The following is a 57,671-nucleotide window of genomic DNA, read 5'->3' as shown; positions in this document are numbered from 1 at the left end:
GAAGAACTCGAAAAGCCGGAAATCGATGAGCTTGAAAAACCAGAAATTGAAGAACCAAGCTTTACGAGTTCGTCATCGTTTGGCTTTGATGAATACTCAACTAAAGAGCCTATTGCCGACGATGAGCCAGTATTAGCTGAGATTGAAGAACTCGAAAAGCCGGAAATCGATGAACTAGAGAAACCAGAAATCGAAGAGCCAAGCTTTACAAGTTCGTCATCGTTTGGCTTTGATGAATACTCAACTAAAGAGCCTATTGCCGACGATGAGCCAGCTTTGACTGAGATCCAAGATCTCGAAAAACCTGAACTCGATAAACTAGAGAAGCCTGAAATTGAAGAGCCAAGCTTTACGAGTTCGTCATCGTTTGGCTTTGATGAATACTCTACAAAAGAGCCGATTGCCGACGATGAACCGTCTAAAGATGAAGTGCCTGAATATGACTTATCGTCATTGATGGGTGATGATTTATCGTTTGCCGATCATTTTAATGAAGATGAGCACACAGTCACTGCGCCAAACCCAGCAGAAGAACACGACGACATTAACGATGATGATTTAGCTAAAGCCTTACAAGCACTTGAACAAGAACTACAAGATGAACCAGCTTCCGTTAATGTAGAAGAGCCATCACAGCCAGCGGTAGAAACTGTTGATTTGTCTGACGAACTGAGTAACGACGATAAGCTTGAAGAAACGCCTGAAGAAAAAGGTGAAGAAGCCGACAAAGAGCCAGAGCAACAAGACGATAAGCCGTATAATCCATTTGCGAACTTATCGCTTGATCCAACCTGGGATCCAAATTCAGACGAAAAGCCTGTGATAGAAAGCAAAAACAAACAGCCAAAATCACAAGCGTTAATTGACGCAGAAGAACGCGCCAAACAGTTTAAAACGGATGAGTGATTAAGTTACGAGGTTCGAGATGCGAGGTTCGAGGTGCGAGTCTGTAGTCTGAGAGCTGAAGGCTGAAAGCTGACCGCTCCTCAACGTGCGATTTTACATCGCGTTCTAACGCCTAGCGCCCAAAACCCAGCACCCAGAACCAATGTCTTCACCGTAGGCGTGAAACTTTTTTCGCGCGTCTGAATGAAAAGGTTTACATGGATTATGTTTGATTCTATTCGGCACTAAAGTACCTCCTACAAGGTTCAAATGCAGAGAAGAACGCACGACCTAACCAACCCCACAGATCGACTAACATCTAATATCTGACCTCTAACGACTAAAGCAGCGATTTTACATCGCGTCCTAACGCCTAAAACCCAGCGCCTAGCTCCTTTACTCTTTCCCCTTTACTCTTTCCCCTTTACTCTCGCTAACTTTACTCTCGCTAACTTTCCCCTCGCTAACTAAATGCTCACTTCACCACTGGCCGTGGGCGCATTAACCAATGGAAAATAAATATCAAACCAAAGAACACCGATACGGCTAAAGCACACAACACAATAATATTGGTTGGTAAGAACGAATCTGTGCTGTAGCTGTAGCGTTTTAATTCTTGCTCAGCGCTTAACTTAGCTCGTTCGGCTTTGCTAGGTAAAACAAACTCATGAAACGAATCTGTTGGTTTTGCTTCTGTACGGGCAAGTTGCGCACTTTTTTGCTGCCATAACATATCAAATTGCTGAAACTGAATTTGCTTATTTTCAAGACACGACTCAAGGTTTTGCAACTGTAACGAGCGAGCAGCACAACGTGGCGGCATAACATAAAAGCGCTCCCATGCAGCTTGTTTGCTGATGTAGGCTTGCTCAGTTAATGGCTTTGCCAAAGTGTTTTCAAGCTCAGTAATATCAGGGTTATACAAAGACGACTTTAGCTCAGCAATTTGCTCTTCACTAAAGCAAGTTTCAGATATTCGTGCCGACAAGCTTTGAATGCGCTGCTTATAGGCTTCAATTTTGTCGAGAAGATTGGTTTTACGCAGGGCTATTTGTAGCTCTATACGTTCGGCTTGCATGCTTTGACATGCATCTGAAGGAGCGCTTTGCTGCGCCCAAGCAAAAGCGGGCAACAACAAGGCTGTTGTCATTAAAATCCGTTTAATCATTAATTTACGTCACTGTAAAGGTTAGGGGTACAGATTATCAGTTTCTAATAAAACTGCAACAAATCTGCGGCAAATTCATCTAAAAGAATGACAAATTACCTGCCTAACAATTTTACATAGCGAACGAGCAATAATTATAAAGGGCTTAAGGTTAATTTTTTCCACTATCAAACTGCTGATCATCCATAGCAAACTGCTCAAGTAACCAAGCTTTAAACAGCTGTACTTTTTGCCATTTAAAATGATCGGTAGGCGCTGCAAGGTAATACTTAAATTGGCAGTGATATTCAAAGCTTGGATAAATCTCTAGCTGACCAAGTTGAAGTTGAGTTTCGATTAAGCGCCGTCTTACCAATGCAATACCTTGCCCTGCTAACGTGGCTTGAATAACCAATGCTGCGTTATCAATTTCAAGTGCGGGGAGCGCATCTGGGCTTACAGCTATTTGCTGAGCCAGAGTTGACCAACCACGCTCTGCATCTGGGCACACATCTTTAATTAATTTTTGTGCCAGAATCTGCGGTTTAAGGGGTTTATTAACATCAATAGCGCCGGGTTTATAAGCCAAAAATAGGCTGTCATCACTGATAAGCTCACTGTGCAAACCTGGGTAGCTACCTTGCCCATATCGAATACCTAAATCAACCTGCCCCGCTGAAAAGTCGGCAAGTTGATCGCTCGGTTCAATACGCACTTTGATATTGGGGTATTTGCTTTGAAAATCACTAATACGGCCCAGTAACCAACCACTGGCGAACGAAGGCAGCACAGTTAAGTTTAACGTATTTGGGTGGCTATCCTGGCTAACAGCCTGCACGCCTGCTTGCAAATGACTAAACCCCTTAAGTACATGGGGTAATAGCTGTTCGCCTTGGCGGGTCAGCTCAACATAACGGGTGTGGCGAGTAAATAAGCTGCAATCAAGCTGCTGCTCTAACAAGCGAATTTGTTGGCTAACCGCAGCTTGGCTAACAAACAATTGCTCTGCCGCAAGCTTAAAACTGCCTAACTCTGCCGCGTGCTTAAAATACCAAAGGCTTTTTAATGGAGGTAACTGCATACGCATTTATAGTTAATAAAAACTTAAGCATAGGTAATTTTTAATCGTTTGTCAGTAGTAGTTACACGAGTAATACTCATATTGCCAACCGCGACAAGACAAGGACAACCACCATGAAATACTTAATTATTTTATTACTTTTATTTGCTACAAGCTTTAGTTACGCCAACCAGCCAGTAATAACACAGCTTGATACCGATGAAGGCTACCCTTATAAAAACTTAATTAAAAAAGTAGAGCGAGTAGAGATTCGTTATGTAGAAAACAGCCATTCGGTGACCTGCAAAGTCAATGTGCAAACACTGCATAACCAATACATGGGCAAAGAGCAAACAGTCTCAGCCAAGCTGTTTGCAAAACGCCCAATGGCCGCATGTTTAACCCGCGAAAAAGCCAAGCAAATCCTGCATATGCTGTAACCATTTCAACCTTGTTAAACTAGGCTACGAATAGCTGTACTTCCCCAGTAGCCTAGTTTTTTTCGGCACTAAAGTACCTCCTACAATACCTCCTACAAGGTTGTCGTATCTTGCACCTCGTATCTCGTATCTCGCAACTTTCCCCTCGTAACTCGCACCTCGTATCTCGCTAACTTTTTCTCAACACACCTCCACCTTCTCTACCTCAACCGGCTTCGCCAAGGCATTTTCATAAAACGCGAATACCGCTTCGGTATAAGGCTGGGCATAATGCTCATCAAGGGCGGCTTGCGATTCAAACTGCTCAACTAAAAATAAACAACGCTGCTCTTTACTCGCAAACAACTCAAAACGATTACAACCAGGCTCTGCACGAGTGGCTGCTAATATGCCCTGTAAACGCCCTTTACAGTCGTCAAATAATGCCGCCTTTGGGGTAATTTTTGCTACGATATTAATCATACTGACTCCTTACTAAATAACTTTAAAACCAATGCCCGAATTGGCGGGGCAACCGTAAAAGCCACTACAAACGCAGCAGGCCATGCATTGGCAAACGCCTTCATCCAACTTAGAAAAAATGTATCGCTCAGCCCTAAGTTGACATAAGTGACCCATGCCGAAAGTAAAAACGACATTAAAAACGAAAATGCCGCAGTAAAAGTAAAATGAATTTTCATATGTCCTCCTTGGCGTTACTATATTTGCACAGGCCAAGTGGCAACAGTCACGAAAATGCAAACTAAGATTGAAGGAGTCGTATGCTGGATGATCTGCATTTATTTATTGAAATAGCGCGCCGTAAAAGCATGAGCCAAACAGCAAAAGATTTAGGACTGAACCTATCGACCCTATCAAGACGCATTCAGGCGTTAGAAGAGAAACTCGCTGAGCCATTACTGCAACGCACCGCCCGAGGCATTGTGTTAACCGCCAAAGGCGAATCACTGTATAACGAGTTAGGCAAGCAGGTGCTTGCTCTTAACAGCCAGCTTGAGCAATTAAATGACTCGCCCGCCGCAAAAGAGTTTTACCTGTTGTGCCCACAAAACATCATTGCGGGCCCACTGATGGGGGCAGTTAATCAATTTGCGATGGCAAACCCTGCGCTAAACCTCCACATTTACCCAAGTAATGCCAACAGCCAACTAAGCCAAAAACGTTTTGACTTAGCTATTCGCATCGGCGAACAACAAGACTCAAGCTACTTTCAAAAGCGCCTAGGCATGATCGCAATAAAGCTGGTTAAAAAGAAAGATGCCCCAACATCAAGGCTGATATTGCCCTATTCAGAGTCACAATTACCCAGCGGTTTGCTAAATAAATTAAAAACCGAGTATGAACACATAAGCTTTTGCTTTGATATTACAATCGCCAGAAAAATGGTTGAGGCAGGCTATGGCATCGGCTTACTACCTATGAGCGAAATTTGCTGTATAGACAACACCAGTAACTTTAGTTATATAGAATCCCCCCACAACATTCCCGCAAGACCAATTTACGCCCTCTGGCCACATTCACGCACGCCATCAGCAAATGCCCAGTTGTTGATAGAACAACTCCAAACCAGTATTGCAGACTCACCGAGTTTACAAGGAGAAGTGTTAAGGCTGTAGTTGCGAGTTGCTAGTTGCGAGGCATTGTAGGTCGGGCTTTAGCCCGTTAAATAACTCAATAATAAGGTTTATAAATAAACTTGTAGCAGCGATTTTATATCGCGTTTGTTTAATTTTCTAAAATTCATCATTAAGTTTAATATTTAAATTTTGCATTTCGATGGTACCCTATATGAATACATGACAGAATGGACTTCTCATGATTTTAAAAGATAAAACACCTTCAACCTCACTATCAATCAAGATTAAAGCTGGGGACAAGCAAGAGCTAGATGTCGCATTTTATTTGCGCCGAGCATTCAAAGATCACCCACAAGTATTCGTATTTAATGATGTTAAATTTAAGCACAATAACGAATCAGCACAGATAGACCACTTAATTGTTTATACATATGGGTTTATTTTAGTCGAATCAAAAAGCATAACAGGCGAAGTTGCCATAAATGAGCATCAGGAATGGAGCCGAAGTTATCGAGGAAAATGGCAAGGAATGCCATCACCAATAAAGCAAGTTGAACTCCAACAAGCCTTATTAAAAAGTTTAGTGACGAGTAACGCAGAGCAGTTACTTCCCAAAATGTTTGGCAAATTACAGCAGAACTTCGGAGGACGAGAATGGCATAGCATCTGCGCAATTTCGAGCAATGCCATAATCAATCGAGATAGCATGCCACAGTCACTTGAAGATCGATTAATTAAATCTGAATTTTTAGCTGATAAGCTTTTAGAGATAATGAAATTACCAGCATCACCCCCTAACCCACTGCACTTTTTTTCAACTAATGTGCGCCCATGGTTTAGTGAGGAAAGCCTATCTAAGATTTGTCAGTTTCTTTTAGCTCAGAATATTAAATCAACCGAGCAACCAGTAAACGACGAGTCACCAGTAACCCTTAATGAACCCGAATCAATTTACAAAAGTGAAGTTAAAGAAGAAGTTTTATTAAGTGCTGAGGAACCTAACGTCATAAGTTTAAAGTGTAAAAATTGTAGTAATGAACACTCTCTTGAAGCTCGTTCAGGACGATATGGGTACTATGTCAATTGCTCAAACTGTAATACAAATACTCCGATGAAAGCACCGTGTATAAAATGTACGGATCAAAATACGAAAGTTAGTAAGCGTAAAGATACTTACTCATTGATTTGTGATGGTTGTGGTAATAAAGCTCTAATAAAATTTGATAATAATGTCGCGTTGGCGACGGCAACCAAAGAGAAGTAAACGCCGACTTCTCTTTGGAATCTCTCGGCGCCCCGAGGTTCACACTGTTCCCTCAACTTGAATTAATTAAATGAACGTAAACAGCGTAGATAGGCCATCCATGGCCAAGCTACGCTTTTCACAGCATCCATGCTGTTAATTACTCATAATTAATTCAATTTCGGGTGTGAACACGGGGAAAATCTCGGCACTCGCCTGCAAATAAACAGTGAGTTATTGCTTGTTTTCATTATTTATTTAAATATGTTGTTTGAAGTAAAAACCTAAGCTTATTAAGAATCATATTTGTACTTTGTCTGCGCGACTAAATCTAACTGGTGGACATTTTTACTCCCCGCCAACTCAAACCTATCTTTTGCAAGCCAAAGTTTTGCGCCATTGCTGCTGGCAACTTGATATGCCCAGTTGCTTACAGCGAGTGATTTGTCTACATCACAATGAAAATAGCGAGTTAGTTCATCAGTGAGTAGCCGGCTGTGGCGATCTAGGTTTTGATCTTGCCAACGTTCGCGGTGTAATTGTGCGGCTAAAAAGTCACGCTTACTGTTATTACAACTTCGATGGGCGGCAACAAAATTATGGCCTAAGTCGTTAGCATAGCGGGCAAAAGGAATAAAGTGATCAACTTCTATCGCACTTGTGAGTGGCTTTTGACAATAAAAACACTGGCCTTTTTGTATTTCGACTAAAACTGGTTTTGCTTTGTTAAGTGCTGCACGGTCGAAACCAAATAAAAAGTCATGTAGTTGGCTTTGAGGGCCAATAAGTGCTTGATTGTGCTTAATGCTTTGAATCTTTTGTAACCATGCATTTTTAGCTAAATAAACAACTAAATCGTAAAAGCGTCTAAAGCAAGCTGCTATACCTGCATTTAGAGTGATATAGCTTTTACCTTTTGTGTGCGGATATAAAAAGCATTCTTCTTGTTTGGCTAGAATTTGTAAGCGCCACAACGGGCCTGTTTTTAAAGTGTCTAAAGCTGCTTTGTAAGTGGTGTGCCAGTAAGGGCTTAATTTTAGCTGGCGCAAGCTACGAATATTGTTTTGCTGGCACTCATATAGCACCGCAATTACTTTTGATTGCGCACCCGAGTTTTGTTTTAGTAAAGCACTTTCACCACTATGAGCAGAAGAAAATGGCACAGCATGGTGCCAATAAAGCTCTATTAACTTTTCAGCTAGCTTAGCAAGATCAATGTTTAACTCGCTAGCTTCATACATCATTGGTTGCTCAACACAAACATCAGCCAACGCATGCAATAGTGCAAATTTATAGGTAGCACTAAAATCACCTTCCACCAGCATACGCTGAATGTAAGCAATAAAATCGAGTTGCTGCTGCATGGCCATCATCAATCAAGCCTTATGTGTACTTTTTAAAAGTGCTTTAAAGTTCATGAACTATTCCCTGTTTGCGCCTCATATTTACCACTTATGCCTATAACGCATTGTTGTAGCTTGAATATTGGTGATTTAGTTTAGGAACAATCTAGCATGAAAAGCTATTGCAAATATAGGATTTTAGGTAGAGCTATACTCTAAAACCCATACAATATTGGGAGAGTTGCGGTATAGCCTGCTATACCGCATATAAACTACTATATCGTTCTTCTATGCAAAATGGCGTTTAGCCATGTTTCTGTGGCGCGCTCTGGGCGTTGGTCGGCGCTTTGCCACAACTTGAGGATAAATAGGTCTGTGCCTTTGATAATGCTCTCAAGGGCTTGTTCGTTTAGGTCGGTAAATTCGCGACCGTTGTGTTCGCGCTCGCCGTCGCCGTATTTAAACGATACATACACGATGCCTTGTGGCTTTAATGCTCGGGCAAGGTTATTGAATGCTTCTGTTAAGTCGTTTTTTGCTACGTGAATAAGGCTTGCGCAGCACCAAATGCCGTCGTATTTGGCAACGTCATTTAGCTCTAGTAAGCTGCTTACAGCTACATCTTGGCTTAAATATTCTGACGCCAGCTTTGCCATAGCTGGGCTGATATCGAACGCATCTACGCTATAACCACGCTCTTTAAAGATGAAAGCGTCGCGGCCAGAGCCACAACCGGCATCAAGTAAAGCGCCTTTTTTTGGGATCAGCGGTAAGAACTCGTCATAAAGTTCATTGAGGTCTACATCGAGTGTGGCATCGACAAATGCTTGCGCATTTTGGTTATAGTATTCGACGGTTTTGGATGCCATTTTACTTCCTTTATGTTGGCAAGATTGCTTGGCGCTAAAATACCATTAAAGCTAGGTAACGCAAAGGATGAAATGTGATTTTAGATGCTAAGAATCAACGATTTTAGAATGGATATTAGAAGTTAGTTGGAGGGAGGAAGAAGGTAGTAGTTACGAGGTGCGAGTGACGAGGTGCGAAGGACGAGATGCGAGATTATATACTTTTAACTCAACAACATTGCACAATTGGCAATTTACTAGCACTATTATGTATTAAGAAGACTTTAGTCTGAGGTAAGCATGCACGACAAGCAAACTCATTGCCAGCCAACAGGTTGCAATAACTGTAAAGACAAATTAGAACTTGGTTTTGATTTTACAATGGCTTTTCAGCCAATTATTGATTGCACCGATAAACATATTTTTGGCTATGAGGCTTTAGTTAGAGGGCCTAATAATGAGTCGGCTTATTCTGTTATCTCACAAGTGAACGATGAGAACCGCTATACCTTCGACCAGCTTTGTCGTATTAAAGCTATTTCGCTTGCCGCTAAACTGAAGCTTGATTCTATTTTGAGTATTAACTTTTTACCTAACGCGATTTACAAGCCTGAGCGTTGTATTAGAACAACCCTTGAAGCTGCTAAGCAATATGACTTTCCGGTAGAACAAATTATGTTTGAGTTTACCGAGGTTGAAAAGGTTGAAGACAGTACGCACATCAAACGTGTTGTTGAGTATTACCAATCACTCGGGTTTATTACCGCAACCGACGACTTTGGCTCTGGGTATTCTGGTTTAAATTTATTGGCTGATTTTCAGAGCAATATTATTAAGCTCGATATGGAGCTGATACGCGATATTCACCTAAATAAAGCACGCCAAATCATAGTGAACCATTGTATTGCTATGTTTGAAGAGCTCAATATCACTGCCCTCGCCGAAGGCATTGAAACAGTTGAAGAATATCAATGGTTACGCCAAGCCGGCGTAAGTTTAATGCAAGGGTATTTCTTCGCCCGCCCAGGGTTTGAGAGCCTACCAGAAGTTGATTTTAGTAAGTTGGATTAAGTGGATAGAGGTTAGAGGTCAGATATTAGATATCAGGCGCGCTACGGGGTTATGTAGGTCAAGTGTTCTTCTCTCCTGCAGGAGTTATTGTAGGAGGTACTTTAGTACCGAATCAAACATAAATAAGAGCTGTCAACTTTCAGCCGTAAGCCTTCAGACGCGAGAAACAAGTTTCACACCTACGGTGAAGATATTTGGTTCTAGGTTCTGGGTACTAGGTTCTAGGCGCTTGGACGCGATGTAAAATCGCTGCTACCTCGTAACTCGCATCTCGTATCTCGTATCTCGTATCTCGTATCTCGTATCTCGTATCTCGTATCTCGTAACTTTACTCTTTCCCCTTGAAACTCGCTAACTTAAAAAATTCCCGGCTAAAGCCAGTCCTACGAGCTTCATTGTCGTACCTTGCTAACTTCTTCCAGTATTTAATCGTATTTGTATTATAAATTTTTATTTAGGATGCTAGGCTGAATATTCTTTAAGCATATTGAGAAAGGATAATGATGTTTTTACGCATACTGTTAGTCTCAGCACTTGTTTTATGGTCTTCTGCAAGCCTAGTCGCTAAAGAGCAGTCTCTTAGTTTTGATGCTGAGTTAAGCAATTATCAATACGACTTACCTGTACAGTTTTTTAATTTTTCGTCACAAAATACGCCATTAAAAATGGCTTACTCTTACCTAAAACCTAGTAATAACATGCCTACCGTTGTGCTTATGCATGGCAAAAACTTTAACGGCCATTATTGGACCAATACTGCCAAGTACCTCAATAGCAAAGGCTATGGTGTGCTGATCCCAGATCAAATTGGTTTTGGTAAATCATCAAAGCCCGCCGATTATCAATTTTCGTTTGCTGTATTAGCCAATAACACTCATCAGCTTATGTCATCTTTAAATATTGAAAACCCCATTGTACTTGGCCACTCAATGGGCGGCATGCTAGCAAGCCGTTACAGCCTGATGTTTTCTAGCCAAGTTAGTAAACTCATTTTGCTAAACCCAATTGGTTTAGAGAACTATTTAAATTATGTGCAATACAAAGACACCGATTTTTTCTTTAAAAATGAATTGGCTAAAACACCTGAGAAGGTTATTGCTTACCAGAAGAAGAACTACTACGACGGTAAATGGAATAGCTCCTATGAGCAATTAACCCATTTTATTAGTGGTCAAATTCAAGGCCCTGATCATAAGCATATGGCGTGGGTTAATGCTAAAACCTACGATATGATTTTTACGCAACCGGTCATAACGGAGTTTGATCAGTTAAACATGCCTGTGTCTTTGATTATAGGTACCCGCGATAGAACTGGCCCTGGCCGCAATTGGAAAAAAGCAAATGTTGACCATGAACTTGGCCGTTACGATAAATTAGGCAAAGCCGCGGCAGCGATGATCCCAAAATCGCAATTAATTGAATTAGAAGATATTGGCCACCTTCCTCACATCGAGGATTTTGAACGCTTTAAAGGTGCATTAGACAAAGCGTTATCATTTTAATTCTGGTCGCGCGAAACAAGTTTCGCGCCTACGGTGAAGACATTTGGTTCTGGGTGCTAGGTCCTAGGCGCTAGGGTTTAGGTCCTAGGCACTAGGACGCGATGTAAAATCGCTGGTTTCTAGTCGTTAGACGTCAGATATTAGATGTCAGGCATGCTGCGGGGTTATGTAGGTCAAGTGTTCTTCTCTGCAATGAGAACCCTGCAGGAGTTATTGTAGGAGGTACTTTAGTGCCGAATCGAACGTAAAATAGAGCTTTCAACCGTAAGCCCTCAGACGCGCGAAACAAGTTTCACGCCTACGGTGAAGATATTAGGCGCTAGGTGCTAGGTTCTGGGCGCTAGGACGCGATGTAAAATCGCTACTACCTCGTATCTCGCACCTTTCCCCACGTAACTTGAAACTCGCTAACTTAAGACAATTCCCGGCTAAAGCCAGTCCTACGGTGAAGACATTTGGTTCTGGGCGCTAGGACGCGATGTTAAATCGCTGCTACCTCGTATCTCGAATCTCGTAACTTTACTCTTTCCCCTTGAAACTCGCTAACTTAAAACATTTCCCGGCTAAAGCCAGTCCTACGGTAAAAACATTTGGTTCTGGGCGCAGGGTGCTAGGCCCTAAGACGCGATGTAAAATCGCTGCTACCTCGAATCTCGCATCTCGTTACTCGCACCTTTCCCCTCGTAACTTGAAACTCGCTAACTTTCCCCTTGAAACTTTCTCTTTTTTAATAGCGTTATTAGGGGCTGATCTGTATAATCCGCGGCCTATTATTTACCCTATTGCTTGTTTATTTTCGCAGTTGCTGCGCCCATAACCCTGTCAGTATTTTTCTAGGAACAATTCGTTGATTTCAACCGCAAATATCACCATGCAATTTGGTGCAGAGCCTCTGTTTGAGAACATTTCAGCTAAGTTTGGTAATGGTAACCGCTATGGTTTAATTGGTGCGAATGGCTGCGGCAAATCGACCTTTATGAAAATTCTAAGTGGTGCGCTTGTGCCAACGTCTGGCAATGTGTCGATTGCACCGGGTTTAAAGCTAGGTACGCTAAGCCAAGATCAGTTTGCGTTTGAGCAATACACTGTGGTTGATGCGGTGATCATGGGTGATGCAGAACTATGGAAAGTTAAACAAGAGCGCGACCGTATCTATTCTCTGCCAGAAATGAGTGAAGAAGACGGCATGAAAGTCGCTGAACTTGAAAGCGTTTTTGCTGAAATGGATGGCTACACTGCAGAAAGCCGCGCAGAAGAAATTTTGATCCAAGCGGGTATTGAGCAAGAGTTTCATTATGGCTTAATGGCAAACGTTGCACCGGGCTGGAAACTTCGTGTGCTCTTAGCACAAGCATTGTTTGCAAACCCTGATATTTTGCTGCTTGATGAGCCAACCAATAACCTTGATATTCACACCATCACTTGGCTAGCTAACGAGCTTAACCAGCGTAAGTGTACGATGATTATCATCTCGCACGACCGTCACTTCTTAAACTCGGTGTGTACGCACATGGCCGATATCGACTACGGTGAGCTACGAATTTACCCGGGTAACTACGAAAAGTGGATCGAAGCTTCAAGCTTGCAACGCGAACAGCTACTTGCTGAAAACGCAAAGAAGAGCGCCGAAATTGACGAGCTACAAGATTTCGTAAACCGCTTTGGTGCTAACGCATCAAAAGCGAAACTTGCGAGCTCTCGTGCTAAGCGCATGGATAAAATTAAGCTTGATGAAGTAAAAGCGTCAAGCCGTATTAGCCCATCACTACGTTTTGACGAAGGCAAAAAGATGTATCGCCAAGCATTAGAGCTTACTAAGTTAGGTCATGGCTTTGATGGCGAAACTCTGTTCAGCGGCGGTGAGCTATTACTTGAAGCCGGTGCTAAGCTTGCGGTTATTGGTGAAAACGGTGTTGGTAAAACCACCCTATTACGTTGCCTAGTAAATGAATTACAAAGTAACGAAGGTGTGGTTAAGTGGTCTGAAAATGCCAGCATTGGTTATTGCCCGCAAGACAGCAGTAAAGACTTTGATAACGACTTAACTTTATTTGATTGGATGTCGCAATGGCGTACCGCTAAGCACAACGATTTAATGGTTCGTGCTATGTTAGGCCGTTTATTATTTACCGCAGACGACGCTAACAAAAAAGCCCGTAACTGCTCGGGTGGTGAAAAGAACCGCCTATTGTTTGGTAAGTTAATGATGCAAGACATCAACGTGCTAATTATGGACGAGCCAACCAACCACATGGATATGGAAGCCATTGAAGCACTCAATAATGCATTAAAAGATTACCAAGGCACGCTAATTTTTGTAAGCCACGACCGTGAGTTTGTATCGTCTTTAGCGACTCGTATCATCGATATTAAAGATCAACAGCTTATCGATTTTCAGGGCACGTTTGACGAATATATGGACCATGTCGCGCAACAAGCGCAATAACCCTTTCCCCTAAAAGGTGAGCAAGATAGCTCGCCTTTTTTGTTTACGTTCAGTTACATATTCACTTTACTGAATTACCTATTTTAGGTAACTTAAATTTTTTTGACTTCAATAGAACAATAAATTTAAGGGACCTAAATGAAAAAGCTTTTCAGCATATCGGCACTGACTCTGGCTCTAACAGCCTGTGGTGGCGGTTCATCAACAGATAAAACGCCAGATGTAAAAGTAGAGCAAAATACTGCACCGACGCTTTCTGGCTCACTCACTCTCTCAGCCAAAGCGCTTGAATCAACTAATTTAGTTGTTGATTTAAAAGATGAGCAAAACGACAGTGTGACAACAACGATTATTGATAAACCAGAGTGGCTGACTGTAACCACCAGCAGTAATCAAGTAACTTTTAGTGCAGAGCCGAGCTTATTCGAAGTAGCTAACCACGCTTTTACTGTAGAAGTCTCTGATGGTAAAGCGAGTAATCAATATACCCTAACCGTTAATGTCGCCGAAAACCGGGCAGCATGGCAACCTATTGAGCTTAGCAATAGCGAAGTGATGGGTAATTGGCAATCAAGCGATGGTAGCGTAGAGCTGGTATTTGCTACTGAAGATGCCGGGGTAATTGCTCAAAATGGTGAGCTAAGCCGTTTTGATTGGTCGAACCCTGATGTGATTGCATTAAATACCCAAGCGATTGATTGCTTGCAAGAATGTAATCAACAAGCCCTTCTTGAAATGGAAGTGTTGGCTAAGCGCGATGATGCTATTCGTGTTGAGCTTTTTAATGTTTCAACCGATAAAGGCGAAGTAGTTACCCTTTATAAATCAAATACGGAGTTTAGTTCTGCGTACTACGCTGATGTAGAACAAAGCTCATTCCACTCTGTTAATTATTTAAGTGCAGCAGGTGAAGAAAGTTACTTTGAAGTACCTTTAGCAAGCTTTATTCCGACGGCCTCAGGAAATACTACGTCATTCCCTCATGCTGAATTTTCGGCGACGTTAGATGGCAAAACATTAAAAATTGAGAGTGATACATTAGTTGTAACTCAAAACACAAAGCAATTTAGTAACCTTGGTCATGAGGTAGATGTCGCATTTGATCTTGATCTCGTTGATGCAGAAGTCATTGCCCAATTTGATGACTTTTTAGTGCTAAAACTACGTCATGCTCTAACTTATCAAGATGAAAGTGCTCAGAATTATATTAATGAGTCAGCTGAACTTGCTGAAGCATTGCAAGTAAAAACAACGATTAGCACACTGCGCAAACTTACCCCAATTGCGGTTCCTGAGCTTACAGTAGGCAAATCATATACAGGCCGTTTGAATAACAAAAATTCAGATACAGATGAAGGCCTAACATTTCGTTATTTACCAACATTTTTCACCATCACTGCCGCCGATACTGCGACGGTGACATTTAATACGCCTGAAAATAGTGACTCGTTTAAGTGGCATTACGACTTAGACAATAATGGCGAAACCGTTAAAGTAACAGGCAATGGCCTAGATACGAGCTTACAATTTTTCACTCAGCCTGATGGCAAAATGATCATGGCGCGCGAACGAAATAAAGACGAACGCCAAGCTCGCTTAGGCTATGAATTTATGGAAGTGATTGATGATTCAACCATCACACTTGATGATTATAAGCAGCTATTTAGTTACTTACGTCAAGGCTATACCAGCGGCAACCAGAAGATATACTGGTATATAAATGATGATGGTAAAGGCAGCTTCTATTACGCTGACCAATATGGCCTCGAAAACAGAGCTAACTTTACACCGAGTAGTTATTGGCAATTAGAAGCTGATAACAGCATTAGCTTTGCAATGATGTCTCAGTGCCCAAATGCAGTTGATTACTCTAGCTGTAAAGATGAAGTAACTGCAAATCAAGAAGTTGCCTATTCATCATTATTCAATTTTAAAATTCTTGCTAAAGAGGGTGATAAGTACCTTTTTGATCGCCTGTTTTGGCAAAGCACGTATGCCTACAGTGAAAGAGAGTTAAAAGAGAGTATTTTTCAAAATAGTTATTGGTTTGGGGTTGAGAAGTAAAGGAGCTTTCAGCGGTAAAACGCGCGAAACAAGTTTCACGCCTACGTGTAGCAGCGGGTTTATCCCGCGTTATCAGCAAAGTTCTGGGCGCTGGGTTCTAGGCGCTAGGACGCGATGTAAAATCGCTGGTTTCTAGTCGTTAGAGGTCAGATGTTAGATGTCAGTCGATCTGTGGGATTATTTAGGTCGAGTGTTCTTCTCAGCATTCGACCTTTTCATTTACTGAGTAGGTTGGGTCGAGCGGAGCGATACCCAACATATAGAAGCCTTCAGCGCTCAGACGCGCGAAACAAGTTTCACGCCTACTTGTAGCAGCGGGTTTATCCCGCGTTATCAGCAAAATTCTGGGCGCTGGGTTCTAGGCGCTAGGACGCGATGTAAAATCGCTGCTACCTCGAATCTCGAACCTCGCAACTCGCATCTCGCATCTCGCATCTCGTTACTCTTTCCCCTTTCCCCTTGAAACTCGCTAACTTTCCCCTCGTAACAAAAAAGGCCACACAGTTAAACTGTGTGGCCTTTGTACTTAACGGAATTTTAAATTAAATATCGAAGCGATCGGCGTTCATTACTTTTACCCATGCGTCGACAAAGTCTTTTACAAAACGTTCGTTGTTGTCGTCTTGTGCGTAAAACTCTGCGTATGAGCGTAGGATTGAGTTTGAACCAAACACTAAATCAACGCGTGTTGCTGTCCATTTAGTTACACCTGTGCTGCGATCAATGATGTCGTAATAGCCTTTACCTAGTGGCTTCCACGTATTAGCCATATCGGTTAGGTTAACGAAAAAGTCAGTACTGAGTGTGCCTACGTTATCTGTAAATACACCGTGTAAAGTACCATTATGATTAGTGCCAAGTACACGCATACCACCAACAAGAGCGGTCATTTCTGGTGCTGTTAAGCCCATTAATTGCGTACGCTCTAACATTAGCTCTTCTGCTGAAACCGCGTAGTCTTTTTTGAGCCAGTTACGGAAACCATCGTGAATTGGCTCAAGTACGTCGAACGAGTCTGCATCTGTCATCTCGTCTGTGGCATCGCCACGGCCAGGCGCAAATGGCACGGTTATATCAACACCCGCCGCTTTTGCTGCTTGCTCAACCGCTGCTGAGCCACCAAGTACAATTAAATCAGCGAGGCTCACTGGTTTACTTAAACCCGCTTGTACTGATTCGAGTGCACTTAATACTTTAGCTAAACGCTTAGGTTCATTGCCTTGCCAATCTTTTTGTGGTGCAAGGCGAATACGTGCGCCATTTGCACCACCACGGTGGTCTGACCCCCGGTAAGTACGAGCGCTATCCCATGCTGTTGCGATTAAGTCTGCTTGGCTTACACCACAGTTAAGTAGCTTGGTTTTAAGTTCGCTAATTTCGCTGTCTGATAAGGTGTAATCAACCGCTGGGATCGGATCTTGCCAGATCAGATCTTCGCTTGGTACATCAGAACCTAAATAACGTGATTTAGGACCTAAGTCACGGTGCGTTAGTTTGAACCATGCGCGTGCAAACACATCACTAAAGTATTCAAAATCATCGTTAAAACGCTCGATAATCTTACGATAGGTTGGGTCCATCTTCATCGCCATATCGGCGTCGGTCATAATAGGATTTAAACGAATTGATGGATCTTCTACATCAACTGGTTTGTCTTCTTCTTTAATATCGATTGGTTCCCACTGCCACGCACCTGCCGGGCTCTTCTTAAGTTCCCACTCATAGTTAAGCAGTAAGTAGCAATAGCCGTTATCCCACTTAGTTGGGTGAGTTGTCCATGCGCCTTCGATGCCAGACGTCATGGTATCGCGACCAATACCGCGTGAGTTGTGGTTGTTCCAGCCAAGGCCTTGCTCAAATACATCAGCTGCTTCTGGCTCAGGGCCTACGTTTTCTTCACTACCATTACCATGAGTTTTACCCACAGTGTGGCCACCGACTGTAAGCGCTGCAGTTTCTTCGTCATCCATTGCCATACGGGCAAATGTTTCGCGAACTTGTTCTGCCGTTTTAAGCGGGTCTGGGTTACCATTCACCCCTTCTGGGTTTACATAAATTAAACCCATTTGTACCGCTGCCAATGGGTTTTCCATAGTGTCTGGTTTAGCTACATTTGAATAGCGCTCATCACTTGGTGCTAACCATTCTTTTTCAGCGCCCCAGTAAACGTCTTTTTCTGGGTGCCAAATATCTTCGCGGCCACCGGCAAAGCCAAAGGTTTTTAAACCCATAGATTCATATGCCATATTACCGGCTAAGATCATTAAATCTGCCCAAGAAAGCTTGTTACCGTATTTCTTTTTGATTGGCCAAAGTAAGCGACGTGCTTTATCTAGGTTAGCGTTATCTGGCCATGAATTTAATGGCGCAAAGCGTTGATTACCTGTACCACCGCCACCACGGCCATCTTCTAAACGGTATGAACCCGCTGAGTGCCATGCCATACGGATCATTAAACCACCGTAATGGCCCCAGTCAGCTGGCCACCATTCTTGGCTTTCGGTCATTAGGTTTTTTAAATCGGTTTTAACGGCTTCAAGATCAAGAGATTTGAATGCTTCTGCGTAATTAAAGTCTTTGCCGTAAGGATTCGTTTTGCTGTCGTGTTGATGAAGAATGTCGAAATTGAGCGCGTTTGGCCACCAGTCGGTATTTGATTGAGCGGTGACAGTGTTACTACCATGCATTACCGGGCATTGGCCCGTTTTTCCATTACTCATTATGTGCTCCTCATAAGCTAAAATATGACGAAACGCTAAAATTCGCTTTTATCCCTTTCGTCATAAAGAGAGATTTTCTAATAGTTATGAATAACTAATAGCGAATAAGTTCCTGTTGTTTAAAACTATAGGAGCTGTATATGAATAAAGCTAGATCCAGATCATAGTTTTAAATCGATTACACCGATAGAAAAATCTGATTTGATTCATTTAACAAAACCGTCCATTTTATAAGGGTATTTTTTAACAGCGAGTAGCCCTTATGAAAACCATTAATCCTGACGTTGCTAGACAACTAAGCATTAACTTTTTTATCGCCAATTTACCTATTTTGATGTTAACAGGGCTGGTAGTCGCATCGCTTGTGGGGTTGACGTTTAGAAGTTCGGTATTGTTTTGGCTAGCGCTGTTAATCACGCCATTGAGCATTAATTATTTATATTCTAAAAAACGTATCAAACAATTTTGCCAAGACAACGAATGCACTGATATTTCTTGTCTTGCTAAGCAAACTGATTAATTTTTAATTTTATTACCCAGTCACCAGATTATTTAGCCAACAACTTGTATAAATATTAATTAGTTATGTGAGCTTTTGCGGCAATTTGAAGGTGACAGTAACGCCGTTATCCGGTTTGCTATCGATGCTCACTTCACCTTGCAGCGCTTGCGTTGCAAGATTATAAACTATCGACATACCTAAACCACTGCCACCATTGCCTCGCTTGGTAGTGAAAAATGGCTCAAATACCTTGTACATCACATCTTCGGTCATGCCATGACCGTTGTCTTTATAGGTTATGGTGTAGCTATTGGTGTCGTTATCGATGCTTACAGCAATATCTATGCGGTTTTGCTCACGGCCAACAAATCCGTGTACACAGCTGTTATTTACAAGATTTAAGAATATTTGGCTAAGCGCCCCCGGAACGGTTATAAGCGAAAAGTCATCAACACAGTTGATGTTTACTTCAACATTATGACTACGCGTAAGTGGCATTAAGCTATGTAAGATGTTTTCAAAGTAATCTTTAATGTTGGTTTCGAGTAAATTAAGCGATGATTGATCAACCGCCGTTTGTTTAAAGTCACTGATAAGCTTTGCGGCCCGCTCAAGGTTGGTAAACGATATTTTGATACACTCGTTTAAATGATTCATGCCTTCAAGTAGGGCTGCTTTTGTTAAGGTGTTTGAATCTATATGTTTATTAAGCGTGTTTAGCTTATCTTTTGCTGAGCTATTTGCTGTGACTGCTATGCCAATAGGTGTATTAACCTCATGAGCAATACCCGCAACAAGATTACCCAGAGACGCCATTTTTTCGGCTTCTATAAGCTTTTCTTGCATTGTGGTCAGTTCAGATAAGGTTTTTTCAAGCGTACGCGTTCGCTCTGCAACACGTTGCTCTAGGTGCTGATTGGCACTTTCAAGTTCAGCATTGATACGTTCGTTTTCTTGTGCCGAAAGTGCTCTGCCATAAAGATCTGCCAAAGCACCGATGAATGAGCATTCATCTTCTGTCCATTGCCTTGTTCCACCTATGTGCTCACAGCAAAATATCCCGATCATTTCACCTTTATAACGAATTGGCGCATCGAGCATTGCACCAATATTAAGGGGTGTTAGATAGCTTTCGCTAAATTCATACGTAGCAGGGTCGGTATGAGCATCTTCGGCAGTAATCGTACGTTGGGTGTCGAGTGCCTTAAAATAAGCAGGATATGCATCACGAGGGAGTACTAACATTTGGATTTCTTTGCCGTTTTCTCTATCGAGTAATAACCGGCATTCAATCGCCGTATTTTCGTCATTTAACAGCCAGATCCCTGCTCGGCCAATTTCAAGGCCATCAAGTACAGCATTCAGAATTAAGCGTTCAGCTAATTCAACATTGCCACTATCAAGATCAGAAGAAATCGATACTCCATACAGCAGTTGGACTAGTTGTTGGCGCATACTCTCACCTTTTAGTTTTACGACTTCTTAAGTCTAGACGAACATTTTAATTCTGACAGAACGAATATAAGTATTTAAAAACTCATTAAGTATTAAGTAGTTGTTCAGATTAAAATGGGTATATTGTACCTAACTCCTGTTGATACCCCTTACGACTTTATGTTGTTTAAGCAGTTTGGCCAGCTCTCCCCCGAGCTGGCTTTTTTTTGCCTAGTCCACAATGCTCACGCATGTTACAGTTACCTCAGAAATCACTAAAAATTAATATGTCATGCGTTATACCTTAATTTTAATCACTTTTTTAATGAGCTTTAGTACATTTGCAGCAGCTCAAAATGAGCCTGAAAACCGCCCTGCTTTAACCGAAGCAGAGCAACAACAAGCTCTCGATAAGCTTCAGGAACCGATGTATAAGCCATTGTTAGAGCGTTATATTCTTGATGAATTAAAAGCTGTGCGCCAAGACCAACAAAAACTGCGCGAAGATGTGACAAAACAAGTTGCTCATACGCAACTTGATACTGCCGACCGTGCATTAACTTATACAACAGATACTATTAATAATGTGTTTTTCATTATTACGATTACTGCTTCAATTTTGGTTTTAGTCGGTTGGAATTCACTGCGTGATGTGAAAAACAAAGTAGAAGATATCGTAAACTCACGTGTTAGTGCGATTACACAAGAATACGAAGAGCGCCTAAAAGTACTTGAAGAAAAGCTACGTGAGCGATCTGAAGAGATCTTATTAAACCAACAAAAGATCTCAATCACCAATGAAGTTCATTCTTTATGGATGCGTGCCAATTTAGAAAGCGACGTTGCGAATAAGATTGAGATTTTTGACGAGATCTTAAAACGTAAACCAGAAGACGTAGAAGCCATTGCCTATAAAGCAGATGCACTGTTAGAGATAAACGAAACAGGTGAAGCTATCGAGCTTTGTAATCAAGCATTAGAAATTGATAGCGACTACGGCTACGCATACTGGCAACGTGCTTGTGCATATGCATTACTGCACAAACACGCCGATGCAATGGCTGATATTCGCATGGCCCTTGAGTATTCTCCTAACCTACGTAACGAGCTATTACACGAAAGCGCGTTTGCCAGCCTACACGACAACGACAGCTTTAATTCGTTGCTAAACGAAACAGCATAGCCGAAACCCATGTAGCAGTGGGTTTATCCCGCGTCATCAAATGCTAGGTTCTTGGCGCTAGGACGCGATGTAAAATCGCTGGTTTCTAGTCTTTAGAGGTCAGATATTAGATTTCAGCAGATCTGTGGGGTTATTTAGGTCGAGTGTTCTTCTCAGCATTCGACCTATTCACTTTCCAGGTAGGTTGGGTCGAGCGGAGCGACACCCAACATATAGAAGTCTTCAACGATCAGACGCGCGAAACAAGTTTCACGCCTACATTTAGCAGCGGGTTTATCCCGCGTCATAGGCTCTAGGTCCTAGGCGCTGGAAAACGATGTAAAATCGCTGCTATCTCGTATCTCGCATCTCGTTACTCGCATCTCGTTACTCGTACCTTTACTCTCGCTAACTTTACTCTCGCTAACTTGACCCCCGCTAACTTTACCTCCTCTATTGCAAAAACATTAAATACCGCTAAACTAATCATTAAATATCTAATGATTATAAAAGTAATCAATATGCGTTCTGAACAGGCTACTAAAATGGCACAAAAGCTGGGAGATTTGATTCGCCAGCACCGAACTCTTCATTATACGCAAAGTACATTTGCGAAAATGATTGGGGTATCACGTTCGACTGTACAAAAGTTGGAGCAAGGTGATGTTGTGAAAAGTGACATTCTTTTTGAAGCGCTGGTTGTACTTAACTTACAGGGATCGCTTCTTGATGAAATAAATGAATTAGCGGCCGAAGTAGGTGGATACAATGCTCGCCAACGCAAACGAAATTCACCACAGGAAATCAATGATGACTTCTGAGTGCTATGTATTTATAGATGGTTTAGAAGATAAACCCGTTATCTGTGGTTACTTTAAACTAGATAATCAATCCAAATATTTAGACGTCAGAGATTAGATGTTAGTCAATCGGCATAACCATCAACGATCAGACGCGCGAAACAAGTTTCACGCCTACATGTAGCAGCGGGTTTATCCCGCGTCATAGGCGTTAGGATTTAGGTTCTGGGCGCTAGGCTCTAGGACGCTATGTAAATTCGCTGGTTTCTAGTCGTTAGAGGTCAGATATTAGATATCAGCCGATCTGTGGGATTATTTAGGTCGAGTGTTCTTCTCAGCATTCGACCTATTCACTTTCCAGGTAGGTTGGGTCGAGCGGAGCGATACCCAACATATAGAAGCCTTCAACGATCAGACGCGCGAAACAAGTTTCACGCCTACATGTAGCAGCGGGTTTATCCCGCGTCATAGGCGCTAGGATTTAGGTTCTAGGACGCGATGTAAAATCGCTGCTACCTCGTTACTCGCACCTTTCCCCTTGTACTCGCTAACTTAAGGCAATTCCCGGCTAAAGCCAGTCCTACGGGGGAAACATTAGGTGCTAGGTTCTAGGCGCTAGGATTTAGGTTCTAGGACGCGATGTAAAATCGCTGCTACCTCGAATCTCGCATCTCGCTAACTTTACTCTTGCTAACTTGAAACTCGCTAACTTGTAACTTGACCCCATAAAAAAAGAGCAGCTGGGCTGCTCTTTTTTCTAACGGAAGAATAACACTTTGGTTATTTTGCCATTTTCTATTTTGTAGCTGGTAACGAACTCAGAGCGCTTGTCGACGACTTTTGGGTCTTGTGTACAGGTTTCAGAGAGTTCGTGATCAATCACGATGTTGCCAAGCACAATGCGTTTAATTGGCGATGATTTAATACACTTTAGCTTTTTAAACATGATGCCGTATCGTGCAATAAGCTTTTCTTTACCGGTGAACATCAACTCATTCGGGAATGTATAAAACTCAACGTTTTCATCATACATCTTAATAAAAGCATCAATGTTACGAGCATTATAAGCTGCAATCAGCTGTTCAATCACTGCCATTGATTCACGTGACTGACGTGCTTTTTCTTGCTGCTTCGCTGTTAGTGCTTCTTTAGCTTGGTTAACGGCTTTTTCTGCTTCTGCAACGGCTTGCTGTTTTTCGGCAACTGTTTTTGGTTGCTCTGCAGGTGCAGGGGTTTGTGTACCGAGTACTTTGCTATCATCAACTTCTGCGACCGCTTTTAAGGCTGCGGCTGTCGCTTTTTGTTCGTCGCTGCTTGTGGTTGTTTCACTCGTTGCCTTCGCAGCTTCTTCAGCTTTTTCTTCTACTTGAGCGGCTTCTACAGTCGCTTTTTCAGTTTCAGACGCTGATTTTTGCTCTGTAGCTGGCTTTTCTTCAATAAACTCTAAGCTAGGTACGTCCTTCTTTTCGGCTTTTTGTTCATTGCTCGTTTGAGGTTGGGTTTGTTCGGTGGTTTCGTCACTTGCAATTGACTGCCAAGAGAGTAATAAACTGATTGCAAAAAATAACGGTTTCATACTTTTCCTAAATGCATCATTCCTGATTTGAGGCGCTAAGGTAGCAAATTCTAGCTGTTTGGCATAGTTTTTTACCAATATTGCTCTACTGTGATCTGCCCTGGTTCACGGCGTCTGTTGCGGCTAAAACCAAACTCTAACAAAATAGCTGTGGTGTCTTTTACCATTTGTGGGTTACCGCAAATCATAAATTGTGCGGTATCAGGTACAGTTGGGCGCCCTATTACATCAAATAAACGATGGTCTTTAATTACATCTGTGATCCGGCCATTAAAACCGATAGTGGCTGACTCTCGGCTGACTACAGGCGAATAGTAAAGATTTGGGTACTGCTGCTTAAGCGCATTAATGCGTTCTTGATAACTTAAGTCCTCGTTAAAGCGAACTCCATGCACTAAATGAACATGCTCAAACTTTTGCCACACTTCGCCCTGCTCTAATATTGAAATAAAAGGTCCAAGCGCAGTACCTGTACTCAGCATATAAAGCTGCTCACTGCTTGGTACTTCATCAAGGGTAAAAAAGCCTGTCGCGCGGCGCTCTATAGTCACTGAGTCACCCGGCTTTAATTGTGCGAGTTGCTGAGAAAGTTGACCGTCTTTCACATTAATAAGATAAAACTCGAGATCGGGATTGTTCGGCGCATTCACATAAGAATATGCACGAGCTACACGTTTATCACCCACTTGCATCGCAAGCTTTGTAAACTGCCCCGCCGTGAATGGCTCAACATCGGCGTTAACGATTAAGCTAAATAATGAGTCGGTCCACCATTTAACGTCTTTTACCTTAGCTTCAACCCAATTAGACATACACATCCTCAATTGTTGTTCCTCTATTAAAAGTGGCAACAATTAGTTGAATTTTCAAGTTTTAAGGGGCGGTTGCGAGATGCGGGCAGGATTTTACGTGAGGTAAACAGGCAGCTATAAAAAAAGCCGCATAAATGCGGCTTTGAGGTTAGTCTCACTTCACTTTGGGCGTGTTTCCAAATTTCAGTGAATACGTTACCAAGGAACTTATTTAAATTGATTCTAAAGCAATTTTAACCATTTCGTTAAAAGTGCTTTGACGCTCTTCACTTGGTGTCGCTTCACCAGTGATTACGTGGTCACTTACAGTAAATAGTGCCATCGCTTTTGCGCCGTATTCAGCGGCTACGCCGTACATGCCAGCTGTTTCCATATCAACAGCAAGTACGCCTAGCTTGTCTAATTCTTGATAGAAGGTGTTATCTGCTTGGTAGAATGTATCTGTTGTAAATACATTACCTACTTTCGCTTCAATGCCTAATTCTTTTGCTGCGTTTACGCCGTTAAGTAATAAACCAAAATCAGCAATTGCAGCAAAGTCGTAACCACGTACGCGTGCACGGTTTACGTTTGAATCTGTGCTTGCACCTTGTGCAAAGATAACGTCACGGATTTTGATATCGCTACCAATACCGCCACAGGTACCAATACGAATTAGATTTTTAACGCCGTAACTAACGATCAATTCACGGGCATAAATTGACATTGATGGAATACCCATCCCAGAGCCCATAATACTCACTGGTTTACCTTTGTAGGTACCGGTAAAACCATACATATTACGAACGCCTGTTACTTGTTTTGCGTCATCTAAAAAGTTTTCAGCAATGTACTGAGCGCGAAGCGGATCACCCGGCATTAATACCGTTTCTGCAAATTCGCCTACATTGGCGCTGATATGAGGAGTACTCATTATTGGTTTCCTTTTTTGTTCGCTAATAGCTTGTCGTTAAAGCTATCACCGTATTCAAGTGCAGGAAGATTAAACCACTGGGCAAGGGTTTGACCTATGTCTGCAAAACTAGCTCGTTCTCCAAGCGGGGTGTTTGTCATTCCCGGTTGGTATGCAAGTACTGGCACGTATTCACGTGTATGGTCAGTGCCTGCTGCTGTTGGATCACATCCGTGATCGGCCGTGATAATTAATACATCATCACTATTTAGCTGATTTAAAATAGTCGGTAGGTAATCATCAAACTCTTTTAATGCTTTAGCGTAGCCAACTGCATTACGGCGATGACCGTACTTTTCATCAAAATCAACTAAGTTTGTAAAAATCAAACTATGGTCAGGTGCGCTTGCAATGACTTCTGAGGTTTTCTCAAGTAAGTTCATTAGCCCTGGTGCTTTGTGTTTTTGGGTGATGCCTTGGTGCGCATAGATATCGGCAATTTTACCAATACTGATCACTTCACCGCCGTCTTGCGATAATTTATCAAGCAAGGTTGGCGACGGTGGCAGCACCGAATAGTCACGACGATTGCCTGTACGGGCAAAATCGTCACGGCTCGAACCCAAAAATGGCCGCGCAATCACTCTTCCTATGTTCATTTCATCAAGCAGCGCCCGTGCGATTTCGCAAACCTGATAAAGTTTCTCCAGTCCAAATGATTCTTCGTGCGCGGCTATTTGAAACACGCTATCAACTGAGGTGTAGCAAATCGGCATACCGGTTTGCATATGTTCTTCACCTAGCTGTTCTAAAATGGTTGTTCCTGAAGCATAACAGTTACCTAAAATGCCAGGAATACCTGCGCGAGCAATTAGCTCGTCAACAAATTCCTGTGGAAAACACGGCTGTGTATTAGGGAAGTAACCCCAATCAAATAACACAGGTACACCGGCCATTTCCCAGTGCCCTGAAGGTGTGTCTTTACCACTTGATAACTCTTTAGCGTAACCCCATGCGCCAATAGGTGCTTGGCGGCCACTAACTAAACAAGGCTCTTTGCCTGCGGCTTCGCATGCATCAGCTAAACCTAAACGGGTAAGATTAGGTAGCGATAAGTGCTCACCTGTTTCTTCTGCATAGGCTTTAAGTAAATGAGCAAAGGTATTTGCGCCTACATCACCAAACTTCTCTGCGTCAGGTGCTGCGCCAATTCCTAGGCTATCTGCCATTAAGATGAGTGCTCTTGCCATGGGTACCTCGTTATCAATATGTGAATACTTTATATGCTCTTCGAATTTTTGGTACAGGACATAAGTCCTGTTTCATAAAACAGAAACATTATAAATTTGCATCTCTAAGCGAAGCAAAAGAGATTAATCGTGTCTTTTTTGCTATTGTGATCTACCTAACAATGTTTCCTTCTGTGTGGGCGAGAACTTTAGTGACACGAACAATTATAGCTATTGCTGGCGCATCTGCGTCGGGCAAGTCTCTTTTTAGCAAGACAATTTATAACGAATTAGTCAATGAGCTTGAACCGGGCGCGATCGCAGTGATCGAAGAAGATGCTTATTATAAAGACCAGTCGCATTTGCCGTTTGACCATCGAACGCAAACCAATTACGACCATCCTGATGCTTTCGAGCATGAGCTTTTGCATGAGCACTTACTTCAATTGCGCGCTGGAAAATCAGTAGACGTACCAACTTATGACTATGCAATGCATACCCGTAGCGATGAAACGCGTCGAGTTGCACCTGCAAAAGTACTTATCGTTGAAGGTATTTTGCTATTGAGTGATCCGGCACTTCGAAAAGAATTTGATATTAAGGTGTTCATTGATACACCGTTAGATATCTGCCTTATGCGCCGTATGCAACGAGATATGGAGCAGCGTGGCAGAACATTACAGTCCGTTGTTGATCAATATCAAGCGACAGTGCGACCTATGTTTTATCAGTTTATTGAGCCATCAAAGCACAAAGCTGATCTCGTAGTCACACGCGGCGGTATGAATCGCGTTGCCATTGATATAATTAAAAGTAAAATAAAATATTTACTGCAACAATAACAACGGGAAACAGTCAGTATGACAACATTTATGAGCTTAGTAGGCATTGTTGTGCTACTAGGCATTGCTTTTGCGGCTTCTACGAACCGTAAAGCAATTAATTTAAGAACTGTAGGCATCGCCTTTTTACTTCAAGTGTTAATTGGTGGCTTTGTCTTGTTCTTCGAAGTGGGCAAAAACGTACTGGCAAGTATGTCACGAGGCGTATCATCAGTTATTGGTTATGCCAATGACGGGATTAGCTTCTTATTTGGCTCACTGGCATCGCAAGATACCTTAGGGTTTATTTTTGCGATACAAGTATTGCCCGTTATCGTGTTCTTCTCAGCACTTGTTGCTGTGTTGTATCACATCGGGGTGATGGATTGGATAATCAAGATTCTAGGCGGTGGCTTACAAAAGCTATTGAAAACCTCGCGCCCTGAATCGCTTTCTGCAACCGCCAATATATTCGTTGGCCAAACAGAAGCACCATTGATTGTTAAACCATTTATCGCCAGCATGACAAAGTCAGAGCTATTTGCGGTAATGGTAGGTGGCCTTGCTACCGTAGCAGGTTCTGTTATGGCAGGTTACGTAACAATTGGTGTAGAGCTTAAATACTTAATTGCAGCCAGCTTTATGGCGGCACCAGGTGGTTTCTTAATGGCAAAAATGATTGTGCCAGAGACCGAAACACCGAAAGAAGATTTAGCTGATTTAGACGTACAAGAAGAAAAACCGGTTAACGTAATTGATGCAGCAGCATCAGGTGCCGCAAACGGTATGCAACTAGCACTGAACGTAGGTGCGATGTTACTTGCTTTCGTAGCACTTATTGCACTTCTAAATGGGTTATTAGGCGGTATTGGTGGTTGGTTTGATCATCCAACATTAACGCTACAAGAAATTTTAGGTTACGTATTCGCTCCAGTTGCATGGTTATTAGGTGTACCGTGGAACGAAGCTGTAATCGCAGGCAGTTTTATAGGTCAGAAGGTTGTAGTTAACGAATTCGTTGCTTACCTCGACTTTATTAATTATCGCGATACGTTAAGTGCGCACACACAAGCGATTGTCACATTCGCGTTATGTGGGTTTGCTAACTTATCATCGATAGCAATTTTACTAGGTGGATTAGGCGGTATGGCGCCTAGTCGGCGAAAGGATATCGCACGCTTAGGGCTCAGAGCAGTGTTAGCAGGATCTATGGCTAACCTTATGAGTGCAGCAATTGCAGGTTTTTTCCTCTCGCTAGCTTAGAAACTTAATGAGATGAGCCGTAGTTGCAAAACAATAGGATAGGACTTTAAGGGGTTAAAGGTCTATCTGACTTGAACGATACTTCACCAAGGGCCGCAAGGCCCTTTTATCGTTTTATGTGCTAAGATTTAATTACTAAGTCCTTTTAAGTACATAAATGAACTATTTACGACTTTATTTGCTAATTCTTTTCTTTAGTTGGCCAGCACTGAGTAAACCGACCCTAACCGTTGTGACTGAACTGTCGCCACCTAATCAAACTCTAATCAATAACCAAGTTGCCGGTGAGAGCACCGAGCTTGTGAAAGCAATTTTTGCTAAAGCTAATTTGAACGCGAATATAGAGCTTTACCCTTGGGCCCGTGCTTACAATATGGCACTGAAGAAACCGAATATCTTTATTTATAGTATGGCGAAAACTGCTGAACGTGAAAAACACTTTCATTGGATTGGTGAAGTGGCAACCTACCAAATGGGCTTTGTTAAATTGAGCTCTCGCAGCGATATAAACATCACTTCAAATGAGCAAGCCAAGCAATATAAGATAGCAGTACAACGTCATGACCTAGCAGCGCAGCGCCTAACAGAACGTGGTTATACTGTGGTATATACCTCTGATATTAATAAGTCGTATCAGCTGTTGATGTCGGGCAAGGTTGATTTAATCATTGATGATAAGAACTATATTGCGGCCATGGCTGAGCAATTAGCACTGGATGAAGCTCGTTTCAGCTTTGCTCATGCAATCGACTTTTTAACCATGAAAGGTTATCTCGCAGCAAATATTAATACCGACCAACGTTATATCGATGCCTTAAAAGCAGCGTTTAATGAGGTGATAATGACACCAAGATACAATGCGGTAATGATGTTCGCGCAGCGACCTTAATTCGCCTTATATTGCTCAATATAAGTCTCTAACAGGCCCTGCTTACTCAGCTTGTCATAACTTGCTTGCAATCGAGCAACTAACTCATCAGGTAGCGCCTTATTAAGTGCTAGAAAATTACCTGCGGTGCCATTAAGAGGCAATTCAACTAACTTAACCACTTCTCTACCTTGGTGACCATACTGCATTAATTGGTATTTAAACGACAACTCAGAACCAATGATCAGCTCAACTTTATTTTTGAAAAATAAGTTAATACACTCGTAATAGCGACTCACTTTAAGAAGGTTTTTATCACCTTCAAAGCCAATGCTTTCTACAAACTTTTCGTAAATACTATCTCTTACTACGCACAGGCTATGATCTTTCACTTGCGATAAGTCGATGGGATTAATGCGGTCATTTGATTGCAAGCGATAAAAAAAGTTACGAGAAGAAGCCATTGGACCAACCCACTTGAATAAATCTTCGCGGTCGGGAATACGTGCCGTAGAGACCAAACCTGATAGTTGCTTTTGCTGAGCTAAATGATATGCCCTAGACCAGGGTAAGAGCTCGAATTGGCATTCAATGTTTGCATCAACGCACATTGCTTTAACAAACTTTAGATTAATGCCTTCTAAATGCCCTTTATTTGAGAAGTTATAAGGCGGAAATTGCTCGGTGTAGATGGTGACACTATCTTTTGCCAATACTACAGGTGCAAAGCTTAGGCATGCTAACAACAAATATTTTAAGATAATTAATACACTCTAATGACATAGCTGCATTAAATATAGAAATATTCACTAGCTCAGTCAATTTTTAGGCATAAAAAAAGCAAGCCGTAGCTTGCTTCTTCTTAACTTTTACTAGAAGTAAAAATTATAACGGAGTGATGTTATCCGCTTGAGGACCTTTTTGACCTTGTGAAAGAGTGAACTCTACACGTTGGCCTTCAGCTAAAGTTTTGAAACCTTCGCTTTTGATAGCGCTGAAGTGAGCGAAAACGTCTGGACCATTTTCTTGCTCGATGAAACCAAAACCTTTAGATTCGTTAAACCACTTAACTGTACCTGATACGATGTTAGACATAGTATTATTCCTGATATAAAAAAATTAAACATGCCCTAGTGGGCGGGTGTAGCAAAAAATGAGATGGTACTTAAAAACTTCAGGACGGTACTACAAGTATTACTTATACAACAACGAAATAAAGATTTATTAATTACACGCTTTCTTTCTAGCTGGTGCCCACTATATAGAGTTAGTTAGATAAGTCAAACACTATCGACATTAAAATTCAAACTCTAAAGCCAAGCGAAAGCTATGATCTTTGCCTGATTGGCTAAGCTCACTAATAAAACCTGCTTCCCATTTTAGCTGACGCTTGGGGCTAAATCTGTGTAAGCCAGTAAAGCCTGGACCCACTCCAATAAAGTCCTCACCGGCGTATATTTCAATTGATGGTTGAAAGGCCGAACGATAGCGGTAACGGTACTGCAAGCGAAACTCACTTTCCCACTCGTTTTCAATATCAGCCCCCCATTCATACACTAAAAAAGCGTTCATGGTCAGGCTTGTACGACCAAATTCTTTTTCCCATAAAAAGCCGCTTGTTGCTTCGTATGCATCGAGTGTGTGTTGTTTTTCAAGCTCAAATAACGCTCCCCAATCGGCCCACAAACGGCCTTGTTCGACCAACTGCCAACGTAACTCCACTTCATAAGAAGATAAACCAAAGTCACCGTTATCATCGCGCTCGCCAACTAAGTAACCCTCTAGGCTCATGGTGTCGTTAATTGCACCACCAAAGCCTGCACGCTGTGCAAGCACATTGCCACTATCTGTTTGTCTAGACACCAAACGCCACTCAACTTCGCGCTCAAAAGGCAATACATAAGGGTGGTACACTTTATCAACCACCATGCCATCAGCATGAGCGACTTGGCTGATACTTGCTAACAGCAAATAAGTTAAGCTAACTATTAAGAACCGCATACTGGCTCCTTGGTCTTTTTAATTTTTAAAATCTGGGCTAAAGCGATAAACCCCAACGTAGCAATGATATACACCCAAAGTGCGGTTTTGCTTGGCGTAGCTTCGTAGCCAACTAAGGCTTTTAATACGCGCCCAAGCTCTGAGTTTTCAACTAAAAACCCGCGCCAATCTAAATAATTTGAGGTCACATCGAGTAAATCGATCTGACTTGCTAAATCAATAAATATCAATAGCTTTGCCGTTGCATTTAATGCAAGTAACACAATCAATGGCTGCACGCCCACGCGCTTGGTAATACTCTCAAGCAAAAAGAACAGTAACACGCCAAAGCTAATACAAATGCCAACACCTAAAAATGTACCCAGTAGCAATGGCTCTGCGGTATCCCTGCTATGCCAAAAACTCACTAAATAGATCATGTAATGACTTAAATACAACGTCATGGTCGCAATCAAAGCCACAGCAGCTGCCATGCTTCGTTGCTGACAGCTAATTAACGCAGCGATAAAAATGACAATACACAGCAACATTTGCATGAACTCTAAACCCCGATGGTCGAATAACTGGCTCAGCCAAGCAGCGCCTTGCACAAACACTAAGCTCAGTAGCGTACCAATCACTGCATATACGCCCAGTTGGCGCTGACTTAAAGGCACAATCAAGCTCAAAAGCACAGCTAAAATCACCACAGGCAAAAGCTGATTAATGCTCATTAACAAACTAGTTATCAGCATCTTTTTCCTCCGTAGCCACGACTGTCCCTCGCGCTGTATTAGGCGAAAATTCACCAAAAAAGTCATAACGCCCAGGGCTGAGCGGCCCAATATAAATGACGCTCGTGCGACCTGGGTAGAGCACTTTTTCGCGATTCAAGTCAAAGCTATCGAACTCTTCTGGGGTGTCATCTTGGTTTTCGATCAAAAGCCGCAGCTTTTTATTGGCAGGTACTTTTATTTCTGCAGGATAAAACAAATGGTCTTTTAAGATCAGCTTGTACTCTTTGGCATAGACTAGCCAAGACGGCATACATAATAGCAACATAGAAAGCGCCAAAATCCATTTATTCACTGACATCTCCTTGCATGAAGGAAACACTCACCCGCAAGCCACCAAGATGACTATCTGCTAAAGCAATATCGGCGCTATAAATCGACACTATATGCTCAACAATGGCCATACCAAGCCCGGCTCCTTGCTCACCTGATGGATGTTTATCGCCACCCACACGGTAAAAACGGTTAAAAATGCGCTGCTTTTGGGCTTCGTCAATACCAGGGCCTGAGTCATCTATTTGCCAGATAAAACGATCATTTTCGGCTTTCAAGGTAATACAAATTTCTCCCGACGCTGGAGTATATTTTATGGCGTTACTAAGTAAGTTGCCAAATAAGGTGAGTAAGGTGAATTCGTCACCGGCAATGATAAAATCATCACCTTCAATGCTGATAGTGTGTTCTTTTTCGTCAATACGATCATAAAGCTGTGAGGCTACCTGCTGGCTAATTTCTAGCACCGATACCGCGCTAAATTGCGCCTGCCATTGTTCTGGATAAGTACGACCCAAAATCAACATCTGTTCAACAATATTACTTAGCTTATCTACGCCTTGTTCCATCGCATCTAGCTCAACACTCTCAACACCTTGGGCCTGTAGGTTATGTACATTGATTTTTAAACTACTGAGCGGCGTGCGCAGTTCATGGGCTGCATCGGAGGCAAAAAAGCGCTCTCGTAAATAAGCACTTTCAACTCGTTTAAATAGGTCATTTAAGCGGCTAATTACAGGTTTAATTTCTTGTTCTGGAGTTTGCCAAGGAATAGCCGTAAAGTCATTTGCTTGACGATGTTTTAGTTGATTAGATAACCGAGTTAGTGGCGCAAGCCCTTGTTTTACAAACACACTAATAAGGAGTGCAAGGATAGGCACGCTCCAAAGCAGCGGCGTCATGGCCGATAGAATCACGGTTTCGGTGAGTGCCACACGTTTACTCAAAGGCTCTGCAATAAGCACCCGCTTATTGCCTTCGCTTAAGCGATACACTTTTACTCGTTGCCCAGCCAAGTTCTCAACACTAAACCCAGTTTGCCACTGACTTTGATTGCTAGGGTTATGCTGCAATGACTTTGAGCTTGAGGCCAAGCTGTCATCAACCCAGACCTGAAATAATAGCTGCGGTAAATCACTACTATAAGCTGGGGTACCTTTACTGAGAGGCTGCTCAATCAACACATGAGCAAGCGTTACCAACTCGTTATCGAGCAGTGCTTCAGCCTGATTCATGCTTTCACGATAACCTTTAGTAAAAGCCAAAAAACAGGTTAAGATCACCATAGACAAAATGAGTAAAGTCAGCCTTTTACGAATTGACACTAGCGTTTACCCACCACATAACCGATGCCGCGTAAGGTTTTAATAAACTCTTTTGGGAATTTTTTACGCAAGTGATGAATGTGTACTTCGATGGTATTAGACCCCACCTCTTCGCCCCATTCATACAGTTTACTTTCTAACTGTTGTTTTGATTGCACGCGGCCTTGGTTTTCTAACAAGGCTTTAAGGAGCATAAACTCTTTGCGCGGCAAGTTTACTGGCTCACCTTGAAAGCTCACGGTAAAAGCGGCGGTGTCCATTTCAACATCACCAACTTTTAAAGTGCTGGTTTGTGCTTGGGTCAAACGCCTACTGGCAACCCGTAGACGGGCAAATAATTCTGCGGGATCAAAGGGCTTTGCTAGATAATCATCAGCGCCTAAATCTAGCCCCATGACTTTATCATCAATACTGCCTCTGGCTGTTAAAATCACCACGGGTATATTTTTACGATGCTTTTTGATGTGCTTTAGAATATCGATGCCGTCACCGTCTGGTAGCCCTAAATCAAGGACTACCAGCTCAATTTCGTCACTTTGCAGCCACTGCATTGCTGATTGAACAGTAGAACTATGTTCAACACTATATCCTTGTTGACGTAAAGAACGACATAGGCCTTCTGCCACTAAGTGGTCGTCTTCAACGAGCAATAAATGCATAGTTTATCTCTTTATTTTTTTCTCTACCTTAGCCAATAATTTAGTAATTTCTTGCTGGCGGTAAAGATCTGCTTTTGGTCTTTCAGGACGCGCTGGCGCTTGCTGTGCAACCAATAAAAACTCTTTAGCTGATTTATATTTGCGCTCGTCATACAAGAATGACGCATATAAATAGTTGCTATCGATACCACGCGGGTTTAGCTCAAGCGCTTGCTTAAATAGCTTTTTCGCTTCATCGTCATCACCAAAGCCAATTGGCCAACCCGGTACTTTACCGTATAAGGTTGCAAGGCTCGTATATGCTGAGCCTTCAAGTGCTTTTGGATCTAGACTTAGCGCTTTTTCAAATTGCGCTTTAGCATCTTTTGCAAGGCCTAGCGCGCCTAAGCCTCCTTTCGCCCCCGCATAGCTCGATAGCACAATACCGTACCAAATATGGCTTGCCGCTTGCTGGTCGTTCGCTTTTGTAAACTCTGCGGTTTCGCTCGCTAATTTTTCGAATGCATCTAACTGCGCATCGTCAACTAATTCGTAATTAACCACTGCCCACTGCTTTTGCACCGAACTTAAATCGCTATTAAAGTCGGCTTTTGCAGGTGCAGCGATGATAGCACCTAACATCATTAGGGCTTTTAAATTTAGTTTAGTCATAATCATTCACCTTGATCAATTTAGTTGGCAAAAAAACTTTTAATTTTAGGAAGTTGTTTTGCTATTGCGTTATCAACGAGTGATGGAAATGCGCCGTTAATACGGGCAAATAATGTTTCTGGAAAACCAATAAAACGACGACGTTTTTTTGATTTAATTAAATCTATTAATGCATCAGCCACTTTTTCTGGCGGATCCATGGTGTTACCCAGCTCTTTGTTCATCGCGCGCACTTGTGGCGAGTTAATTGCGGTGTCAGTCGCACGAGGCGCTAAATACAATACTTTCACATCGCTGTGACTGAGCTCTCTGGCAAGAGCTTCGGTCATTCCTCTTAAGCCAAACTTGCTAGCGCAATACAAGGTTTGATACGGATAGCCAATGCTGCCAAACGATGAACCTATGTTTACAATCGTGCCTTTATTACGGGTGATTTGTGGTAAAAATAACTGACACAATTTAATGGGCACATGCAGGTTAATATTTAACAGGTGATCAATTTGCTGCTCGCTGATTTCAGTAAAACCCTGCATCACATTAACACCCGCGTTATTAACAAGTAGCCTTGCACCACCAATTTGCTGGGCAAACTTAGCAAGATCATCACGAGATTCGCTGTTACTTAGGTCGGCCTGAAAATACTCAGCATCATTGCCACATTCCAATTGCAGTGCAGCAAGTTGCTTAATATTTCTACCAACGAGTAATAAACGCCAACCTTCTTTTGCGAGACGAAGGGCAATAGCACGGCCAATGCCCCCTGTTGCACCGGTTAGCACACACACTGGGCTACTCATGCGCTTTGCTCCAAGTCAGCTTCGCTAAAGAAAGGCTCGATATCGAGGTCACGAAAAATATTGCCGTATAGTTTGTAAAAACATTTAGCGGCATGAATGATGGCTTGTTGGTCGTCTTCGTTGTCTATTTTGTTCATCAGTGATTCGAAGAACTTAACGTGTTCAATATCCAGTGCACCGTGAGAAGTAAGGTATGAAAATGCCTTTTTCGGTAGGCCTACAGCTTCACGAATTTGCCCTGCTGCATTATCGGCTAAAGCAATCGAGGTACCCTCAAGCACATGAACCATGCCAAAGAATGCCAGTGGGTTACCGCGATTAATTGCATCATAGGCATACGACACCATTAATTCGGTCGAAAACTGTGGACGAGAATGACGCACCAACTCTTTATCAAAACCACAGGCTGCAATATCGTTTAGCACCCATTCTTGATGGCCTAGTTCTTCTTCGATGTATTCTGCAACAGCTTCGCGCAACCACTCTTGTTTATCACTTAGCTTTGCCCCGACAGCCATCAGTAATGGCACTGTGTGTTTAACATGGTGATAAGCTTGCGTTAAGAACGATGCATATTCACTCAGGCTTACTTCACCTTTAAAAACGCGGCCAATAATCGGCGCTGCTAAAAGGTAGTCACGCTCTGTTTGTGTTTCGGCTTGTAATGTATTGAAAAATTGACTCATGCTCGTCGCCTCTTGATAAAGTGCAGAAATCTCTGCAGCAAAAAATTGATTGATAACATCGCGTTTTGGGCGATTATTGCTAGTTAATAAGCCTTGCGTGTGGCTCATAGGCTCTGCCATTCGATGCCATTTTCTGATCTGTGCGTATTCAGGGAGTTGTGCGTTTTGTGCCCTAATATGGGCAGCAAGTTCAGTGTCACTCATCGCTTGGTTTGCATAGATAAGTGCGGCTAAAAATGCCTGGCCTTCGCCAATCACTACTGCTTGTTGTACCTGGCTGTGGCTAAGCAATAACGACTCTGGCCATTCGGCACTGATATTGCGACCAAAGCTGGTGATAAGTTGGTTTTTCAAACGGCCTTGTATAACCAAGCGACCTGCTTGCTCAGTAACGAGATCGCCAGTTGCATACCAATCGTCAGCATTTTGTGCAGCTTGACCTAAGTACCCCAAAAACAATGAACCCTTGATATAAAGCTGACCATTTTCAATTTTGTATTGAATGTGCTTAAGTACTCGCCCTGCGGTGTCGATGTCATCATCATCGCGAGTGTTTAAGCTCACTACCGATGACGATTCAGACAAACCATAGCCTTGATAAACCGGTAAACCGAGCTCACGGGCTTGCTTAATAAGCGCTTGGCTTACAACAGCACCACCTACTGCAATAAACTTTAAGCTTTTAGGTGCTTGCCAACCTTGCTTTGCGAAAGCCACTAAGCAAGTCAGTAGTTCTGGCACTAAAATAAGGGTATTTGGCTCAGTGCGCTCAATTGCGGCTATTAATTTGTGTGGCTCAAGTAACTGTGCACCAGAAAAACCAAGTTCAGCTAAAGGCACTAAATTAACCGTGCCACCAGCTAACAGCGGCGCATAAACACCGGCTAAATTCTCAAGCAAAACCGGTAGCGGCAGTAAACACAAATGGTTTGGTTTTTCTAAACCAATACTTTGATAAAGTGATGTTGCTACTTGCAATTGACTCTCAAGCGATAAACACACGCCTTTTGGTGTGCCCGTTGAGCCCGACGTAAAGGTAATCTTTTGCGTGTTAGCAAAATAAGAAATTGGCTTTGTATTGCTCAACTGATAAACGTACAAAGGGTAATGCTTAGAAACATCGACTAACGCCACTAACCTTGCATGCTCACCTTCGTAAGCGCGGTCACATACAAATAGTCCTGCTCCGCTATTTTGCAAACCAAACGCAACTTGCTGAGCCGTAAAAAACGTTGGTAGCGGAATTGCCACTCTTTTAAGTTCGCTAAGCGCAGCTTCTAATACACACCAAGCAGGTGTGTTATCTAATTGATAAGCCACACCTTGGGCATCAAATTCAGCCAAAGTAGGCAGTAAACGAGTTACTTGTTCAGTAAATTCTTGTTTAGTTAGTGAGCGCACACCATCACTTTTGTGGCAAACCATTAAGGTATCGCTATCTTTATGTGGTAATTGTGTCAACCAACTCATAACACCTCCAAAAATACAGCTAGCTCACGCGATGACTGCAAACACTGCTGTTTGATATTGAATAAAACTGGGGTGTTTAGTACACGTTGATGTGCTTCGTTTAGGTCAACCACACAAATGGTTGGTTGATTGTCGTAATAGCTACCCCAGCTTGCTGGATCTTGTAATGCTTGTGCATTGGCAACACCGATTTCTTTGCAATTCACACCCAGCATTTTTAATAGCGCTCTCACTTTACGGGTTGCACAAAACACTAAATATTTTGCTCCTACTTGATAGAGCGCTTCGTTCATTAAAACAAAATGTGCCAAGGTGGCTTTTCGATGCGTTGAGCATAAATTACCGAGCTCAAAAATGTGCTCACGCTTGGCACCAACAAAGTGCTCAATAGACGCAGGGAGGTATTGTTCAATAAACAAAGGTTGTGATGCAGAACGAAGACCTAACGTACATACTTCATCATCAATATTAAGCTCACAAAGAAGCGGCATGAACTGCGAAATTTTCGCGTCATAGGCTGCAGCAAAACCTTGCTTAATATTACGCTCAAGGCGGTCACGGAGTTGAGCTCCTTCACGCGTGCAAACAAAGGCAGGCTCTTGAACTTGAGTTTGATGTGATTGTTGAACTGAAAGCATAATTGTTCGCTCCACTTAGGCTATGTGTAAAATTTATCGAGCGAAACTTAAATAAAACTTAAGAAAAATTAATTTTTATAAATATTTTTCAACCTTATGAAATTAAATGATTTTATTTTCATTAAAAACAAAAATGCCAGTCTGTTAGACTGGCATTTTAAAGCTTAAATTAACCTTAAACTTAGATTACTTAACGATAGTCATCTCTTTAAGTAGGTTTTGAGCATTATCAACTTTATCCATTACCCACAGCATATATCGTGAATCAACGTGAATTGAGCGATTTAAATTTTCATCGTAATCCCAATCACCAATAATGCTTTCGTAAACACCATCAAATAACAAACCAACTAGCTCAGCATTACCGTTTAACGTTGGTGAGCCAGAGTTACCACCTGTGGTATCTACATTTGATAAAAAGTTAACCGGAACCGTATTCATACCGCCGGTGTAATCGCCATAAAGCTTTTGCTTAATTAACTCGTTTTGTTTCTCTGGTGAGTTAAATGGTTCAACGCCGGTGTTTTTAGCAAGTAGTCCTTCTAAAGATGTAAAGGGGGTTGCCACTAAGCCATCTTGCGGTGAATAACCGCCTACCGTACCGTAAGTTACACGCAGGGTGCTGTTAGCATCAGCATAAACAGGCTTATTAAGTGCCTTGTTATAAGCGATGATTGCTTCCATTAATTCAGGGCGAGCAGCTTGCTGTTTACCAGCCAGTTCTTTTTTAGCATCTTCAATATCTTTTGTGACTTCAAAGATTGCATGCGCATACTGAATGAATGGATCGCTACTTTGCTTTAACTGAGCAAGGTCAAGATCTGCCATCCATAAACGTTTGCTTTCATCTGCAAGAACCGATTTAGCATACATGTCATCAAGCAAGGCTTGCTGTTTTTGTTTATCAAAACCGTTTGTAAGACCCAGTGCTTTATCAACCTCTGCAACTCGCTCGTCTTTAGGTAATGCAGCATATTGCTCAATAAAGTACAGTAAAATAGCTTTATCTACGGCTTCATCATAACGACGGCTCATGCTTTTTAAACGAGATTCGATACGTGGCATATCACGTTCTTGATAACCGCTTTCGCGCTCAGCATCTGGCTTTTGTTTTTCGTAAGCTAAACGGTATAAACGTCGAGCAGTTGAGATCATTTGTGAGCGGTGTACGTAACCTAACATGCGGTCGCGCTGGTTATGCTCTTGCGACTGAGCAACTAGCGCAGATAAATCAGCAAGTACATGTCCGTATTTAGCTTTGCGCTTACTATCTTCGTTGATCCACGCAGTGAGATCTTTTTCGAATTGTTGCTTACGGCTATTCATTGACCCTTTATTGAAACTCTCAATCATTGAGCCATAGTTTTTAATGTAGTTGTTGTAGCCCGCAATCGTGCTTTCATAAGCGATACGTGCCTCTGAGCCTTCAGGCGCATTTTCTTCAATTAACGAGACATATTTCGAGTTATATTTACGCGCTAATGGGTAAGCTGTGTTAAACACGTAATCAACTTCAGGCGAAATACGGTAACGGTTTGTGCTGCCCGGATAACCGGTAACCATCACAAAATCGCCTTCTTGAACGCCTTTAGCGCTTACTTTTAAAAACGCATCACTTTGGTACGGCACGTTATCTTCTGAATATTCAGCTGGTTTGCCATCTTTGCCTACATACGCGCGATAGAACGAGAAATCACCTGTGTGGCGCGGCCACATCCAGTTATCGATATCACCGCCGTATTTACCTACGCCCATAGCAGGTGCATACGCTAAACGTACATCTTTAATTTCTAGCGATTTAATAAGGTAATACTCAAGACCACCGTGGAAAGTATACACATTACAGCGGTAGCTCTTGTCTTGCTCACACTCACTAACAAGTGCTTTTTCATTTGCTTGAATAGCATCAAAACGTGCTTTACCGGTTAGCTTTTCAGTCCCTTTATTTACTTTATCTGTAACGTCAGTTACTTGCTCTGTTATAAAAACACGAGAACCCGGCGCAGCAGGGACTTCTTCGCCGGTAGTTTTAGCTAAAAAGCCATTTTCTAAAATATTGTTTTCGGTGGTCGAGTTATATTGAATCGAACCATAGGCACAGTGATGATTTGTGACAACTAAGCCTTTTGGTGAAACAAACGAAGCAGTACAACCACCAAGGCTAATTACCGCATTCATTGGAAACTCTGTTAATTTTGAAATTGACTCTACATCAATGCTCAAGCCTTTAGCTTTTAACACTGATTCAAGCTCTGGTAACTGGTGAGGCTGCCACATGCCTTCGTCGGCAACAGCAACATTTGCTACAGCGAACCCCACTGCAGCAGCAATAAATTTAAAACGCATAGTCGTCCTTTATATTATTATGTTTATCATTTTTAGCGCTCGTATCATTATCATTGTGAAAATGAATAGCAATATTTTGCGACCGCTAATGTCAAAATTTGTAAACCATTTGAGGTTCATAAGCCTAACACTTAGACTCATGAGCTTAATATTTAGATTCATGAACCACGGCATTGTGGCCATGTAAGCTTTCTTGGTGTTCAACCTTAAACTGGTAATCAGCAATACTCGGCATGGTTTCGAAGCACTGCTTCAACCGCCTTGCTGCATCTTCGCAAAACAGTAAGTTTTTAGCGTTAAGGGCGGCAAATGCTTGCTCATCTTCACGTTTAACAGCGGTTTGGACTGGAGTGCCAATAGCTTGCTCACATACTGTGATAAAGCCGCCAATATCTGGCAACTTCTCACTACTAAAAGTGACATCAATATAAGCGTAAGAGCGCTGGCTATGAGGGGTTGCAATAGAGCCCTGTTCACTTGCAAGCCAACTGAGTAAAGAGGCTTTATCTATATTCGCATCGCTAAATTGCTTATCGACCGCTTCGCTCAAAAGCTGCCTCGACAATGCCGCTGAACACGGGCACGTGCTACTGTAGGCAATATCGACTTTTAAGTTAATGGCAAGCGTTTGCTGCTTTGTAATAGTTAAAACGACAGGGTAAGCATTGTAACCTGCATTGTCGCTAAGTAGCGCTGGTTTTAGCTCGGGCAAATCAAAATGCAGCACCAGTTTTACGCCTTTACTTAAGCCTTTTTGTGATGCTAAAACGGCTTCCATAAACTCGTTAACACGCTGAGTCGTTAAACTTTGTTTAGCCAATAGCTGATTAAGTAGTAAATAAAGACGCGACATATGAATGCCTTTAGCATTGCTATCAAGGCTAACGAACACATCAGCTTTGGCATTTAGGTGCACATCAACATGAGTTTGTGCAAGCTTCAAAGGCAATGCTATTTTTTCCATACCAACCCATTTTAAAGGCGACTGAAAATCTACATTAGAGTGCGAGGTAATATCGGGTAATTGCATATCAACTTCTTTTAACGATTGAATGTTAAGGCCATAGCGGCCTGTTTGTGCGGGAATACGTGCTGCCCATCAAAGACACACTCACCATTAACAAAGGTATGTGTGATTTGGTTTGAAAACGTGGTGCCATTAAATGGTGTCCATTGGCATAAATAATGTGTATTTGTATGCTCAACGTGCTTTTCTGCGTTTGGGTCAACCAGAACTAAATCTGCAAAGTAGCCTTCTCTGATAAACCCTCGCTCTTCGATAGCAAATCGCTTTGCCACGTTATGCGCTGTTTTTTCAACAACTTGCTCAAGGCTTAACGCACCATGTTTTACCTGCTCAAGTAACGAGAGTAATGCATGTTCGACTAAAGGGAGGCCAGCTGGTGCAGCGCTGTATTGTTGCTGCTTTTCTTGCCAAGTATGAGGGGCATGATCGGTGGCAATAATATCAATGCGACCATCACGCACTGCTGCGAGTAGCGCTTGGCGATCTTGCTCTGATTTTATGGCGGGGTTACATTTAATTAGATTGCCATAGTTTGCGTAATCGTCTTGGTTAAACCACAAATGATGCACGCAAGCTTCGGCGGTTATGTGCTTTTGCTCTATGGGTGCGTTGCTAAATAGTTCTAGCTCTTTTGCTGTTGTAAGGTGTAAAACATGCAGCTGCGAGCCATAGCGTTTTGCCAGCGATACGGCATACGATGAAGATGCATAACACGCCAACTCATCACGAATTAACGGGTGATGCTCTATTTGTAACTCGCCATAACGTTTTTCTAAACGGCGCTGATTTTGTTGAATAACCTCCCCTTGCTCGCAATGGGTGGCAATGAGTACCGGGCTTTCCCGAAAAATGGCTTCAAGGGCATGAGGATGTTCAACCAGTAAATCGCCTGTTGATGCTCCCATAAACACTTTAACGCCGCATACATTTTTGGCATCTAGGGCTTTAATTTCATCAAGGTTGTCTGGGGTCGCGCCAAAGTAAAACGCATAATTCGCAGCGCTCGTTTGCGCTGCTATCGCGTATTTATCAGCAAGTGCTTTTGCCGTGGTAGTCGATGGTGAAACATTAGGCATTTCCATGAAGCTTGTAATGCCACCGGCCACTGCCGCGGCAGATTCACTGGCGATCGTACCTTTGTGGGTAAGGCCTGGCTCTCTAAAATGAACTTGATCGTCGATCATGCCTGGTAATAGCAACAGACCGCTTGCATCAATTACCTCATCATTGGCCTTGGCACTGATATCTTTGGCAATTTCAGTGATTCGATTACCAACAATTCGTACATCGTTTATTTCGCGCTGTCCTTCATTAACAACGCAGGCATGTTTAATTATGATAGCCATATGACTCCTTGCTTATTCAGCAACATTTGCAACTTATCGTAAAAAAATGCACTCCATGGCAAGATTGATTGCAGATTAAATTGTTACAATATAACATACCATATCATTATTCTTAGATAATAGTCGTAGATGAAAATAATTAAACATCCGCATTTGACTAGTTTGGCATTGCTACTATTCGCAGCTTTGAACAGTAATTTGGCAAATGCCAAAAGCTTACGCGTAGCCAGCTGGAACACCGAACACTTAGCAGCTCACAATGGTGCAGGCTGTAAAGCCAGAGACACTGAAAGTTATACTCAGATGCGTCAATACGCTCAATCACTTGATGCAGATATCATTGCATTACAAGAAGTTGGTTCTTTAGCTGCTGTGGAACGGGTATTTCCAGCCTCGCAATGGCAAATAATAATGTCATCTCGCACAGACTCGCCGAGCTATACATGTCGAGAAAACAAATTAGCGTCAACCCAGCAAAAAGTTGCATTTGTCGTTAAAAAATCCATCTTGATAAAGGGAGTAAATCACCTAACTGAATTTGCTGATGCGAAAGTGGGTGCTAGAGAAGCGATTCATCTACAAATTGATCATGAGGGTAAAAATATAAATTTACTCAATGTTCATTTGAAAAGTGGTTGCTTTGTTGAAAATTATAAAACTTCAACAAAATCAAGTTGTGTGGTGTTTAAGCAGCAAGCTGAATATTTACAAACTTATTTATATAAGCAAAATTTGGCAAAAGACTATTGGCTTGTACTAGGTGATTTTAATCATCATTTAGCAAAAGAAGAAAATCGCTTTAGACAGGATCTTTTGAGCTTATCAACATCACAGCAAAACCTTAATATTGCAACGGACAACCTTCAAAGTTGTCACCCTAAGTACCCTGACCCAATTGATCATATGGTGCTTTCTAAACCATTAGAACAAGCACTAACTCCCTCTTCAGTACATTTTCACCATTACGATTCACCTTTAATGCTAAGTGATCACTGCGCATTAACTGGACAATTTAACCTATAAAGACAAGAGAAAAATAATGAAACATATACTCGCGACAGCAATAAGCTCTGCGCTATTACTCACAGCCTGTTCAGAGCCAAAAACAACAACATCAACGCCTAAATCAGAGCAATCAGCACCTGTTGCTGCAAAAGAGCAAGCTAACCCACTGTTTGTGAAAAGCGTATTACAATACGAAACGCCTGATTTCAGTGTGATTAAAGATGAACATTTCATGCCTGCATTTAATAAAGGCATGACTGAGCAAATGACTGAAGTGCAAGCTATCATCAACAACCCAGCAAAGCCTGATTTTGCTAATACGATTGTTGCGCTTGAAAAAAGTGGTGAGCTATTAACACGCACACGCAGCATTTTTTATAACCTAGCAGGTACTGATTCAAATCCGGCTCGTCGTGAATTACAAAAAGAATTAGCGCCAAAGTTAGCTGCTCATAACGACAATATTTTCTTAAATAAAGCACTCTTTGAAAAAGTAGCTGCTATTCACAGCGAAGCTGACAGCCTTACCTTAACGGCTGAAGAAAAGCGTTTATTAGACGTTTATTACAAACGTTTTGTACGTGCAGGTGCAAAATTAAGTGCAGAGCAAAAACAACAAATTCGTGATATCAATACGAAGCACTCGAGCTTAACAACTCAGTTTTCACAAAACTTATTAGCGCTGACTAAAACAAATGTTGTTTTAGTGAACGACAAATCTGAGCTTGAAGGCGTACCAGCCGGTAAAATTGAGCAGCTTGCCAATGCCGCAGCAGAGGCAGGTCACCCTGGTAAATACCTAATTAAGATCACAAACACCACGCGTCAGCCTATTTTGGCAACACTGAAAAACCGTGATTTACGTGAAAAAGTATGGCGTGCATCGGCTGAGCGTGCATTATCGGGCGAAAATAGTAACCGTGATATTGTGGCAGAACTTGCTCAGTTACGTGCTCAAAAAGCGAAACTATTAGGTTACGACAGCTGGGCTGATTTTGGTTTAGAGTCGCAAATGGCGAAAAAACCACAAGCTGTATTTGATATGTTTGCAAGCATGATCCCTGCATTAATGCAGAACGTCAACGCTGAAGCGGCGGCTATTCAAGCTAAGATTGATGAGTCAGGTGAACAATTTAAATTACAGCCATGGGATTGGTTATTCTACGCAGAGCAAGTGCGTAAAGATAAATACAACCTTGACGAAAATGCAGTGAAAGAATATTTCGAGTTCAACCGCGTTTTAGAAGACGGCGTATTCTTCACCATGAACCGTTTATACGGCATCACCTTTAAACCACGTAACGATATTCCGGTTTACCACCCTGATGTAAAAGCCTATGAGTTATTTGATGAAAATGGTAAGAGCTTAGCCATTTTCTTTGCTGACTACTTTGCTCGTGAAGGTAAGCGTGGCGGTGCATGGATGAGCTCATTCGTTAAACAATCTGGCCTTAAAGAACAAAAGCCGGTTGTCGTAAACGTTATGAACATTCAAAAAGGCGCGAATGGCGAACCTACGCTTATCAGTTATGATGAAGCAACAACGATTTTCCACGAGCTGGGTCATGGCTTACACGGCATGTTCTCAAACGTGAAGTACCCTACTCTATCTGGCACCTCAGTATCACGTGACTTCGTTGAGTTTCCATCAACATTCGAAGAAGATTGGGCCATGTACCCTGAAGTTATCGCTAACTATGCAAAACACCATAAAACTGGCGAGCCAATTCCTGATGAGCTACTGAAAAAAGTAATTCAATCACGTAGCTTCAACCAAGGTTTTGATACCCTAGAGTACGTTGCTGCTGCACTACTTGATATGGAATGGCATTCACTTTCTGCTGACGCACCATTACAAGACATTGAGAAGTTTGAGCAACAAGCGCTTGCTAAACATGGTGTTGATGTAGCATTTGTACCACCTCGTTATAAGTCAGCCTTCTTCTCACACTCAATGGGCGGCGGTTACTCAGCGGGTTACTACGCTTACATGTGGAGTGAAATTTTAGCGGCAGACGCCTTTGCTTTTGTTCAAGAGCAAGGTGGTTTAACTCGCCAAATGGGTGATAAATACCGCAAAGAAATTTTAGAAGTCGGTAACTCGCGTGACCTAATGGAATCGTACAAAGCATTCCGTGGTCAAGAGCCAGACACCTCAGCGCTATTAAAACGCCGCGGCCTAAAAGCAACGGTTCAATAGCTTATCTTGAGCTTTAAGTTCTAAGCTGTAAGTAAGAAATGTGGGGTTGTCGAGTGTTTATAACCCCACAGCATTCAACCTACGTGAAGGAGCGGTCAGCCTTCAGCTATCAGCGGTCAGACGCGCGAAACAAGTTTCACGCCTACAAAAAGGTGCTAGGTTCTGGGCGCTAGGTGCTAGGTTCTGGGCGCTAGGTGCTAGGTTCTAGGCTCTAGGTGCTAGGTTCTAGGCTCTAGGCGCTAGGACGCGATGTAAAATCGCTGCTACCTCGCATCTCGTATCTCGCATCTCGAAACTTTCCCCTCGCTAACTTTACTCTCGCTAACTTTACTCTCGCTAACTTTACTCTCGCTAACTTTACTCTCGCTAACTTTACTCTCGCTAACTTTACTCTCGCTAACTTTCCCCTCGCTAACTTTCCCCTCGCTAACTTTCCCCTCGCTAACTTTCCCCTCGCTAACTTTACTCTCGCTAACTTTCCCTCACTAACTTAAAACCAAAAAAGCCCTTACAGCGAGCTGTAAGGGCTTTGTTATCACTATTTAAAAGTCTTATTTACGTTTACGGCGACGGCCGATAAGCGCTAGTGGTGCAAGTAGCAGTGTTAAGAAACCAAAGCTACCGTTGCTAGATTTAGTTACTTTCTTCTCTTCTACTGGCTCAGCTTCGTTAGTTACGGCAACAGTGAACTGCTCTGATACAGAGTCTGTACCATCGCTTACTGTTACTTCAAATACTAACTCGTCATCGCTTGAGATAGCACCTGGCGTGAAGCCTAGAGTTGCAGTATCAGCACCAGTAAGTGTTGCTGTTGTGCCGCTTAGTTGCGTCCAGGTGTAGCTTAGCGTGTCATCACTGTTACGGTCTGACGCTGTTGCCGTTAATGTGCCTGAAGCAGACTCAGAAACAGACTCATCACCCGATACAGAAAGTAATGGTAGTGCGTTATCACATGCTAATGCATCACCAGCAATCACGTTTGAGAAGATTGGTGACGTTACATTGCTAACAGTTACGTTATCAATCCACCAGCCGAACTCACGTACTGCGCTGTCTGATGACATACGGAAACGTAATTTTGCACGGTTACCGTTTAGTTCAGTACCGAAACGAATTGTTTCGTAGTTACCATAAACACCGCTACCATCAACATTGTTACCTGTGAAGGTATCGCGATCTTGTAGTGCTTGCGCATCGTTTTCGATTAGCGGGCCATCGTAACCAACATCAAATGTACCGCCCATTTCAGTAACATCTACCCAGTTACCACCGTTTACGCTGATCTCTACAACACCACCATCCCATTCGTTTTCGATTAGGTAGAAGTGCCAGAATGAAACTTCAAAATCACCAGCAAAACCGATATCAAACTCTCTTGATTCAACCGCAACATCTGACTGGAAGTCATTGTTGTTTAGGTACATGGTTTGCTCGCCAAGACCGAAGCCAAAGCTGTTGAAGAAGTTAACATTACCGCCAGTTGCCATGCTTTGTGTGCCAACAGCTAAGTCATCACCTGTCATTACGTTTTCTTTCCAGTCACGTAATGAAGCGCCTGCTACTTCCATATCGTCAGCAGTTTGTGAGCTAACTGGTGCTTTATCTTCAAAGTCCATGTTCACAAGGTAAGATACTGTATCGCTTGCTGCTTCAACAATCTCGTCATCTGCAGAAAGCTCTGGGAATGACACTTCGATTTCAAGTGTATCAGCAGTGCCTGCATCATTTAGTGTAAACGTGATAGGTGCGCTTGTTTGTGAAGCGTAAGGAGTTGTATCGTCAAAAGTGATTAAACCATCATTTTCGAACGTTACATCGTGACCACTAACAACCGTTAACTGTGCTTGAGTACCCGTTAGTACTTCACTACCTGTGTTCATGATGCTAACTGTTAACGTGCCTGTTTCACCTTTGTCTAGCACGTTATCGTTTGAACAATAACCTAGCTCTGCACCGTTGTAGTTTGGATCCATTGCCACATCTTTGAATGTGAAGCTAGCAAGTTTCATTTTGTCTGATTCAACAACACCTGTTAAATCTTCGCTGAAACGCTCTGGTGCTTTAGCACCTAAGCCCATACCACGCTTAGCAAATGCACCTAAGATTAGTTTGTAATCTTCTGGGTCAACTGCGTACGCTGCAGCTAAGATAGCATCACGTGCTTCTGTGTATAGCGGAGCAACTGGAGTTAGCTTGTAACCAGCAACTAAGTAGTTAGCCATACGGTTTTGAGCTTCTTCAAAGCCGTGCTCGTTGATAAGTGCTACATAGCTTTCCCAAAGCATAGTTGCCCAAATTTCACCTGCTGCGTGTGGTGAACCAACATTAGTTGGAGCAATACCTACATCAGCACCTTCATTTTCAGTAATGTGGCGGAAAGACAGCGGGTTTACTTCCATATTTGTTGAATATGGAACACGACGAATACCATAGTAGAAATCTTCTACGAATGTACCGCTACCGTAGGCTTTTTGGAACTTGTCGTTACCAGGAATGTTAATGTCATCAGCTTTAGCAATGAACATTAGTGAGTGGAAATCACCCCAACCTTCGCCCATCGCACGGCCTTGGAAGTTGATAAGACCTGATGAGTTACCCACTAAACGGTTACTGATATAGTGACCCCATTCGTGAGCAATAATACCGTTATCTAGCGTACCGTCTTTTAACGTTGCTTTGTTGAACATATTAACAGTAACAGTGTCGCCTGCAGCGATACCATCGTAAAGTGCGTGACCGTCAGCATAGTTCAGACCCATGTTAGGAATGATAACTGCATCGTCTTCACCGCCCATTGGCGCTGGCTCATCTGTATCTGGGTTGTTGTTTACAACGATAGCACCAATTGCACCCGCTTCTTGAGCGTGTAGTACTTTTGCTGTGAAGTTACAAGAACCACGATCGACTAGCGCAATTTTGCCAGCTAGTTCTGCTGCATTTGTTGCAGGTTCACAGCCGTCTGTTACGCTACCAGAATCTACGTCATTGCCGTCAACTAAACGAACAACTTCGCCTGCGATATCAGCAAATTGCATTTGACCAAAGCCAGATACTTTAGAAGACTCAAGTAGACCAATTGTTTCATCTGATGTTACAACCACACCGAAATCTACACCCACTTTCGCATCTTTCGAGTTGTATAAGTACATTTGCATGCGTGGGCTTGCACCATCAGCAGGTGTTGCCATATTCGCGTTATTTAAACCGCTATTATCTTGCGCTTGTGCTTCGATTGGGTCGCCTTCTACACCACCACGGCCGTAGTTTGATACTTGTGCAACATTTGATGTTTCGTCAAAACCATGGTCATAGAAGAAATCGTGTAAGAAGTTGTTCATGTAGAACAAGTTAACGATCGCCGCTTTACGGTTGTCGTAGCTGTTTGCTACTTGATCAACTTGGTAAGGGTAATCGAATGTGTAATCTGATGTAGTTTCAGCAGTGAAGTCACCTTCTGTGTAACCTTGAGGTGCAATTACATCAGCATAAGCAAATACGTTGTTACCTGATGTTGTTGTAGCGTCATCAGCAAGCCACGGATCCATCGTGCTTAATTTTTTGTAGTAAGACAGGCTTACAAGTGGTGCATCTAGGATTTCAGTTTCATCAATTTGATCTGGACCATCAGCTGGGATCACGTCACCGTGTGGGCCTTCCCACGGGTAACCATCTTCGTCAGCCCATACACGGTAGTTAAAGTCTGCCGCGTGTGCTTTTAAATCTTTCTTGAAATAAACTTTGCTGTTTTGCGCGCCAATAACGTAGCTGAAGTAATCGCTTTCTAGGCTGTTTTTATCAGCAACTTCTACTTCAACATAGTATGCAGATTGCAGCTCACCCGCCACTTCAAAGAATACTTTCTTAGCACGTGGCTGACCTAAAACAACTTTGTCACCACTTTGGTTAGACACAGTGTACTTAACATAGTCACCTTGCTCAGTTGATTTAGTTAAAGACACATTGATATCAGCAAGTTCTTTAATCGCACGTTTAATGCTTTGCTCAGCACCAACAAACTCAGCAAGTGGCGCGAACGACTGCGTTGCATTTGAACTTGTGTTAGCGAAATAACCAGAACCTGCAACTAGGTTATATTCTTTATCCATGATCAGGTTGTATTCACGGTTGAATACTTCAATATCATGAACTTTTTGCTTGTATTTAGCTGTGATTGAGCCAAGCTTTTGCTCAGATAAATCTGCTAATACTGCGCTTGATACACCTTTTTTAGCTGTGCTAACACCTGTTAAGGCATTTAAATAAAAATCTGCAGCGTAAGCATTACGTTGCTCAGGAAGCACCATTGCCATATCAGGCTTAGCTTGACCTACTGCATTCCATAGGAAAGTAGCTTTACCTAATTGCGCATCGAAAATAGATTTGTGACCCGATACTGTGCGACGCTCAGCTAATGCACGTTGCTGAGATACTTGAGGATTAAATTGTACTTGAGAGCTAACGCTTGAAGCATTATAAAAGCGAGTTTGTTCACTTGCCTGTACTTGAGATGATGCCAAGATAGCCGTTACCATGGTAGCAACTGCTGTTACTTTAAATTGAGACATTCCTTACGTTCCCTATTGTTATATTTTTATTTTCGGTTAACAATCATAACCGCGGCCAATGTACCCAATATGGCAATTAAAAAACAGAATTAATTGTAAACAAAAGTAACAAACAAGCAGGAACATAATGAACCAAACAATTAAGATACAAGCACTTACACTAGCATTAGTACTAGTATCAGGCTGTCAAAAAAATGAAATAAGCGAGCAAAACACAACACAGCAGCCAACAACCAGTTCACAAAAAGAACAAACTTCAGTTAAAGATGTTAAAAAAGCAGTCGAAATCAACAAGCAAAAATCGACGAACGCTTTTAGTAATAATGGCGAAAAAATTACCTTTGATGCGCCTACTTTAACCAAAGGCACAGAAGTCTTTAATCACGCAATGCAAGAGCGCGGCATCGCAACGGGTGCAATTTACTTAACGCTAAAAGAAAACAGCTTACCAGTAGAACTTAGCAGCCAATATACGCTGAAAAAAATGACCAACAAAAGCTATCGCTACCTTGCAGAAAAAGACACTGATTTACTGCAAGTACAAAACGTTTTTAAACAGAATGCCAATGTCGATGTTGTTGAAATTAAAGTTGATTATTCACCGATAAAAGAGGTGATGTAGGTTGGGTAGAGGGCAGCGAAACCCAACGTGAAGAAGCTGTCAGCCTGTAGCAGCGGGTTTATCCCGCGTCATCAGGTTCTGGGGGCTAGGCTCTAGGTTCTAGGACGCGATGTAAAGTCGCTGCTACCTCGCATCTCGTACCTCGAAACTCGCTAACTTTACTCTTTCCCCTCGTAACTCGCTAACTAATCTACTCCACCACAAAATCAAAATAGGTGGCTGGATATGCTTGCGGTTGGTAGGTAAAATGCCACCATTCCATTGAATAAGGCGCGAAACCGGCCTCAATCATCAGGCTTTTAAGCTTGTATCGATTGGCTTTTTGCTCCGCACTAATGCGCGGGTCGTCGGTGTTAGAAAGAGTGTCGAACATATCAAACGGTGAGCCCATATCGAGCTCTTTGCCTTTTGCATCAACTAACGTTAAATCAATCGTTGAACCACGGCTGTGACCCGATTTAGCGGCAATGTAATCACCAAGCAGCTGGTCTTTGCCTAAGTTTGGATAAAACTCAGCTTTAGTGCGGGTATCTTCTAAATCGTTAACCCAACGCACAAAGTGATCAACGGCGCGCTGCGGGCGATAACAATCAAATATTTTTAAGCTCAGACCTTGGGTTTGCGCTGCTATTTGAACATTTTTAAGAGCCTTAGCAGCAGTGCTATGCAATAAACATTTAGGTGCGTTGTAACCATCAACTGGTTTGCCAACAAAGTTATGATGACCAAAATAACGGATATCTAACACGGCATTAGGTAGCAAAGCACCTACATCTACAAATTCGCTACGTTTATCATCGCTAGGGTTTCCACAAGCAGCACTTGAACTCATAAGCGCAATACCTAACAGAGAAGTAGATTTAGTTAAACGAGCCAACAAAGTGAATGCCATTTTGATTTTCCATAAATAACTTAATAGCATCCACTATTGCACATTAAATAACTTATTCCAAGATTGAAGGCTCAGAAACTGGAGCAAGATCTTGGCTATATGTGGCATCGACAACTGAGCGGTTACGACCGGTTTTTTTAGCTTGGTATAAAGCTTGGTCAGCAAGCTTAAATACTTCATCAATGCTTAATTGCTCAATTGGCCAACCTGAAATACCAATCGATACATTAATACAGCCAACCGGGTCAATGTAGCTTTCTGACACCCGCATACGCAAACGCTCAGCCAGTTGATACGCACGTTTTGCCTCAACTCTAGGCATGATCACAATGAATTCTTCACCACCGGTACGAGCAACCACATCACTATCACGAGTAACATCTAACAAAATTTTAGCTAACGACTGAAGTACTACATCACCAATGTCATGACCGAATTCATCGTTCACCCGTTTAAAATGGTCGATGTCGATAGCCAATACAGCAAAAGGACAACGCTGGGCTATCAAATGGCTAACTTGCATATCGAGGCTACGGCGATTATGCAGGCAAGTGAGGGGATCAGTTTGCGCTTCTTGGCGCAATAGCCCTATTTTACTTTGTAATAGCCCGACCCCTTTCAACATGGCTTTTCTGAGTTCATTACTTTCAAAGTACCATGAGCGAATTTGTGCCAGCTCAAGTGACGTTGAAGGGCGATCTAATGTATTTGCAGTTTCGGCTAACTGCCTTAAAGGCTGAGCAATTAAACGTGCTAACACCCAAATAAATATAAATGTGAGTACACCTATTGGTGCGGTTTTTACAAACACTTGCCACATTAAATTATCAAGCGGTGCAAGCGTGCTTTCAAGTGGGCGTTGAGTGACGACCCCCCAAGAAGCGACCGTCATAGGTGCGTAGCCTGCAAGCATACCAATGCCTTTGCTGTTTGTAACAAGCTGTGTGCCGGCGTTTCCTTTTAGTACTTCTTCAATTACTTGGTTATCAAATACTTGCTCACCAATACGGCTTTTGTCTGGGTGATACAGTAAGCGATGATTTTCATCAACCACATACAAATAAGAGCCGTCTTGATAGTAATGAACTTGCAGCAGTTCATTCAGGATACTAGTGCGTTTTAAGTATAAGGTGCCGCCTACATAACCAATAAAATTACTTTGTTTGTCGAATAAAGGCTGCGATATAAAGATCAGTAAATTGCCCGCCATCGAAATATACGGCTCGCTGATCATTGGGGTGCGATACGATAAAGCGGCTTTAGTGCCAAAGCTATCTACTTTACGGTTTTGTAGCTTCAATGACTTTGGAGAAACGCCTAGAATATCGCCCTGCGCATTAACAATAATGGTCGAATTAAAACTATTAGTTTGTAGCCTTAGTCGGTCTGCCTCAGCATTAATTAAGCCTTGATTATTAAAATCGTCTTCAAGAATTTTTCCAACATAAGCAAGCTGTTGCTGAGCATTAAGTAAAAAGTTATCGGTCGCTGACACCAACTTAGCGGCGTATGCTTTATGATTATTAAGAGTTTTATCTATTAGTTGTTGCTTTTGAACTTGGTAGCTCGAGTAATAACTATTTAGAAAGGTTATAAGCGTTGCTGAAAACGCTAACACTAAAATTAAGCGGCGTAGATTTAAACCACGACTAAGACTATTAAGCACGATACTTCTCACACATGGGGCCCAAAGTCCATATCGGGAACATCTAATACCTTTATACTAGCAAGATGTTCTGTGTACCTCTATAAAACTTTTGTCATAATTTGATTTAGCGCAAACAAATGAGTGCAATTACTCTAATTAATTAAAGTAACTCTGTTTAATAACTTCAGCTACCAAGCGCTCGTTGAATATGAACGGCATTAAAGCCACCTACCAAAAACCTTCGCGGTTTAACATATTGAATTTAATGAACTATAAACTTTATAGAGTTAGAGGAATGGCTAATATATACGATTTATATTGTTTAAAAAGCAGCTTGCTTTGGTGTAATAATTTATTACAATGTAAAAACAAAATGACAATAAAGTTTTCCTATGCGTCAACACTGTGCTGAGATCATCAATAAACTCCCTTCACATCGCCTCATGGCGTTAGATGTCATGCGGGGCTTGACTATTACTGCCATGATATTAGTGAATAACCCGGGTAGTTGGGGAGCGATGTATTGGCCCTTGAAACATGCACAGTGGCATGGTTGGACGCCCACCGACTTAATTTTTCCGTTTTTTATTTTTATCGTCGGCATGTCTATCACGCTATCAGTAAATAGCTTGCGTGCTAAAAGGGTCAGTGATCAGCAAATACTAAAAGCGGGGGTTATTCGCACCATTAAACTCATTGCCCTCGGTTGGTTTTTAGCCTTGTTTTATTACAACTTTCGAGACCCTTCTTTTAGCTGGCTTGATGACAAGTTATTGCAGTTGCGTGTGTTGGGCGTGCTGCAACGTATCGGTTTGGTGTATTTAGTTGCTCTGTGTTGTTATCTCTATTTATCGCCTAAGAAAATAGCCATTACTTGCATCGCTCTTTTATTATTTTATGGCGCCGCCATGCTTTATATCCCTTATACCTTGCCAAACGGCGAGGTAGTCAGTAGCTTATGGTTACATGGCAATAACTTAAGTGCCTTTATAGATAATGCCGTACTTGGTAGTCATCACCTGTATTATGCCAATGCTAAGCCACTGCCATTTGACCCTGAAGGGCTATTCTCAACTCTTCCTGCCATTGCAAGTGCGCTTAGCGGCATGTTGGCTGCGGTTTATTTAACTAAGCAACCCAACCTTAAAAAACAAGCACGTACACTGATCTTACTGGGCACATTTGCCGTTATTGCCGGCTATGCGATTGCATCAATAACGCCTATCAATAAAGCCTTATGGACGCCGAGCTATGTGCTACTCAGCTCAGGGCTTGCAGCGATTTTCTATGCTCTGTGCAGTGCTATTTTAGATATTTATAAGCTGCGCAGCTGGAGCGCTCCGTTTATTGTATTTGGTGCGAATGCGATATTATTTTTTATGTTTGCAGGCGTGTTTGCACGGCTACTAATTATGATCCCGCTTGGCGATAGCAGTTTAAAAGGCAGTATTTATGGCCTAATACAATTAGTGATCAGCAATGATTACCTCGCTTCTTTTAGCTTTTCACTGCTGTTTTTAGTGGTGTCTTATGGTGTGATGTACAGCTGCTACCGCAAAGGCATTTTTTGGAAAGTGTAGGCTTTAATATAGATGAGCCAGTCAGTAACTGGCTTATCTAATTAGCAATTAAGCCCTGTTATATTGCATGGCTTTGTTTATCGAGCAGATACAAAATTGATTGATAACTAATGCCACTGTGTTCGGTTAAACCAATTTCGCAACTGCGGCTATTAGACACGCCGCGATTACAGTTTTTTGGTACTTGTTGTTTAAGGGTTTTTAACGCGTTGCTATTGAGTTCTGGTAAGTTAAAGCCCTTATCACCGGCAAAACCACAGCACTCAATATCAGCAGGAATAATCACCTCATTACTACATGCCTTGGCAAGTGATACTAGGCTTTGCTCTTTACCTAATCGCTTAGAACTACAGGTAACATGGAGCATCACCGGCTCATTCACAGGCGTTACCTGCAAATTAGGCAGTAAATGCTGGGCTGCAAAATCAGCACTTTCAAAAATTTTGAGTGCCGTATTTTGCGCGGCATTTAGAGTAGTAAGTGCACAAGGGCTGGCATCAAAAACAATGGGGTATTGGCCATTTTTTGAAAGCGCCTCGAGTTCAGTAAGTAACTGCTCACTTTTGTTTTTAGACTCAATATTAAAGCCTTTACTAGCAAATGGCATACCGCAGCAAAGTGAATCTGCTTGTGTCGGAAGTATCACTTCATAGCCTGCTTTGGCAGCGAGAGAATAGATAACATCAAGCAGTGGGCGCTTATCATCAGCAAGTTTATCGGCCGCAAAAATTCGGCTTGCGCAGCTTGGCATATACACCAATTTTTTCGCTTGTTGGGGTTGTTGAAGCTTTCTATTAATTGGCTGCTCAGCCCTTGGCCACGCCGAGTAATACAGTGGTGTACCAAGCAACTTATTAGCAGGTTTACTCAGGCTTCTTAGGTTACTGCTGCCGATTGCTTTTTCAAGCACCTGCATCACGCTTAAACCAAACCGTGCCCCCGTAGCAACAACCGCAAAATGCTTGCCTGCAAAGCGTGATAATGATCGCGCAACCTTGCTAGAAGAAGCTTGCTCAGCTCTGAGTGATTTTATAAATTCGCCTGTGTTTATTCCCACTGGGCATTTAAGACCACAAAGACCCGTTGCCGCGCACGAATCAATACCAAGGTATTTAAAGTCGGCCTCGATAACACTGAGCTTTTGATTTAACTTCTGTTTGCTTGCTACATCTTCGGTTGTAAGTAATTGATTGTGCAGCTCTGTGCGGTGTCGCCATAAAGTAATACGCTGCCTCGGTGTTAAGCTAAGCCCTTTTGACGGGCAAACAACTTCGCAAAAGCCACATTCAATACAAGTATCGATAATATCATCACTTTTTGGCATGACTTTTAAATGCTGAGTGTGAGCATTTTTGTCGTGATTAATAATAACTCCAGGGTTAAGAATATTTTGTTTATCGAATAAAGCTTTAAGCGCAACCATCACCGCAAAGCCATCGTCTCCCCATTCGGTAGCAACAAA

Annotated in this window: 49 protein-coding genes and 1 pseudogene (1 of these 50 running past the window's edge); 19 read left to right on the top strand and 31 right to left on the bottom strand. The window is 42.3% G+C overall.

The window, feature by feature from the left end; translation table 11 throughout:
• Positions 1-906: the end of a hypothetical protein gene (locus tag AUR67_RS05390; protein WP_058584448.1), read on the top strand. It extends 1,515 nt beyond the left edge of the window; 906 of the gene's 2,421 nt are visible here — the last part of the coding sequence; its start codon lies off the left edge, out of view; the stop codon is at positions 904-906.
• 454 nt (positions 907-1,360) lie between these two features.
• Here the strand turns inward: AUR67_RS05390 and AUR67_RS05385 are convergent, their stop codons facing one another.
• Together AUR67_RS05385 and AUR67_RS05380 are read right to left on the bottom strand one after the other, a co-directional pair.
• Positions 1,361-2,053 (bottom strand): hypothetical protein, encoded by a 693-nt coding sequence (locus AUR67_RS05385; protein ID WP_152996489.1) that lies wholly within the window; start codon positions 2,051-2,053, stop codon positions 1,361-1,363.
• 151 nt (positions 2,054-2,204) lie between these two features.
• Positions 2,205-3,113: a LysR substrate-binding domain-containing protein gene (locus AUR67_RS05380; protein ID WP_058584565.1), complete on the bottom strand. Its 909-nt coding sequence runs from the start codon at positions 3,111-3,113 to the stop codon at positions 2,205-2,207.
• Positions 3,114-3,226: 113 nt separating this feature from the next.
• On the opposite strand from AUR67_RS05380, the gene AUR67_RS05375 reads away from it, so the two are divergent.
• Positions 3,227-3,532, top strand: coding sequence for a hypothetical protein (locus tag AUR67_RS05375; protein WP_058584446.1), 306 nt, complete (start codon positions 3,227-3,229; stop codon positions 3,530-3,532).
• Between the two features lie 180 nt (positions 3,533-3,712).
• Here AUR67_RS05375 and AUR67_RS05370 read toward each other — a convergent pair whose 3' ends face one another.
• Entirely contained in the window at positions 3,713-3,994 is a 282-nt protein-coding gene (locus tag AUR67_RS05370) for a putative quinol monooxygenase (RefSeq protein WP_058584445.1), read from the bottom strand.
• The gene (locus AUR67_RS05365) at positions 3,991-4,212 is read right to left on the bottom strand and encodes a DUF2798 domain-containing protein (RefSeq protein ID WP_058584444.1); all 222 of its coding nucleotides are present in this window, start codon (positions 4,210-4,212) and stop codon (positions 3,991-3,993) included. The genes AUR67_RS05370 and AUR67_RS05365 overlap by 4 nt, the downstream gene beginning before the upstream one ends.
• Positions 4,213-4,293: 81 nt before the next feature.
• Here AUR67_RS05365 and AUR67_RS05360 point away from each other — a divergent pair, with 81 nt between their 5' ends.
• Together AUR67_RS05360 and AUR67_RS05355 are read left to right on the top strand one after the other, a co-directional pair.
• Positions 4,294-5,148, top strand: a complete 855-nt coding sequence (locus AUR67_RS05360) for a LysR family transcriptional regulator (RefSeq protein WP_058584443.1) — start codon at positions 4,294-4,296, stop codon at positions 5,146-5,148.
• Between the two features lie 199 nt (positions 5,149-5,347).
• Entirely contained in the window at positions 5,348-6,373 is a 1,026-nt protein-coding gene (locus AUR67_RS05355) for a nuclease-related domain-containing protein (protein WP_082665575.1), read from the top strand.
• 272 nt (positions 6,374-6,645) lie between these two features.
• On the opposite strand, the gene AUR67_RS05350 is transcribed toward AUR67_RS05355, so the two are convergent.
• On the bottom strand, positions 6,646-7,728 hold the full coding sequence (locus AUR67_RS05350) for an HNH endonuclease (protein ID WP_058584442.1): 1,083 nt from the start codon (positions 7,726-7,728) through the stop codon (positions 6,646-6,648).
• A 242-nt stretch (positions 7,729-7,970) separates the two neighbouring features.
• The gene (locus AUR67_RS05345; RefSeq protein ID WP_058584441.1) at positions 7,971-8,564 is read right to left on the bottom strand and encodes a class I SAM-dependent methyltransferase; all 594 of its coding nucleotides are present in this window, start codon (positions 8,562-8,564) and stop codon (positions 7,971-7,973) included.
• 279 nt (positions 8,565-8,843) lie between these two features.
• Between AUR67_RS05345 and AUR67_RS05340 the strand changes: the two genes are divergently transcribed.
• The 4 genes from AUR67_RS05340 to AUR67_RS05325 all read left to right on the top strand — a co-directional run bounded on the left by AUR67_RS05340 (position 8,844) and on the right by AUR67_RS05325 (position 15,626).
• Positions 8,844-9,614 (top strand): EAL domain-containing protein, encoded by a 771-nt coding sequence (locus AUR67_RS05340; RefSeq protein ID WP_058584440.1) that lies wholly within the window; start codon positions 8,844-8,846, stop codon positions 9,612-9,614.
• Positions 9,615-10,114: 500 nt separating this feature from the next.
• Entirely contained in the window at positions 10,115-11,116 is a 1,002-nt protein-coding gene (locus tag AUR67_RS05335) for an alpha/beta fold hydrolase (protein WP_058584439.1), read from the top strand.
• Positions 11,117-11,963: 847 nt separating this feature from the next.
• Positions 11,964-13,562, top strand: a complete 1,599-nt coding sequence (locus AUR67_RS05330) for an ABC-F family ATPase (RefSeq protein WP_082665574.1) — start codon at positions 11,964-11,966, stop codon at positions 13,560-13,562.
• Positions 13,563-13,700: 138 nt separating this feature from the next.
• On the top strand, positions 13,701-15,626 hold the full coding sequence (locus AUR67_RS05325; protein ID WP_058584438.1) for a hypothetical protein: 1,926 nt from the start codon (positions 13,701-13,703) through the stop codon (positions 15,624-15,626).
• Positions 15,627-16,168: 542 nt separating this feature from the next.
• Here AUR67_RS05325 and katG read toward each other — a convergent pair.
• A complete protein-coding gene (gene katG / locus AUR67_RS05320; RefSeq protein WP_058584437.1) occupies positions 16,169-18,346 on the bottom strand; it encodes a catalase/peroxidase HPI in 2,178 nt (725 codons plus the stop codon).
• Positions 18,347-18,608: 262 nt separating this feature from the next.
• Between katG and AUR67_RS05315 the strand changes: the two genes are divergently transcribed.
• A complete protein-coding gene (locus AUR67_RS05315; protein ID WP_058584436.1) occupies positions 18,609-18,866 on the top strand; it encodes a hypothetical protein in 258 nt (85 codons plus the stop codon).
• A gap of 63 nt (positions 18,867-18,929) precedes the next feature.
• On the opposite strand, the gene AUR67_RS05310 is transcribed toward AUR67_RS05315, so the two are convergent.
• Positions 18,930-20,303, bottom strand: a complete 1,374-nt coding sequence (locus AUR67_RS05310) for a GAF domain-containing sensor histidine kinase (protein WP_058584435.1) — start codon at positions 20,301-20,303, stop codon at positions 18,930-18,932.
• 271 nt (positions 20,304-20,574) lie between these two features.
• Here AUR67_RS05310 and AUR67_RS05305 point away from each other — a divergent pair, with 271 nt between their 5' ends.
• On the top strand, positions 20,575-21,465 hold the full coding sequence (locus tag AUR67_RS05305) for a tetratricopeptide repeat protein (RefSeq protein ID WP_058584434.1): 891 nt from the start codon (positions 20,575-20,577) through the stop codon (positions 21,463-21,465).
• Positions 21,466-21,965: 500 nt separating this feature from the next.
• On the top strand, positions 21,966-22,265 hold the full coding sequence (locus AUR67_RS05300) for a helix-turn-helix transcriptional regulator (protein ID WP_058584433.1): 300 nt from the start codon (positions 21,966-21,968) through the stop codon (positions 22,263-22,265).
• 736 nt (positions 22,266-23,001) lie between these two features.
• On the opposite strand, the gene AUR67_RS05295 is transcribed toward AUR67_RS05300, so the two are convergent.
• The 4 genes from AUR67_RS05295 to AUR67_RS05280 all read right to left on the bottom strand — a co-directional run bounded on the left by AUR67_RS05295 (position 23,002) and on the right by AUR67_RS05280 (position 26,774).
• Positions 23,002-23,820: a nuclear transport factor 2 family protein gene (locus tag AUR67_RS05295; protein WP_058584432.1), complete on the bottom strand. Its 819-nt coding sequence runs from the start codon at positions 23,818-23,820 to the stop codon at positions 23,002-23,004.
• A 71-nt stretch (positions 23,821-23,891) separates the two neighbouring features.
• A complete protein-coding gene (locus AUR67_RS05290; protein WP_058584431.1) occupies positions 23,892-24,632 on the bottom strand; it encodes a ferredoxin--NADP reductase in 741 nt (246 codons plus the stop codon).
• 211 nt (positions 24,633-24,843) lie between these two features.
• The gene (gene deoD, locus AUR67_RS05285) at positions 24,844-25,545 is read right to left on the bottom strand and encodes a purine-nucleoside phosphorylase (RefSeq protein WP_036972525.1); all 702 of its coding nucleotides are present in this window, start codon (positions 25,543-25,545) and stop codon (positions 24,844-24,846) included.
• Complete coding sequence (locus tag AUR67_RS05280) at positions 25,545-26,774, bottom strand: phosphopentomutase (RefSeq protein ID WP_058584430.1); 1,230 nt, start codon at positions 26,772-26,774, stop codon at positions 25,545-25,547. The genes deoD and AUR67_RS05280 overlap by 1 nt, the downstream gene beginning before the upstream one ends.
• A gap of 191 nt (positions 26,775-26,965) precedes the next feature.
• Here AUR67_RS05280 and udk point away from each other — a divergent pair, with 191 nt between their 5' ends.
• The 3 genes from udk (at position 26,966) to AUR67_RS05265 (ending at position 29,726) form a co-directional block, all read left to right on the top strand.
• A complete protein-coding gene (gene udk / locus AUR67_RS05275; protein ID WP_054553619.1) occupies positions 26,966-27,595 on the top strand; it encodes a uridine kinase in 630 nt (209 codons plus the stop codon).
• Positions 27,596-27,613: 18 nt separating this feature from the next.
• Positions 27,614-28,837: a NupC/NupG family nucleoside CNT transporter gene (locus AUR67_RS05270; RefSeq protein ID WP_054563193.1), complete on the top strand. Its 1,224-nt coding sequence runs from the start codon at positions 27,614-27,616 to the stop codon at positions 28,835-28,837.
• 157 nt (positions 28,838-28,994) lie between these two features.
• Positions 28,995-29,726 (top strand): substrate-binding periplasmic protein, encoded by a 732-nt coding sequence (locus tag AUR67_RS05265; RefSeq protein WP_058584429.1) that lies wholly within the window; start codon positions 28,995-28,997, stop codon positions 29,724-29,726.
• Here AUR67_RS05265 and AUR67_RS05260 read toward each other — a convergent pair.
• From AUR67_RS05260 to AUR67_RS05195, 15 genes and pseudogenes are all read right to left on the bottom strand, one after another.
• Positions 29,723-30,418: a substrate-binding periplasmic protein gene (locus AUR67_RS05260; protein ID WP_082665582.1), complete on the bottom strand. Its 696-nt coding sequence runs from the start codon at positions 30,416-30,418 to the stop codon at positions 29,723-29,725. The genes AUR67_RS05265 and AUR67_RS05260 overlap by 4 nt on opposite strands.
• A 172-nt stretch (positions 30,419-30,590) precedes the next feature.
• Positions 30,591-30,800, bottom strand: a complete 210-nt coding sequence (locus AUR67_RS05255; RefSeq protein ID WP_004587186.1) for a cold-shock protein — start codon at positions 30,798-30,800, stop codon at positions 30,591-30,593.
• Positions 30,801-31,001: 201 nt separating this feature from the next.
• Positions 31,002-31,706, bottom strand: coding sequence for a hypothetical protein (locus AUR67_RS05250; protein ID WP_058584427.1), 705 nt, complete (start codon positions 31,704-31,706; stop codon positions 31,002-31,004).
• Positions 31,694-32,419 (bottom strand): iron transporter, encoded by a 726-nt coding sequence (locus AUR67_RS05245; protein WP_235591791.1) that lies wholly within the window; start codon positions 32,417-32,419, stop codon positions 31,694-31,696. The genes AUR67_RS05250 and AUR67_RS05245 overlap by 13 nt, the downstream gene beginning before the upstream one ends.
• Before the next feature lie 7 nt (positions 32,420-32,426).
• On the bottom strand, positions 32,427-32,747 hold the full coding sequence (locus AUR67_RS05240; protein ID WP_082665581.1) for a cupredoxin domain-containing protein: 321 nt from the start codon (positions 32,745-32,747) through the stop codon (positions 32,427-32,429).
• A gap of 19 nt (positions 32,748-32,766) precedes the next feature.
• Positions 32,767-34,077 (bottom strand): ATP-binding protein, encoded by a 1,311-nt coding sequence (locus AUR67_RS05235; RefSeq protein ID WP_058584424.1) that lies wholly within the window; start codon positions 34,075-34,077, stop codon positions 32,767-32,769.
• Positions 34,077-34,736: a response regulator transcription factor gene (locus tag AUR67_RS05230; protein ID WP_058584423.1), complete on the bottom strand. Its 660-nt coding sequence runs from the start codon at positions 34,734-34,736 to the stop codon at positions 34,077-34,079. The genes AUR67_RS05235 and AUR67_RS05230 overlap by 1 nt, the downstream gene beginning before the upstream one ends.
• Before the next feature lie 3 nt (positions 34,737-34,739).
• Entirely contained in the window at positions 34,740-35,387 is a 648-nt protein-coding gene (locus AUR67_RS05225; protein ID WP_058584422.1) for a hypothetical protein, read from the bottom strand.
• 20 nt (positions 35,388-35,407) lie between these two features.
• Entirely contained in the window at positions 35,408-36,184 is a 777-nt protein-coding gene (locus AUR67_RS05220; protein WP_058584421.1) for an SDR family oxidoreductase, read from the bottom strand.
• Positions 36,181-36,870 (bottom strand): TenA family transcriptional regulator, encoded by a 690-nt coding sequence (locus tag AUR67_RS21255; RefSeq protein WP_201024577.1) that lies wholly within the window; start codon positions 36,868-36,870, stop codon positions 36,181-36,183. Before AUR67_RS21255 ends, AUR67_RS05220 begins: the two co-directional genes overlap by 4 nt.
• A 12-nt stretch (positions 36,871-36,882) precedes the next feature.
• Positions 36,883-38,340, bottom strand: a pseudogene (locus tag AUR67_RS05215) (AMP-binding protein); the annotation flags it as partial.
• Positions 38,337-38,978 (bottom strand): thermostable hemolysin, encoded by a 642-nt coding sequence (locus AUR67_RS05210; protein WP_058584420.1) that lies wholly within the window; start codon positions 38,976-38,978, stop codon positions 38,337-38,339. The pseudogene AUR67_RS05215 and the gene AUR67_RS05210, both read right to left, overlap by 4 nt.
• Positions 38,979-39,164: 186 nt before the next feature.
• The gene (locus tag AUR67_RS05205; RefSeq protein ID WP_058584419.1) at positions 39,165-41,324 is read right to left on the bottom strand and encodes a S46 family peptidase; all 2,160 of its coding nucleotides are present in this window, start codon (positions 41,322-41,324) and stop codon (positions 39,165-39,167) included.
• 145 nt (positions 41,325-41,469) lie between these two features.
• Positions 41,470-42,354: a GTP cyclohydrolase FolE2 gene (folE2, locus tag AUR67_RS05200; protein WP_058584418.1), complete on the bottom strand. Its 885-nt coding sequence runs from the start codon at positions 42,352-42,354 to the stop codon at positions 41,470-41,472.
• Positions 42,355-42,365: 11 nt separating this feature from the next.
• The gene (locus AUR67_RS05195) at positions 42,366-43,697 is read right to left on the bottom strand and encodes a dihydroorotase (protein WP_058584417.1); all 1,332 of its coding nucleotides are present in this window, start codon (positions 43,695-43,697) and stop codon (positions 42,366-42,368) included.
• 129 nt (positions 43,698-43,826) lie between these two features.
• Here AUR67_RS05195 and AUR67_RS05190 point away from each other — a divergent pair, with 129 nt between their 5' ends.
• The 3 genes from AUR67_RS05190 (at position 43,827) to AUR67_RS21535 (ending at position 47,396) form a co-directional block, all read left to right on the top strand.
• Positions 43,827-44,720 carry an endonuclease/exonuclease/phosphatase family protein gene (locus tag AUR67_RS05190; RefSeq protein WP_058584416.1) on the top strand — a complete coding sequence of 298 codons (894 nt, stop codon included), beginning with the start codon at positions 43,827-43,829 and terminating at the stop codon, positions 44,718-44,720.
• A 16-nt stretch (positions 44,721-44,736) separates the two neighbouring features.
• Positions 44,737-46,902, top strand: coding sequence for a M3 family metallopeptidase (locus tag AUR67_RS05185; protein ID WP_082665573.1), 2,166 nt, complete (start codon positions 44,737-44,739; stop codon positions 46,900-46,902).
• A 260-nt stretch (positions 46,903-47,162) separates the two neighbouring features.
• On the top strand, positions 47,163-47,396 hold the full coding sequence (locus tag AUR67_RS21535; protein WP_152996495.1) for a pentapeptide repeat-containing protein: 234 nt from the start codon (positions 47,163-47,165) through the stop codon (positions 47,394-47,396).
• 57 nt (positions 47,397-47,453) lie between these two features.
• On the opposite strand, the gene AUR67_RS05180 is transcribed toward AUR67_RS21535, so the two are convergent.
• Positions 47,454-51,467, bottom strand: a complete 4,014-nt coding sequence (locus AUR67_RS05180) for a rhombosortase-dependent M36 family metallopeptidase (RefSeq protein WP_058584414.1) — start codon at positions 51,465-51,467, stop codon at positions 47,454-47,456.
• A 127-nt stretch (positions 51,468-51,594) separates the two neighbouring features.
• Between AUR67_RS05180 and AUR67_RS05175 the strand changes: the two genes are divergently transcribed.
• Positions 51,595-52,089 (top strand): hypothetical protein, encoded by a 495-nt coding sequence (locus tag AUR67_RS05175; protein ID WP_058584413.1) that lies wholly within the window; start codon positions 51,595-51,597, stop codon positions 52,087-52,089.
• 190 nt (positions 52,090-52,279) lie between these two features.
• Here AUR67_RS05175 and AUR67_RS05170 read toward each other — a convergent pair whose 3' ends face one another.
• Together AUR67_RS05170 and AUR67_RS05165 are read right to left on the bottom strand one after the other, a co-directional pair.
• The gene (locus tag AUR67_RS05170) at positions 52,280-52,981 is read right to left on the bottom strand and encodes a M15 family metallopeptidase (RefSeq protein ID WP_058584412.1); all 702 of its coding nucleotides are present in this window, start codon (positions 52,979-52,981) and stop codon (positions 52,280-52,282) included.
• Between the two features lie 52 nt (positions 52,982-53,033).
• The gene (locus tag AUR67_RS05165; RefSeq protein WP_235591789.1) at positions 53,034-54,659 is read right to left on the bottom strand and encodes a sensor domain-containing diguanylate cyclase; all 1,626 of its coding nucleotides are present in this window, start codon (positions 54,657-54,659) and stop codon (positions 53,034-53,036) included.
• A 362-nt stretch (positions 54,660-55,021) separates the two neighbouring features.
• Here AUR67_RS05165 and AUR67_RS05160 point away from each other — a divergent pair, with 362 nt between their 5' ends.
• Positions 55,022-56,209, top strand: coding sequence for an acyltransferase family protein (locus AUR67_RS05160; RefSeq protein WP_058584410.1), 1,188 nt, complete (start codon positions 55,022-55,024; stop codon positions 56,207-56,209).
• Between the two features lie 58 nt (positions 56,210-56,267).
• Here the strand turns inward: AUR67_RS05160 and AUR67_RS05155 are convergent.
• On the bottom strand, positions 56,268-57,671 hold a 1,404-nt coding region (locus tag AUR67_RS05155), incomplete at its 5' end, for a (Fe-S)-binding protein (RefSeq protein ID WP_152996488.1).

The organism is Pseudoalteromonas sp. XI10, assembly GCF_001469895.1.
Taxonomy (GTDB): Bacteria; Pseudomonadota; Gammaproteobacteria; order Enterobacterales; family Alteromonadaceae; genus Pseudoalteromonas.
The sequence above is the reverse complement of the archived record's forward strand: the minus strand, read 5'-3'. Positions and strand labels throughout refer to the sequence as shown.

Excerpts from the sequence above, each read along its gene's own strand:
- AUR67_RS05385 (WP_152996489.1), bottom strand. The coding sequence starts at position 2,053 with ATGATTAAACGGATTTTAATGACAACAGCCTTGTTGTTGCCCGCTTTT.
- AUR67_RS05380 (WP_058584565.1), bottom strand. The coding sequence starts at position 3,113 with ATGCAGTTACCTCCATTAAAAAGCCTTTGGTATTTTAAGCACGCGGCA.
- AUR67_RS05375 (WP_058584446.1), top strand. The coding sequence starts at position 3,227 with ATGAAATACTTAATTATTTTATTACTTTTATTTGCTACAAGCTTTAGT.
- AUR67_RS05370 (WP_058584445.1), bottom strand. The coding sequence starts at position 3,994 with ATGATTAATATCGTAGCAAAAATTACCCCAAAGGCGGCATTATTTGAC.
- AUR67_RS05365 (WP_058584444.1), bottom strand. The coding sequence starts at position 4,212 with ATGAAAATTCATTTTACTTTTACTGCGGCATTTTCGTTTTTAATGTCG.
- AUR67_RS05360 (WP_058584443.1), top strand. The coding sequence starts at position 4,294 with ATGCTGGATGATCTGCATTTATTTATTGAAATAGCGCGCCGTAAAAGC.
- AUR67_RS05355 (WP_082665575.1), top strand. The coding sequence starts at position 5,348 with ATGATTTTAAAAGATAAAACACCTTCAACCTCACTATCAATCAAGATT.
- AUR67_RS05345 (WP_058584441.1), bottom strand. The coding sequence starts at position 8,564 with ATGGCATCCAAAACCGTCGAATACTATAACCAAAATGCGCAAGCATTT.
- AUR67_RS05340 (WP_058584440.1), top strand. The coding sequence starts at position 8,844 with ATGCACGACAAGCAAACTCATTGCCAGCCAACAGGTTGCAATAACTGT.
- AUR67_RS05335 (WP_058584439.1), top strand. The coding sequence starts at position 10,115 with ATGATGTTTTTACGCATACTGTTAGTCTCAGCACTTGTTTTATGGTCT.
- AUR67_RS05325 (WP_058584438.1), top strand. The coding sequence starts at position 13,701 with ATGAAAAAGCTTTTCAGCATATCGGCACTGACTCTGGCTCTAACAGCC.
- katG (WP_058584437.1), bottom strand. The coding sequence starts at position 18,346 with ATGAGTAATGGAAAAACGGGCCAATGCCCGGTAATGCATGGTAGTAAC.
- AUR67_RS05315 (WP_058584436.1), top strand. The coding sequence starts at position 18,609 with ATGAAAACCATTAATCCTGACGTTGCTAGACAACTAAGCATTAACTTT.
- AUR67_RS05310 (WP_058584435.1), bottom strand. The coding sequence starts at position 20,303 with ATGCGCCAACAACTAGTCCAACTGCTGTATGGAGTATCGATTTCTTCT.
- AUR67_RS05305 (WP_058584434.1), top strand. The coding sequence starts at position 20,575 with ATGCGTTATACCTTAATTTTAATCACTTTTTTAATGAGCTTTAGTACA.
- AUR67_RS05300 (WP_058584433.1), top strand. The coding sequence starts at position 21,966 with ATGCGTTCTGAACAGGCTACTAAAATGGCACAAAAGCTGGGAGATTTG.
- AUR67_RS05295 (WP_058584432.1), bottom strand. The coding sequence starts at position 23,820 with ATGAAACCGTTATTTTTTGCAATCAGTTTATTACTCTCTTGGCAGTCA.
- AUR67_RS05290 (WP_058584431.1), bottom strand. The coding sequence starts at position 24,632 with ATGTCTAATTGGGTTGAAGCTAAGGTAAAAGACGTTAAATGGTGGACC.
- deoD (WP_036972525.1), bottom strand. The coding sequence starts at position 25,545 with ATGAGTACTCCTCATATCAGCGCCAATGTAGGCGAATTTGCAGAAACG.
- AUR67_RS05280 (WP_058584430.1), bottom strand. The coding sequence starts at position 26,774 with ATGGCAAGAGCACTCATCTTAATGGCAGATAGCCTAGGAATTGGCGCA.
- AUR67_RS05270 (WP_054563193.1), top strand. The coding sequence starts at position 27,614 with ATGACAACATTTATGAGCTTAGTAGGCATTGTTGTGCTACTAGGCATT.
- AUR67_RS05265 (WP_058584429.1), top strand. The coding sequence starts at position 28,995 with ATGAACTATTTACGACTTTATTTGCTAATTCTTTTCTTTAGTTGGCCA.
- AUR67_RS05255 (WP_004587186.1), bottom strand. The coding sequence starts at position 30,800 with ATGTCTAACATCGTATCAGGTACAGTTAAGTGGTTTAACGAATCTAAA.
- AUR67_RS05250 (WP_058584427.1), bottom strand. The coding sequence starts at position 31,706 with ATGCGGTTCTTAATAGTTAGCTTAACTTATTTGCTGTTAGCAAGTATC.
- AUR67_RS05245 (WP_235591791.1), bottom strand. The coding sequence starts at position 32,419 with ATGAGCATTAATCAGCTTTTGCCTGTGGTGATTTTAGCTGTGCTTTTG.
- AUR67_RS05240 (WP_082665581.1), bottom strand. The coding sequence starts at position 32,747 with ATGTTGCTATTATGTATGCCGTCTTGGCTAGTCTATGCCAAAGAGTAC.
- AUR67_RS05230 (WP_058584423.1), bottom strand. The coding sequence starts at position 34,736 with ATGCATTTATTGCTCGTTGAAGACGACCACTTAGTGGCAGAAGGCCTA.
- AUR67_RS05225 (WP_058584422.1), bottom strand. The coding sequence starts at position 35,387 with ATGACTAAACTAAATTTAAAAGCCCTAATGATGTTAGGTGCTATCATC.
- AUR67_RS05220 (WP_058584421.1), bottom strand. The coding sequence starts at position 36,184 with ATGAGTAGCCCAGTGTGTGTGCTAACCGGTGCAACAGGGGGCATTGGC.
- AUR67_RS21255 (WP_201024577.1), bottom strand. The coding sequence starts at position 36,870 with ATGAGTCAATTTTTCAATACATTACAAGCCGAAACACAAACAGAGCGT.
- AUR67_RS05210 (WP_058584420.1), bottom strand. The coding sequence starts at position 38,978 with ATGCTTTCAGTTCAACAATCACATCAAACTCAAGTTCAAGAGCCTGCC.
- AUR67_RS05205 (WP_058584419.1), bottom strand. The coding sequence starts at position 41,324 with ATGCGTTTTAAATTTATTGCTGCTGCAGTGGGGTTCGCTGTAGCAAAT.
- folE2 (WP_058584418.1), bottom strand. The coding sequence starts at position 42,354 with ATGCAATTACCCGATATTACCTCGCACTCTAATGTAGATTTTCAGTCG.
- AUR67_RS05195 (WP_058584417.1), bottom strand. The coding sequence starts at position 43,697 with ATGGCTATCATAATTAAACATGCCTGCGTTGTTAATGAAGGACAGCGC.
- AUR67_RS05190 (WP_058584416.1), top strand. The coding sequence starts at position 43,827 with ATGAAAATAATTAAACATCCGCATTTGACTAGTTTGGCATTGCTACTA.
- AUR67_RS05185 (WP_082665573.1), top strand. The coding sequence starts at position 44,737 with ATGAAACATATACTCGCGACAGCAATAAGCTCTGCGCTATTACTCACA.
- AUR67_RS05180 (WP_058584414.1), bottom strand. The coding sequence starts at position 51,467 with ATGTCTCAATTTAAAGTAACAGCAGTTGCTACCATGGTAACGGCTATC.
- AUR67_RS05175 (WP_058584413.1), top strand. The coding sequence starts at position 51,595 with ATGAACCAAACAATTAAGATACAAGCACTTACACTAGCATTAGTACTA.
- AUR67_RS05170 (WP_058584412.1), bottom strand. The coding sequence starts at position 52,981 with ATGGCATTCACTTTGTTGGCTCGTTTAACTAAATCTACTTCTCTGTTA.
- AUR67_RS05160 (WP_058584410.1), top strand. The coding sequence starts at position 55,022 with ATGCGTCAACACTGTGCTGAGATCATCAATAAACTCCCTTCACATCGC.